This is a genomic window from Aminobacter sp. NyZ550 (assembly GCF_025628925.2).
Lineage (GTDB): Bacteria > Pseudomonadota > Alphaproteobacteria > Rhizobiales > Rhizobiaceae > Aminobacter > Aminobacter ciceronei.
Window position 1 is genome coordinate 3,615,185 of record NZ_CP114190.1, and the last position, 57,671, is coordinate 3,672,855.

The following is a 57,671-nucleotide window of genomic DNA, read 5'->3' on the forward strand; positions in this document are numbered from 1 at the left end:
AGATCAGCGTCATCCCCGGTCCGCCCGCCATCTTCCAGGGCATGCTCCAGCATCCGGACCTGGCAAAATTCGACACCTCCAGCCTGCGCCTCGGCGTCACCGGCGGCGCGGTCGTGCCGTCGATCCTCATCCGGCGTATGCGCGAGGAACTCGGCTTCGCCGGCGTTGTAAACGGCTATGGGCTGACCGAGTGCGGCGGCTACGGCACCATGTGCCTGGCGTCGGACCCGGATGAGGTGATTGCCAACACTGCCGGCAAGGCAGCTCCCGGCGTGGAAGTGCGTATCATGGGCGACGACGGCCATTTCCTGCCCGACGGCAAGCCCGGCGAAGTGGTGATCCGCGGCTACATCGTCATGAAGGGCTACTTCAACGATCCAAAATCGACGGCCAAGACCATCGACCCCGAGGGCTGGCTGCACACCGGCGATATCGGCTACTTCGACAGTGACGGCAACCTGCGCATCGAGGACCGTCTCAAGGACATGTACATCACCGGTGGCTTCAACTGCTATCCGGCCGAGATCGAGCGCATCCTGAGTCAGCACCCGGCCATCGGCATCGTTGCCGTGATCGGTGTGGCAGACGAGCGTCTCGGCGAGGTCGGCAAGGCCTATGTGGTGCTGCGCCCGGGCACCAGCGCCACCGAGAAGGACATCATCGACTGGTCGCGCGCCAACATGGCCAACTACAAGTGCCCGCGCAGCGTCGAGATCCGTCCGTCCCTGCCCACCAGCCCGCAAGGCAAGGTGCTCAAGAACATTCTGCGCGAAGAGGTCCCCCAAGACGCCTGATCGCGTGCGCCTGCCCTCCGATGCGGGGTCCGGAGCGGCAGGTGCAGACTTTTCCCCATGGGCTGGTGCGCAAGCGCCGCCCTTTCTTCTTGGCCGCGTTGCCCAGACTGCGCGTCCCCCGGGATGCGGCATCCCCGGGGACACTGCATTGACCAAAGAAAAGGGCGCCGGTTGCCCGACGCCCTTCAGTTCTTCCTGACGCAGTGGCTCGGCTACGCCCCGTAGACCGCCTTCGGTGCCGGACGCGTGGCCACCAGTTCCTTGATCCGGTCGCCGAGCTCGGCTGCGTCCCATCGGCTGCCCTTGTCGAATTCAGGGCCGTCGTTCCAGCCGAGGCAGATGCGGATCTTGCCGCCGATCAGCTCGAAGATCTGGCCGGTCACTTCAGCCGACGCCGAGCTGCACAGCCAGGCAACCAGGGGTGCGGTGTTCTCAGGCGCGAAGATATCGAACTCGCCGTCCTTGGCCTGCATGGCCTCGGCAAAGGCGGTCTCTGTCATGCGCGTGCGGGCATTCGGCGCAAGACCATTGGCGGTGATGCCGTAGCGGCGGAGCTCGGCTGCCTGGACCAGGGTCAGCGAAGCGATGCCGCCCTTGGCCGCCGAATAGGCGCTCTGGCCGACGCTACCTTGCAGGCCGGCGCCCGAAGAGGTGTTGATGATGCGGGCGTCGACCGTCTTGCCGGCCTTCTGCTGGGCGCGCCAATAGTCGACGGCGTGTCTGCTGACGCAGAAATGGCCGCGCAGATGCACGCGCAGCACCGCGTCCCATTCATCGGGCGTGCATGACACGAACATGCGGTCGCGCACGAAGCCGGCATTGTTGACCACGGCATGCAGGTCACCAAAGGCGTCGAGTGCGGCCTTGACGATGCGGCCGCCGGCCTCGAAATCGGTGACGTCATCATAGTTGGCGACGGCCTGGCCGCCCATGGCCTTGATCTCGTCGACCACCTGCTGCGCCGGCGTCTCCGCCGTCGCGTCGCCATGAGTGCCGACGCCGAGATCGTTGACCACGACCTTCGCGCCTTCGGCCGCGAGGCCCAGCGCATAGGCGCGACCGAGGCCGCGGCCGGCGCCGGTGACGATCACAACCCTGTTTTCGCAGATCGCTGCCATGTCAGTCCTTCTCACTTTGTCTTGGTCGACAGGCGCACAGCGCGCGCCTTGCCGGTGTTGCGTTTGCGGCCAGGTTCCGCGACGCGGAGCGGTTCGCATTCCACGAGATCGGCAAGCGACCGGTCGGCCAGCCGCTGATACTCACCGTCGCCATTGTTGCGCCAGATGATAGCGGCTTCCGGCATTTCCTTGACCACCTTGGCTGGATTGCCGGCGATCAGGCTACGTTGAGGCGTCACCACCTCGTTCTTCACCAGGCTGAGCGCTGCCACCAGGCTGTCGTCGCCGATAACGGCGCCGTCGAGCACCACGGCATTCATGCCGATAAGTGCATTCTCGCCCACCGTGCAGCCATGCAGGATGGCGCCGTGGCCTACGGTCGCGCCGCGGCCGACGATGCAGTCCGAGCCCGAGCCGGTGTGCAAGGTGCAATTGTCCTGCACGCTGGCATCGCCGATGACTGTGATGCGGCCGAAATCGCCCCGCAGCGACGCCCCGGGGCCGATGTAGCAGCGCGGCCCGATGGTCACGTCACCGATCAGCACCGCCGTCGGATGCAGGTAAGCAGTGGGGTCGACCACCGGCACGATGCCTTCAAAGGCATAGCACGGCATGGTCAGAGCCTCTCGATGATGGTCACGTTGGCCTGGCCGCCGCCTTCGCACATGGTCTGCAGCGCATAGCGGCCGTTGCGGCGCTCGAGTTCGTTCAGCATCGTGGTCATGATGCGCGCGCCGGTGGCGCCGAGCGGATGGCCGAGTGCGATCGCGCCGCCATTGACGTTCACCTTGTCCCGTGGAATGCCAAGGTCCTTGATCCAGGCGAGCGGGACCGAGGCAAAGGCCTCGTTGCACTCGAACAGGTCGATGTCCTCGATCTTCAGGCCGGTCTTCATAAGCGCATGGCGCGTCGCCGGGATCGGCGCTGTCAACATCCAGACCGGGTCGTCGCCGCGCACGCTGATGTGGTGGATGCGGGCGCGCGGCTTGAGGTTGTGGTCCTTCACCGCCTGTTCCGAGGCGATCAGCAGTGCAGCCGCCGCATCGGCGTTCTGGCTGGCGACGCCGGCATGCACGCGACCGCCTTCGACCAGCGTCTTCAGCGTCGCCATCCTGTCGAGCGATGTGTCGCGGCGCGGCGTCTCGTCCACGGCGAAGTCGCCGACCGGCACGATCTCATTGGTGAACCGTCCCGCGTCGATGGCGGCAATGGCGCGCTGGTGGCTCTCCAGCGCGAACTGCTCCATCTCGTCGCGGCTGCACTGCCACTTCTCGGCGATCATTTCGGCCGAGCGGAACTGGCTGACCTCCTGGTCGCCATAGCGGGCGCGCCAGCCCGGCGAGGTGCTGAACGGATCGGGGAAACCGAACTGCGGCCCGACCAGCATGGCCGACGCCATCGGGATCATGTTCATGTTCTGCACGCCGCCGGCAATCACCAGCTCCTGCGTACCGCTCATCACCGCCTGCGCGGCGAAGTGCACCGCCTGCTGTGCCGAACCGCACTGGCGGTCGACGGTTACACCAGGCACATGGTCGGGCAGACCCGCCACCAGCCAGCAGGTGCGGGCGATGTCGCCGGCCTGCGAGCCGATCGTGTCGGTGCAGCCATAGATGACGTCATCGACCGCGTTCGGGTCGATGCTGGTGCGGGCGATCAGCGCCTTGATCGGCTGAGCACCAAGGTCTGCCGAATGCAGGGCGGCGAGCGAGCCCTTCTTGCGGCCGACCGGCGTGCGGACGGCGTCGACGATATAGGCTTCTGGCATATCAGGCCTCTCCGGCAAAGGTGTGTTCGGGTCCGAGCGGACGCGCAAAGACGCGGGCTGCGACGCGCTCGCGGTGGAAGGCAGTGCCGCCCCACCAACTGGTCAACGCGATGCCACGCTTGAGGAAGAAGTGGACGTCCACCTCCCAGGAATAGCCCATGGCGCCATGCACCTGGATCGAGGTCCGAGCCGCGACATCGGCGGCATCAGTGCAGGCAAGCTTGGCCTGCGAGATGCGAGCGCGGCTGTAGAGATCGCCCTGCTCGAGCTGGGCGGCTGCCGCATGCAGCACCGGACGTGCGAACTCGATCTTCACCTGGGCGGTCGCGAGGTGATGCTTGACCGCCTGGTAGGAGCCGATCGGCTTGCCGAACTGCTGGCGTTCCTTGGCATAGGCGACACCGAGATCGACGCAGCGCTGGGCTAGACCCTGCATCTGAGCGGCTGCAAACAGCGCGCCACGGTCGAGAGCGGCAGCCAGCGGGACTGCGGCCTCGCTGGCGCCGGCAACCAGCGTTGCGTCGCTCGGCTTGAATTCAACCGTGAACAGCCGGCGGAACGGGTCGACACTCGGCTGCGCCACGATCCTTGCCTTGGCGGTTTCGACGAGATGGACAGCACCGTCGCGGACGACGAGTACCGCCTCGGCCGTATCGGCATCGGCGACGAACGAATTGGCCGGATGTGCCACCGTGACGGTTACATCGCCGGCGAGCGCACGCTTGAGCAGCGCGGCCACCCGGGCATTGTCGGAGAGGGCAGCAAGCAGCGGCAACGCCACGCCTGCATTCTCGACCAGCGGCTCCGGCAGCCCGGCGTAGCCGCAAGCCTCGGCGATCTGCACGAAGTCGATGGCCGACAGTCCGAGGCCGCCATTGTCTTCAGCCACCAGGGCACCGGCGAGGCCCATCTCCAAAATCTTAGCCCAGCGTGAAGCGTCGCGGGCAGTGCCCTCGCCCATCAATCGGCGCAGGTCGGCGGGCTGGCAGACGTCAGCGAGCAACTCACGGACGACGTCAGCCGTCATCGTCTGTTCTTCGGAGAAACGGAAATCCATCTTTTCGCCTCCCCTTATGCGCGCGGCAGCCCGAGCATACGCTCGGCGATGATGTTGCGCTGGATCTCGTTCGAGCCGGCATAGATCGGTCCGGCCAGCGAGAAGAAGTAGCCGTCCAGCCAGCGGCCGATGTCGCCCGCCTCGGGCGCCGTACGCAGCAGTTCCGCACGGGCGCCCAGGATCGACAATGCCGCCTTGTGCATGGCGATGTCCATTTCCGACCAGAAGATCTTGTTGGTGCTGGCCTCGGCGCCGATATGGCCGCCTGCGGCAAGCCGCGATGCGGTGGCGTAGATCGACAGCGCATAGGCCTCGGCGTCCATCCAGGACTGCAGCACCGCCGTGCGCACCGTTGGCTCGACCTCGGCCTCATGCGCCTTGTAGAGCTCGACCAGCTTGCGCGCCGCCACCTGGAAGCGCGCCGGGCTGCGCAGCATCAGGCCGCGCTCGAAGCCGGCAGTTGCCATACAGATGTTCCAGCCCTCGCCCTCGCCGCCGAGGCGGTTGAAGGCGGACACGCGGACATCGTCGAGGAAGATTTCGGCAAAGCCGGTCTCGCCGTCGATCTGCGGGATCGCCTGCACCCGCACGCCGGGGGCGTTGAGCGGGAAAAAGATCAGGGACAAGCCCTTATGGCGCTGCGACGCCGGATCGGTGCGGAACAGCCCAAAGGCCCAGTCGGCGAAGACCGCGCGCGACGACCAGATCTTGTGGCCCTTGAGCACATATTCGTCGCCTTCAAGCACGGCGGTCGCGCGCACCGAGGCCAGGTCGGAACCGGCTTGAGGCTCGGACCAGGCTTGCGCCCAGATCTCGTCGCCTGAGGCCATGGAGGTCAGGAACCGCGCCTTCTGCTCCTCGGTGCCATATTCCATCAGCGTCGGCCCGAGCAGGAAGATGCCGTTCTGGTTGACGCGCAGCGGCGCGCCGGCACGGTAATATTCTTCTTCGAAGATCAGCCACTGGATCAGGTCGAGCCCGCGCCCGCCATAGCTTTCCGGCCAGGTCACCATGCCCCAGCGGCCCTCGGCCAGCACGCGCTCCCATGCGCGATGCGCCTCAAAACCCTCGCGGCTGGCATCGAAGGACGGCAGCGGCTTGCTGGGCACATGCTTTTCGAGCCAGGAGCGCACTTCCTGGCGGAAGGCCTGCTGCTCGTCGGTGTAATCAAGATCCACGCTTGGAAATTCCCGTTGGTCGGCGGCGGGCTCAAGCCTCGCCGGCCTGCTTCTTGTTGGCGGCGGCCATGCTCTTGGCGTCTTGTCCGCCCAGCGTGTTGCCGGTGGTCAGGTCGTTCTGGGCATGGGCGAAATGATGCATGTGATAATGCGCGTCCATGGCGGTGCGCTTTCCGCGCAGGTCCTCGACATGATTGATCGCCTGCTTGGACAGCCAGAGGCCGAGGCGCGGATACTGCGCCAGCTTTTCGGCCATGGCCCGACCGGCGCCTTCCAGTTCGTCGCGGGCAACCACCTTGTTGACCATGCCGAACTGCTCGGCGCGTGACGCCGGCATGCGTTCACCCATCATCAGGAATTCCTTGGCGACGCGCGGCGGCAGCTCGAAGGCATGTGCGAAATACTCGACGCCTGGAATGCCCATGCGCACCACCGGATCCTGGAAGAAGGCATCGTCGGTGGCGACGATGAAGTCGCAGACCCAGGCAAGCATCAACCCGCCCGCGACGCAGGCGCCCTGCACAAGTGCGATCGTCGGCTTGGGGATGTCGCGCCAGCGTCGGCACATGCCGAGATAGACCTCGTGCTCCCTGGTGTAGAGCATTTCGGCAGCCGGCTTGTTGGTGTGGTCGGACCACATCAGGCGACGGTCGAAGGTCTTGTTGACGTCGCGACCCGGCGTGCCGATGTCGTGGCCGGCAGAAAAATGCTTCCCCGCGCCGCGCAGCATGATGACCTTCACCGTGTCGTCGTCGACTGCGCGCTTGAAGGCATCGTCGAGCGCATAGGTCATCTGGGAGTTCTGGGCGTTGTTGAACGTCGGGCGATTCATCGTCACCCAGGCGATCGGTCCCTCGGTTTCGTAGAGGACCGGCTCGCCCGTCTCATAGGTGATGTCTGCCGTGCGCGGCTCAACCAGATCGCTCATATCAAGGGTTTCCGCTGACAATTCAACTTGGTAGCTCCGGAGAAACTACGTTCCCCGCCAAGGGGTGCAATCGTCCAAAGGGACTAAAGCGCCGGCAACTTTGTGCGCCGCACAATCACTTGCCGCACGATCATTTGCAGATCGTGTCGATCTCGGCGAGCTCCGCTGCCGTCAGATTCCACGAGGCAGCCGCGGCATTGGCCACCACCTGCTCGGGACGGGTGGCACCCGCAATTACGCTGGAAACGATCGGCTGGCAGGCCAGCCAGGAAAACGCCAGCTCGAGGATGGTGCGTCCGCGCGCTTCACTGAAGCCGATCAGCTTCTCGACCTTGTCGAGATTGGCGTCGGTCAGGCCGGATTTGAAATAGGCCATGTTCATGCGCGTGTCCTCCGGCAGCGCCTGACCCTTGCGGTATTTGCCGGTCAGGAGGCCGCTCGCCAGCGGGAAATAGGGCAAAAGCGTCATGCCGGTGCGGTGCATCGCCGGGAACAGCTCGGTCTCGGCCGTGCGCGAGATCAGATTGTATTCGGCCTGGGTGGATTGCAGGCTGTGCAGATTGTGATGGCGCGAAGTCCAGCTGGCATCGACCAGCATCCATGCCGGCAGGTTCGAGCAGCCGAGATAGCGGACTTTGCCCTGCTTCACGAGATCGTCGAGCGCCCGCAGCGTCTCCTCGACTGGCGTCTGCGGATCGGGGAAATGGTACTGGTAGAGGTCGATGTAGTCAGTCTTGAGCCGGCGCAGGCTGTCTTCGACAGCATTCATGATGTAGCCGCGCGATCCGTTGTAGCGATTGCTCTTCTCGCGGTTGAGCGGCGAGGCGAACTTGGTCGCCAACACCATATCCTTGCGCCGGTCGCCGAGCACCTCGCCCAAAGTGATCTCCGACCCACCATTGACGCCGTAGGAATCCGAGGTGTCGAGCAGCGTGATGCCGGCATCGAGCGCGGCATGCACCACTTTGCGGGCGCCCTCGGTGTCGAGACTCCTGATCATGCCGCCAAAATTGTTGCAGCCGAGACCGACAACCGAAACCTCAAGGCCCGTGCGGCCGAGAACGCGCTTTTCCATCTCGTCTACTCCATCATCTTCGTTCGCTAACTATCTTATTTCAAAGGCAAACAGCCTATGCGGCCGCCTTGACAATATCGGCAGCCTTCTCTGCGATCATGACTGTCGCGGCATAGGTGTTGCCGTTGACCAGCACCGGCATGATCGACGCGTCGGCGACACGCAGCCTTTCGACACCACGCACCCGTAGTTGCGGATCGACCACCGAGTCTGTGTCCGCACCCATCCGGCAGGTGCCGGCAGCGTGGTAGTGCGTCACGGCCGTCGCCAAAATGTCCTCGGCGATGTCGTCGAGCGAACGGATCGACCGCGCCGGCAACAGTTCCTTGGCGAGCACATTGCGCAAAGCCGGCTGGTTGACGATCGCACGCGTCCGGGCGGCTCCCTCCGTCAGTATCTTGAGATCGCGCGGATCAGAGAAATAGTTCGGCGAGATCGCGGCATGCGCCATCGCATCGGCCGACTTGAGTGTGACTTGGCCCCGGCTGTAGGGCGAGCCATGGTTGAGCAACAGCGTGAAGCCATGTTCCCGCGGCAGGATACCAAGCACCCCAGGACCACGGCGGATCACTGTTGCCGGTGCCATGCAGACCTGGATTTCGCTGCCGGGATCGCCCTCGACGGCGTGGAAATAGCCTGATGTTGGAAACAGCCCGCGGCTCAGGACGCCACGACGCTGGAACACATATTGCGCGCCGGCCTTCAATGCGCCCCACGGCTTGACGTGACTGTAGGCGCTGACCGGCTTGGTCGTCGTGTACATCAGCCGGTACATCGGGTGGTTCTGCAGGTTCTGTCCGACCTCGGGGCTGTCTGCGTTTACCTTGATGCCGAGACGCTGCAGGCTGCCCGCGTCGCCCACGCCCGACAGCATCAACAATTGCGGCGAGTTGACTGCGCCACCGCTGAGTATCACTTCCTTGACCGCGCGCGCCACGCGTGGCCGGCCCTCATGGGCAAACACCACACCGGTGGCGATCCCCGCCTCGATCACCACCCGCTTGACCGGGGCGTTGACGATCAGCGTCAGGTTCGGCCGCTTCAGCGCCGGGTGCAGGAAGGCCGCAGCCGTGCTTGAACGCTTGCCCTTGCCAATGGTCAGGTCGACATGACCGAAGGCTTCGGCCGCGTCCTTGTTGAGGTCGTCGGTCAGCGGCAGGCCCTCGCCGGCCGCCGCATCGAGGAACATGTCGCAGACGGGGGCAGTGCCCTGCCCCTTCGACACCTGCATCGGCCCGCTGCCGCCATGAATGTCGCTGGCGCCGCGCTCGTTGGTCTCGGATTTCTTGAAATAGGGCAGAACATCGTCATAACCCCAACCGTCATTGCCCAGCGCCTTCCAGTTGTCGTAGTCGCGCCGGTGGCCGCGCATGTACATCATGCCGTTGATCGAACTGGAGCCGCCGACGAGCTTGCCCTGGGCCCAATAGAGCTTGCGGCCGCCCAGCGCTTGCACCGGTTCGCTCTCGTAGCTCCAGTTGTAGGCGGGATGCGTGCCGGTCACGACATTGGCGCCCGGAATACGGATCAACATGTCCTTGTCCAGCCCGCCGGCCTCTATGACGGCAACCCGCGCATTGGAGTTCTCGGACAGGCGTGCGGCGAGCACGCAGCCGGCCGCACCTGCGCCCACGACGACATAGTCGAATTCGAGGTCGCTGAACGTCACGTCCTTGCCCTGAAGTCTCGCCGCGCCACGCCCTTGGGCCAAGGCAGGCGCGCGTGCTCCTCGGCAAGCCTTGTCAGCGGATCGGCCACGGCAGCCTCGATGATCCTGGCTGCCTTGCGCAGACGCAGGTCGACATGGATCGACAGGCCTTCGACCGTCGCAGCGCGGTAATTCTGGTCGACATTCCACAATTCGTGGAAGTGGTGGACGCGCTTCAGGTCGGTCCACAGCACGACGCTGCGGGCTTCCAGCTTTGCATCCGGCATCAGTTCCCGTTCGTAGCGAACGCTTTTTTCCAGCCGAAAGAAGCTGTAGCTGGTGCGCCTGATGTAGTCGTCATGGATACCAAAGACCTCGAACAGGTCGCTTTCGGCGATATCGAACACATGGTCGTACCAGGACACGTTCATGTGCCGGTTGACGTCGAGCCAGCGCGGCTCGACCTGCCCCCGGAAACTGATATAGGCGCGCGGCCCGTTTTCAGGGTCTCTGGCATTCGCGCCCGAAACTTGGTCCCCGACCGCGCACTCGTCGTTCATCAGCCCTTACTCCGCCGCGACAGCCGGAGCGTTCAGCTTCTCGTCCAGTTCGGAGGCGAGGCACGAAAACTCCACCTGGCCGCGCTCGATGATCATGGCGCGGTCGGCATAGGGGGCGGTAACAGCCAGATGCTGCTCGACGATGACAACCGCCGTGCCGGTCTGCGCCCAGCGACGCAGGAAGGCGAGGATCGGTGGCAGCAGCGCCTGGGCAAGGCCCATCGACGGCTCGTCGCAGAGCAGCACCTTGGGCTGTGCGATGAAGGCTTGGCCGAGCGCCAGCATCTGCTGCTGACCGCCTGAGAGATCGCGGGCGTAGAGTTTCTGCTTTTCCTTCAGGATCGGGAAGACCGAGTAGATCTCCTCGACCGCGTTGTTGAAGCCGGCACGGTCGCCACGCCGGGCGGCGGCGCCCATGCGCAGATTGTCGAACACGCTGAGCTCGGGAAACACACGGTGCCCGTCAAGCACAAGGCGCAGGCCCGACTGCGCCACCTTCTCTGGCGCGATCCCGCCGATCGCCTTGCCGTCGAGCAGGATCTCGCCGCTGTCGGGTTTGTTGAAGCCGGCGATCGCCCGCATCAGCGTCGACTTGCCGGCGCCATTCTCGCCGCCGATGAGCAGGATCTCGCCCGCCTTTGCGGTCAGCGACACATCACGCAGCACCGGGATGGTGCCATAGCCTGCAACCAGATTCTTGACCTCAAGCATGGCGCGACCCCACGAACATATGCTGCACAGCCGGGTCCTTGGCGACTACGTCCGGCTTGCCTGAAGAAACCACTCGGCCCTGTTCCAGCACAGTGATGGTGTCGGCAATACCCCACACCAGGTCGAGATCGTGCTCGACCAGGATAACTGTCTTGCCCATCTGGCGGCTCAGGAACTTGACGAGATTGGCGAAGTTGGTGCGCTCACTCTGCGACAGGCCGGCAGCCGGCTCGTCGAACAAGACGATGGTTGCTTCCTTGAGCACCGTGCGCATTACCTCCACCAGGCGGCGCTGGCCATGCGACAGGAGCGTGGCACTGTCCTGGCCAAAGCTCTTCTCCATTGCCTTGGCGAGCGCGGTGATGTCAGCGCTGGCAGGGCCGACGCGGGCATCGATGCCGATCTTCAAGTTGTCCCACAGCGACATCTGGCTGAAGATGCGCGGCGCCTGGAAGGTGCGGCCGAGGCTCATGTTGGCGATGCGGTCGGCCGCCATGTTGGTCGCGTCTACCCCGTTGATCATGAAGGAGCCGGTGTTCAGGCGCGACAGACCGCTCAGCACGTTGAGCAGGCTGGTTTTGCCCGAGCCGTTGGCGCCGATCAGTCCGTGCACCTCACCCTTGCGAACCTTGAGGTCGACAGCACTGACAGCCACCACCTCGCCGAACTTCTTGGTGCCGTTGCGCACCTCGACGGCGATCTCCTCGCTCGGCTCGAGGACCGTCTTGCCGGCCTGCAGGTCGGCGAGAAAACCGTCGATGCGGAAGGCCTGCTCGCCGCCGCCGGTCTGCTTGCGCTTGGCGCGCAGGCGCTCGACCGAGCCGACGATGCCATCGGGGAAAGCCATGACCGCAACAAGCGTCAGGCAGCCATACATCAAGAGGCGATACTCGACGAAACCGGCCAAGAGGATGTTCGGCAGGATGTAGACGATCCAGATGCCGATGATCGGACCGAGCATCTGTCCGCGACCGCCGACAACGACCGCGAAGAAGAACACGAAAGACAGCTCGATGTTGAAGCCCTGCGGACTGACGAAAGCTACCGTCGGCAAGTAGAGGATACCGCAGATACCGGTGCCGATCGACGCGACGATGAAGGCGGTGAAGCGCATCACTCCCGGCTTGATGCCCAGGGAACGCGCCGCTTCCGGGCTCAGCGCCGCCACGAACATCATACGGCCGAGCTTCGAGCGCCGAATGCCGTAATGGACGAACAGCGCGATCATCGGGAACACCGCAACCGCGATCGCCAGCAGCGACATGCTACCCACGATCGGATTGGTCAGCGCCGGTACGGTGACGCTGATGCCGTTGATGCCGTTGGTCCACTTGTCGAGCGTCACCAGAAGCTGCGGGAAAACGATCGCGGCACTCATGGTTACGAAGCCGAGGTGGAAGCCTTGTACACGCAACGCCGGCAGGGCAAACAGCAGGCCGCCAAGCATGGCAGCGACGATGCCACCCATCGCGGCGGCGGCAAACGACCAGCCATGCAGGCCGAACAGGATCGCAGCGACATAGGCGGCAAGTCCGAGGATGGCGCCCTGGCCGAACGACTTCTGGCCAGCATCGACGAACAGCATGTTCTGGAAGATGGCTGCTGCGATATAGATGTTCACCAGCTGGAACGTGTGGATCCAGTAGGAGTTGCCGGCGATCACCGGGCCGAAGCCGGTGATCGCGATCAGCGCCACGCCGATCCAGACCTGCGTCAGGTCGGAGTTGAAGCGGCCTTTCGGCTTGGTTTCAGCCATGGAAACGGGTCCGGTTTGTACGTTCGCGGTCGCCTGCATGATCACACCCGCCTTGCGCCGACGCGCCCGAACAGGCCTTGCGGCCGGAACATCAGGATCAGCACCAGAACCAGCAACGATGCGAGGTCCTGATAGGCACCACCGACCTTGTAGGCGGTCAGCATCGCCACCACGCCCACCAGTGGTCCACCGATCAGCGTACCGGCGTTGGAACCGATGCCGCCGACGACGGCGGCGACGAAGCCGTTGAGCACATATTTCAGGCCGGCGTCAGGGCTGACCGAGATCACAGGAGCAACGAGGAAGCCGACGGTGCCGACCATAAGGCCGCTGATTGCAAAGGAGATGAGCTGCAGCCGGCGCACCGGCAGGCCGGCAGCACGCGCGGCGTCGAAATCCTGCGACAGCGCGCTGATGGCGAGACCTATGAAAGTGCGGCGCAGGAAGTAGCGCAACGCGAAAAACCAGAAGATCATCGCACCGATCGCCAAGGCATAGGCACCCGGCGTGCGGGTCCCGAAGATGCGGAAGCTCGGCACGACGCTCTGGACGGAATAGGCGAACGGCCCCTGTGTGATCATCAGCAACGCCGCCACGATCACCGAGACCGACACCGTCGAAATCAGCCAGCTGTCCTGCTCGACCGAGGAGCGCAGCGGCAAAAGCGTGATGTAGCCCTGGACGGCGACGACGGCGGCGATGCCCAAGCCAGTCAGTAGCAGCATCAGACTCCACTGGCCAAGCCCGACCTGGTTGGCCAGGAAATAGGCGGCGAAGCCGCCGAGGATGAACATGTTGCCTTGGGCGAAGTTGAAGATGTTGGTCGCGCCATGGACGATATTGAAGCTCATCGCGATGGTGGCAAAGATCGACCCGATGGCGATCCCGCGTATCACGATGATCAGTATTTCGCTGAGCATAAGCTCGCCTCCCTGACCTCACTTATGAACCCGCCCTGCCTGCACCGCGGGCAAGCCCGGAAAGCTGACGAGGAAGGCGTATTTTGAGGTCAGCTTATGCGTGCCAGCGACGCCCGCAACATCGTTCGAACGGACTAACGACAATTGCAGGAAAACGGAGCGGTCAGTCGCCCCGTGCAAGGTTCGGACGCGGTTGTTCAGACGCCGACTTTGTCGTCGTCATCCATGGCCGCAACCCCTTGGGCGCTAATGGTCAGGAAAAGCAGTCCCGTGCCGTGTCGAACGAAATTTTCGCCGCCTCATTCCGGCCGAGAGCCGCGAGTTCGGGCGAAATCACCTCGACGCTGAACGGCGCGGCAACGCCCATGTCATCCAGCGTCGCAGCGAAGGCGGAAAGATCGAATGCGCCCTGCCCGCACAGGCTGCGGTTCATGGTCTCGGCCGAGCGCTGGCCGACCGGCACCTTGCCGGCATCGTTCACCTGCACGCACAGGATCCTGTTCGCGGCAATCCGCCTCAGATCCGCCAACGGCACGCCGGCGCGGAAAACATGCCACGAATCGATGACCAGCCCGGCATTGGGAATGTCGCCGATGATCGCCAGCGCCGTGTCCACGTCCCGCACATTGCCCCAGGCCACCAGTTCCAGCGCGATCGAAAGCCCATGTTCGACCGCCCGGCCGCAGAGGTCGCGGAATTTCCGCTGCATGGTCTCAAGCGATATGCCACGTTCGCCAAGATCGGGTCCGACATTGATGACCTTGGCGCCGAACGCGGCCGCCGCCCGGAACGCCGTCTCTTCGTTGCGGCGGGAGATGAGGCCCGCCTCGCCGTCCATGAACCAGTCGGTCAGGAACTCGACCGACACATGCTTCATGCCATGTGCATCAAGAATGGCGCGAAGCTCGCCATCGCCAAACCCACGCGCCCGCTGCTCGGCATAGTCGCGGAAATGCAGGCACATGCCGGTGTAGCCGGCCGCAGCACACGCCTCCACACGCTCGGCAAAGCCATGGCGCGAGGCAACGGGGTTGCCTGGCATGACGCCGCTTATCGTGTGCGAGCTGCAGACATATTCGCGCGTCTTCATTGGTCATCCCGGGGCTGGCTGCAATCGGCCTAAAATGTCCTCGCGGCATCAGGCATACAGGTCCATTCGGACTAGGCGCCAGTTGCATGCGACGCCTGAAACGAAAACCCCCGGCATAACCGGGGGTTTCCTTGAACCGCGAGGCGTCTCGCAGCCGATATCGATCCGCTTACTGCGGCAGCTTGTCGTCCACGCCCTTGACGTAGAAGTTCATGCCGAGCAGCACGCCGTCCTCGGCCACTTCGCCAGCCTTCAACCATTCCGAACCGTCCTGTTTGGCGATCGGGCCCGTGAAGGGGTTGAACGAGCCGGACTTGATCTTGGCGGTGGTCTCTTCGGCCAGCGCCTTCACGTCGTCGGGCATGTTGGTGAAGGGCGCCATCACGACGTGGCCTTCCTTCATGCCGCCCCAGACGTCCTGCTGCTTCCAGCTGCCGTCGATCACGGCCTTGACCCGCTCGATGTAGTATGGGCCCCAGTCATCGACGATCGAGGTCAGCTGGGTCTTTTCGCCGAACTTGATCATGTCCGAAGCCTGGCCGAAGGCCTTGATGCCGCGCTCGGTCGCAACCTGCATCGGGGCGGTCGAGTCGGTGTGCTGGGTGATGATGTCGACGCCCTGGTCGATCAGCGCCTTGGCGGCGTCGGCTTCCTTGCCCGGGTCGAACCAGGTGTTGGCCCACACCACCTTGACCTTGAAGTCGGGGTTGACCGACTGCGCACCGAGCACGAAAGCGTTGATGCCCATCACCACTTCCGGGATCGGGAAGGACGCGATGTAGCCGGCAACGCCTGCCTTCGACAGCTTGGCGGCGATCACACCCTGCACATAGCGGCCTTCATAGAAGCGCGAGTTGTAGGTCGCGACGTTGGGATGCTCGCGCTTGTAGCCGGTGGCGTGCTCGAATTTCACATCCGGGAACTTGCCGGCAACCTTGTTGGTCGGATCCATATAGCCGAACGACGTCGTGAAGACGATGTTGCAACCCGAGCGCGCGAAGCGCTCAATGGCGCGCTCAGCGTCGGCACCTTCCGGCACGCTTTCGAGATAGGCAGTCTCGACCTGGTCGCCGAGCGCCTTCTTCATCTCCTCCAGGCCCTGGTGGTGCTGGTACGACCAGCCGAAATCGCCGATCGGGCCGACATAGATAAAGCAGGCCTTGGTTGCTGCTTGCGCAGCCATGGTTCCGAAAGACATCACGGCAGCCGCCGCGGCGAACGACAATATTGTCTTCTTCATACTCTTGTTCCTCTAGTGGTTGCCCGGGGCACTATCCCATCCATTTATAGTCCCTGTACATGGTTCGGACCGGAAGTCACCGGAACGACTTCCGAATCGTCGCCATGATCTTAGCGATCTGGCACAAACGGCCGCCCCAATGAAGCCGGAGTGTTCACCATCGTGAGCCGCCTGTTGCGCGAAATGAGCACAAGCACCACGACGGTTGCCAGATAGGGTAGCGAAGAGAGCAGTTGCGACGGCACGCCGACACCCAGGGCCTGGGCATGCAACTGGCCGATCGAGACCGCTCCGAAGAGATAGGCGCCCGCAAGCACGCGCCACGGCCGCCAGGACGCGAACACCACCAGCGCCAAGGCAATCCAGCCCCGGCCGGCGGTCATGTTTTCGATCCACTGCGGCGTGTAGACGAGGGACAGGTAGGCGCCGGCGAGTCCCGCACAGGCGCCGCCGAACATGACCGCGAGATAGCGGATGCCGATGACCTTGATGCCAAGCGCGTGCGCCGAGGTGTGGTTGTCGCCGATCGACCGCAGCGTCAGGCCGGCGCGCGAGCGAAACAGGAACCAGGCGACGCCCGCCGTCAGCAGAATCGACACGTAAAAGAGCGGATCCTGACCGAAGAACAGCCTGCCGATATAGGGAACATCGGTGAGATAGGGGATGTAGAGATAGCTCATCTTGATGCCCGGCAGGCCGACGAAACCTTCGCCGAGCATACCTGAGAGACCGAGCCCGAGCAGCGTCAGGGCCAGGCCGGTCGCCACCTGGTTGGTCACCAGTGTCAATGTCAGGAAACCGAACAGCAGTGAAAACAGCATGCCGACGATGATCGCGGCAACAACGCCGAGCCAGGGAGAGCCGGTCGTCAGCGCAACGCCGAAACCGGTCACCGCGCCCATCACCATCATGCCTTCGACCCCGAGATTGAGCACGCCCGAGCGCTCGACGACGAGTTCGCCGACAGCCGCGATCAGCAGCGGTGTTGCCGCCGTTGCAATCGTTATCAGGATATCTTCAAACATTTTGCGTGGCCTCCACGGTCTTTGCAGCGGAGGCGCCGACAAAGCGGATGCGATAGAGAATGAGCGTGTCGCAAGCGAGCACGAAGAACAGCAGCATGCCCTGAAAGGCGCGGACCACCTTGTCCGACACGCCGATCGATATCTGCGCCGCCTCGCCGCCGAGATAAGACAGCGCCAGTACCAGGCCCGCGGCAATGATGCCGAGCGGGTTCAGGCGTCCGAGGAAGGCAACAATGATCGCGGCAAAGCCGTAGCCGGGTGAAATCGTCGGCCGGAGCTGGCCGATGGCACCGGAGACTTCCGAAATGCCGGCAAGGCCTGCAAGACCGCCCGACACCAGGAAAGCGAAGAACACCATGCGCGACTGCGAGAATCCGGCAAAACGCCCTGCACGAGGGCTCTGCCCCAGCACCAGCACCTCAAAGCCTTTCAAGGTACGCGACAGCATGAACCAGAGCGCAACCGCCGCGACGATGGCAAAGACAAAACCCCAGTTGGCACGGCCCGATGCTGACCAGATCTCGGGCAGCACGGCACTTGGGCTGAAGGTGCGCGTCTCCGGGAAGTTCATGCCGGCCGGGTTGCGCCAGGGACCGCGCACCGTCCAGTCGAGGAAAAGCTGCGCGACATAGACGAGCATCAGGCTGGTCAGGATCTCGTTGGTGTTGAAGCGCACCTTGAGATAGGCGGGGATGGCGCCATAGGCGGCTCCGCCGGCGATACCCATCAAGAGCATCAACGGCAGAACGATCCACGATTGGAAGTCGGGGAACATGACCGGCAGTATCGAGCCTGTGATGGCGCCGACGATGAACTGGCCCTCGGCGCCGATGTTCCAGTTGTTGGAGAGGTAGCAGATCGACAGGCCGACCGCGATCAGGATCAGCGGCGCTGCCTTGACCGCCAGCTCATGCAGCGACCAGACCTCGCGCAGCGGGTCGATGAAATAATAATAAAGTGCCTCGACCGGGTTCTTGCCGAGCAGGCTGAACATGATCGCGCCCGCAATAAGCGTCAGCCCGAGCGCGATGAAGGGTGAAAGTGCCGCAAACAGCTTGGAGCGTTCGGGACGCTTGACGAGTTCGATACGCATCACGCCACCTCCTTCGCAGGGTCGAGGTGACCTGGTTCGGCGCCGCCCATCAACAGCCCGATACGTTCTAGCGTGGCCTCCGCGATCGGGATCGGCTTGGACAGCTCGCCATTGTGCATGACAGCGATGGCATCGGAGATTTCAAACAGCTCGTCGAGATCCTGGCTGATAACCAGCACCGCCGAACCATTGCGGGCGAGTTCGATCAGTGCCTGGCGGATGCGCGCCGCAGCACCGGCATCGACGCCCCAGGTCGGCTGGTTGACCACCATCACCGACGGATTGCGATCGAGCTCGCGGCCGATGATGAATTTCTGCAGGTTGCCGCCTGAAAGGGCTGCGGCCTCCGGATCGGGCGCGCTCTTGCGCACGTCCATCACCTCGATGATGCGCTGTGCCGCCTTCTGGATAGCACCAGACTTGACCATTCCGCCGGTACCGACAAACGCCTTGCCGTCCGTGCTGTGGCGCGACAGCAAGAGATTGTCAGACAGCCGCAGGCGCGGCGCGGCACCATGACCGAGGCGCTCCTCCGGGACAAAAGCCGCCCCCAGCAGACGCCGCGCCGAAATGCCCATGCGCCCGGCCGACTTGCCGCGAATGCGGACGGCGTCTGCGCTTTCCTGCAGCGCCTCGCCCGAAATCGCCTCGAACAGTTCTCCCTGGCCGTTGCCCGCGACACCGGCAATGCCGATGACCTCACCGCCGGCGACGCTCAGCCAGATGTTCTTGAGCGGCATCGAGAACGGCCCGGCTGGCTTGCGGCTCATGCCGCAGATGCTGAGCAGTTCCTCGCCACGCACCGATGCCGTGGTGCGCTCGGCGTTCTTGACCTCGGTGCCGACCATCATGCGAGCCAGCGAGGACGGTGTTTCGACCCGGGGATTGCAGTGGCCCACAACCTTGCCGTGCCGCATGATCGTGGCGCTGTCGCAAAGCCGGCGGACTTCATCGAGCCGGTGTGAGATGTAGAGGATCGACTTGCCCTCGGCGCGCAGGCGCTCCAGCGTCTCGAACAGCTTGTCGGCTTCCTGTGGCGTCAGCACCGAAGTCGGCTCGTCGAGAATGATCAGGTCGGGTGTCTGCAGCAGGCAGCGGATGATCTCGATGCGCTGGCGCTCACCGACCGAGAGATCACCGACAAGCGAGTCCGGATCAAGCGGCAGACCGTAGCTGTAGGACAGCGCACGCGCTTTGGCAGCAATGGTGCTGATCGGCGTGTCGTCGGCCAGCGACAGCGCGATGTTCTCGGCGGCCGTCAGCGCCTCGAACAGCGAAAAATGCTGGAAAACCATGCCGATGCCGAGTTTCTTGGCGACGCCTGGGCTGGTGATCCTGACAGGCTGTCCGTTCCAGGCAATTTCGCCGGCATTGGGCTCGAGCGAGCCGAACAGCATCTTTACCAGTGTCGACTTGCCGGCGCCGTTTTCACCGAGCAGAGCATGGATTTCGCCCTTGGCGATGGTCAAGTCGACCTGGTCGCACGCCTTCAACGTGCCGAATATCTTCGTCAGGCCGCGAACCTCAAGCAGGTTCCGACCATTGGCTAAAGGGGTTGTGTCCACAACGCCTCCCATGTCAGTTCTTTTTTATGTTCCCGGGAGCATGGTAGGCGCGTCCTGCTCCCGGCGCAAAGCATGTCAGAAGTTGAAAGAGCTTCAAGAATTCTAGCGAAAACTCAAGGGATAAGAACCGTCGTCCCCGTCGTCTTGCGGCCTTCCAAATCGGCATGAGCCTGTGCCACGTCGCGTAGCGCATAACGCTGGTTGATCCTGATCTCGACGGCGCCGCTCAGCACCACATCGAACAATGCGTCAGCCGACCTTACCATATCTTCGCGCAGCGCATTGTAGACAAACAGCGTCGGCCGGGTGGCAAACAGCGAGCCCTTCTGGGCCAGGAGCGAAATGCTGAACGGCGGGATCGGTCCCGAGGACTGGCCGAAGCTGACGAATGTGCCGAGCGGCCTGAGGCAGTCGAGCGAGCCGGGAAAGGTGTCGTTGCCGACGGAATCGTAGACGACGTCGCATTTCTTGCCGCCGGTGATGGCAGCCACCTCGGCGACGAAATCCTGGCTGCGATAGTTGATGACGTGGTCGAAGCCATGCGCCATGGCAAGCTCGCCCTTGTCGTCCGAGCCTACAGTGCCGATGACTGTCGCACCGAGGTGCTTTGCCCACTGGCCAAGGATCAGGCCGACGCCGCCAGCGGCCGCGTGGTAAAGAACCGTATCGCCGGCCTTCACTTTGAAGGTACGCAGCAGCAGGTATTCGGCGGTCATGCCCTTCAGCATCATCGCCGCCGCCTGCTCGTCGCTGATGCCGTCGGGCAGCTTGACCAGCTTGTCGGCGGCAATCACGCGCTGCTCGCAATAGGCGCCCGTCGGAATGGAATAGGCGACGCGGTCGCCGACAGAAAGCCAGTTCACGCCCTCGCCGAGTTCGAGCACCACGCCGGCCGCTTCGCCGCCAGGCGTCACCGGCATGCCAGCGGGCGCAGGATAAAGCCCCGTGCGGAAATAGACGTCGATGAAGTTCAGGCCGATCGCGGTATGGCGGATGAGCGCTTGGCCGGGCCCCGGTCGGGCGACCTCTACCTCTTCATAGACAAGCGCTTCGGGGCCGCCGTGGGCGTGAACGCGTATGGCTTTGGGCACGTCGTCAGTCTTTCTCTGTCTCGATTGCCGGCTCGCCGCCGAGTTTGGGGAAAAATTGCATAACGCCACCGATGAAGAACAGGTAGATGCCGCTGATGGCGATGCCGATCTTGACCCATTCGCTGGCATCCATGGCCTGCCACAGCGCGACACCGCCAAACGCGCACCAGATCAGCGTCATCGGCAGGTTGATGTTGCGAAGCCTGACGACCCGCACCGGATGCAGGAAGTTCATCGGAACGAAGGTCAGTATGCCGGCGATGACCACCACTGCGAACGACACCCATTGCCCCGGCTCGATGACGAACAGCGTGAACACCACCATGTTCCACACCACCGGGAAGCCCTTGAAGAAGTTCTCCTTCGTCTTCATCCCGGTGTCGGCATAGTAGATCGCGCTCGACACCACGATGATCGCGCCCGACAGAAACGACAGCCCCTCTCCCATGAAGCCGCTCTGGTAGAGCGCGAAGGCAGGGATCAGGACGTAGGTGACGTAGTCAATGATGTTGTCGAGCAGTTCGCCCGACCATGTCGGCAGGATCTCCTTGACCTCGAGCTTGCGCGCGATCGGCCCGTCGATACCGTCGACGAAAAGAGCGAGCCCCAGCCACCAGAACATCGCCGTCCAGCGCTCCTCACTCGCCGCAACCAGCGACAGGAAGGCAAGGAACGAACCTGATGCGGTGAGAAGATGGACCGAAAAGGCCCGCGCCTGCGGCCATGTGACTTTCTTAGGCTTCACGTTTCCCGCCAATCATTTTGCAGAATTGAGCCGAGTGGATGAACATGACCGAGCATATGGAGCAAATCTGTTGCGGCATGATTGCACGAATTCTCTAGTCATCGTGCCTCCTGTTTGCCACCGGTAGTCTCCCTTGCCATTCCGGCACTTAATAGCAGCGTCGCTTTCCAGACAAGACGAAAGCCAAACCGAAAATGCCTTGTCACGGCGCCAACACTGCTTCATCCACTTCGGCGTGATGAGCCGGCAAGTTATCAGGCTGGCTGAAATTGCGCCGGGATCGACAGTTGCGACCGAATGGGATGAATCGCCGCGTTGATCAATGGCTTAGGCCTGCAATATACCGGGAAAACCGAGGTGCTGAGACAGCACTGGAACAGCATGGGCTGCCGATGAGCGTCGACACGAGAATTCTGGTGGCAGGCACCGGGCCCGTGGGGTTGATATCAGCCCTCGCCTTTGCCAAGGCCGGCTTCAGCGTCGTGCTTGCCGGACCGCCGGCCCGGACCGACGATGGCCGCACCACAGCTCTAATGGTCCCGGCGCTGAAGTTCCTGGCCACGCTCGGCATGCTCGATTCGCTCGAGCCAGATGCTGCTCCCCTCAAGGTGATGCGCATCATCGACGGCACGTCGCGGCTGATCCGCAGTCCGATGGTCACCTTCCGCGCCGGCGAGATCGGCGAAGAGCATTTTGGGCTGAACTTCCAGAACCGCGTCTTCAATGCAGTCCTGGAAAAGGCGGTCGAAGCCCATTCGGGAATCGAGTGGCGCCGCGCCATGGTCGACAACTGGACCCTTGAGCCCGGCAAGGTGATTGCCACGCTATCGGACGGCACGTTGGTTGAAGCGCCATTGGCGGTTGCCGCCGATGGCAGGAATTCACCGGCCCGCCAGGCCGCCGGCATTTCGGCCTCAGCGCAGTCGCTGCCACAGGCCGCTCTGGTGCTGAATTTCGTCCACAGTCGTGACCACGCCTTCACCTCGACCGAATTCCACACCGAAACCGGGCCATTCACCCAAGTGCCGCTACCCGGCCGCCGCTCAAGCCTCGTCTGGGTGCTCAGACCCGAAACCGCCAAGGAATTCGCCAGCGTCGGCGCCGATGCGCTGTCGCAACGTGTCGAGCAGCAGATGCAGTCGATGCTCGGCCGCGTCACGATCGAGGGCGGACGCCAGATCTACCCTTTGTCGACATCCTTGCCGCTGCGCTTCGCCCAGAACCGCATCGCCCTGGTCGGCGAAGCAGCGCATGTGTTTCCGCCGATCGGCGCGCAAGGGCTCAATCTCGGCATCAGGGATGTCGACCAACTCGTTGAAACGGCAGCCAAACATCGCGACGATTCCGGGGCTCCAGAAGCGCTGGCAGCCTATGATGCCGCACGGCGTCCCGACATTGTTGCCCGCACCAGCGCGGTGAACCTGCTCAACAGGTCGCTGTTGTCCGACATGCTGCCGGCGCAGCTGGCGCGCAGCGCCGGCCTCAACGTTCTCGGCGTCTTCTCGCCACTCCGTGCCTTCTTCATGCGCGAAGGCCTGCGCCCGGGTAGCGGCTTTTCGTCGGCCGTCGCCGGGATTCGTTCGCCGCGCCGCGGCGGCGACGCTGCCACCGACTGAGCTTAAGGAAAGAGATCCGGCGGCAAAATGCCGTGCTGGATCGCGTAAAGCAGCCCGGTCACCGTCAAGACAGACAGACAGGTGGTGACCAGCACGCTGGCCGAAGCCCGCTCAACCCAGACGCCATATTGCTGGGCGATGACGAAGACATTGGTCGCCGTCGGCAATGCCGCCATGAGCATGGCCGAGAACAGCCAGACCGGCTCGAAATTGCCAACCCAGCTCAGCACGACGTAGCACAGCAGCGGATGCAGGATCAGCTTGAGCAGCGCGATCGGCACCATCTCATGCGGCACCCGCTTCAACGGCCGCAAGGCCAGCGTCACGCCCATGGCAAACAATGCGCAGGGTGCTGCCGCCCGCGACAGATATTCAAGGAAACGTTCGACTGGCAGGGGCGGCCGGAATTCGACATAGGCCGCGAGCACGCCGATCGCCGTTGCAATGATGAACGGATGAAAGGCGATCTTCTTGACCACGTCCAGAACAACGCTCATCGGCGAGCGCGGCTCGTCGCCGGCCAGCGCCATCATCATTGGTGCTACGGTGAAATGCATGATGTTTTCGAAACAGAAGATCAGTGCGACTGGAACCGCCGCCTCCTCGCCGAAGGCCAGCAGCGCCAGACCTGGGCCCATGTAGCCGATATTGCCATAGGCCGACGCCAGCCCCTTGATCGTCGATTCGGCGATCTCGCCGCGCCCTCGGATGCAGGAGGCCGTAAACATCAGCATGAAGATGACGAAGGTCGAGAACACCGCGCCTGATATGTAGCCCCATTCGGTCAGCCGCTCGAACGGCGTCTTGGCCAGCAGCTGGAAAAACAGCGCCGGCAGGGCGACATAAACGATGAAGGTCGTCATCCAGCCGAGCGCTTCCAGCGGCTGCCGGGTGATCCGGGCAACGACGAAACCCATGAAGATCAGCCCGAAAAAGGGCAAGACCAGACCGATCACCTCAGACATCGGCGCTTTCCCGCTTCTCGTGCTGGAAAAGGCGCGTTCGCCGCCAAACGGCGACGGATGCGCGATGGAGCATTGCTACCAGCCGGTATCGTGCCGCCGGACCGGCCGTCAAGCCGCTATGCCATTGAAATGGCTGCCTTGCTGCGCCAAATAGGAACTTGGAAGGGCGCGATTGGCAGGGCCAGTGGGTCTTATCGACCTCGAACGTGTCCTAAGCGATTGAAAGCGCGTGTGAATTGGCAACTCTCACGCGGTGCAGGTGATCCATGAAGACGGCAAAATTCTCGATCGGACAGGTGGTGCGCCACCGGGTCTTCCCGTTCCGGGGCGTGATCTTCGATGTCGACCCCGAATTCGCCAACACCGAGGAGTGGTACGACGCGATCCCCGCCGCCGTGCGCCCGCGGCGTGACCAGCCCTTCTATCACCTCCTCGCAGAGAATGCGGAGACCGAATACGTCGCCTATGTCTCCGAGCAGAACCTGCTCGAGGACAGCTCCGGCGAGCCGGTGCGGCATCCGCAGGTCGGTGAGTTTTTCGACAAGACAGCGGACGGTCACTACGCCCCCAAGGCGCGTAGCAGCCACTAGACGCAACCAGTTGATATGCAACAAAAAAGCGGGGCCGAAACCCCGCTTTCTTTCAGTTCAGTACGGTCAGGTCGATCAGTTGGCCGTCTTGGCCTTGTCCTGTTCTTCCTTGAGCTTCTTGGCGAAGTCCTCGTTGTTCTTCGACACGAACTCCTGGAGCTTCTTCTGGCGGTCTTCCAGGTCCGACTGCTTCAGCGGCTCGCCATCGAAGGCGCCGGTGAATCCCGACAGCGAAACCTTGATCGGGTTCGGCTGGTTCTGGAAGTTGATCGAGGTCAGGGTCAGGTCGGTGCCCTTCTTGAACGAGCCGACGAGCGCGTCGGTCAGGGCGATCTCGGCCACGCAGCGGTCCGGGAAGCAGATCACGTATTCCAGCTTCTGGGCCTTGGCGCCATCGACCTGCAGGCCGATTCCCGGAGGGATGAGGCGGCCGCTCGGCACGGTGACCTGGAACACCTTGCGGTTGACCTTGCCCTTGAGCTCGATCATCGAGATGCCGGTGACCAGTTGGCCGTTGCTCGCGGTCAGGATGTTCTGCACGTTGCAGATATCGACGTCAGCCTGCTTGGAACAGGCCTTGAACCAGCCCTGCGGCACCTGCTGCTGCTGCGCAGCGGCCGGCGCGAGGCCCGACGCCAGCAGACCGGCAACGCCAGCCGCCAAGGCCGACAGGCGGAGACCGTCGAATTTCTGGCTCGTCATCTTCATGAATTCCTCTCAAACAATCCCGGAACCGGCCCTAGCCGTGTGTCGACGCTACCTGTTGGGCAAATGAGGCAACAGCATGACTTCGCCGCGCGTGTTACACTGCCGCGAGCCGCGAATCCAGCCTGTTTCCATGCATTTCTTGTGCCTTGAGCCAGCAATGGACGGGCCACATACGCCTGCGCTACGCTTCGAATCATCAAAGCTTCCCCGAATTCGTGGAGAATCGTCGTGAGACGCACTCTTTCGCTGCTGGTTGCCACCGCCGCCATCACAACTCTGGCGCCGCGCGCCGCTCTGGCCGAGCCCGTTCATGGCCTTTCCATGCATGGCACCCCTGCCCTGCCCGCCGATTTCAAGAACTTTCCCTACGCCAATCCCGACGCCCCCAAGGGCGGTAAGATCACCTACTGCGTCATCGGCAGCTTCGACAATCTCAACCCGTTCATCATCAAGAGCCTGCGCACCACCGCGCGCGGCATGATAGATACGATCTACGGCAATCTCGTCTTCGAATCGCTGATGCAGCGCAGTGCCGACGAGGCCTTCAGCATCTACGGCCTGACTGCCAAGTCGGTCGACATCGACCCCGAGCGCAAATGGATCGAGTTCCACCTCGACCCCAACGCCAAGTGGTCGGACGGCCAGCAGATCACGCCCGACGATGTCATCTTCACCTATGAGGTCTTCACCGAAAAGGGACGCCCGCCCTACAGCGACCGCATGGCCAAGATCGAGAAGATCGAAAAGACCGGGGACAACAGCGTCCGCTTCACCTTCAATGACAAGGCCGACCGCGAATTCCCACTGATCATCGCGCTGACGCCGATCGTGCCCAAACACGCCTTCTCCAAGGACACGTTCGACCAGACCACACTGAAACCGCTCGTCGGCAGCGGCCCTTATACGGTTGCCGAAGTGAAGCCCGGCGAGCGCATCGTCTTCAAGCGCAATCCCGAATATTGGGCACGCGACATCCCGTCCAAGCGCGGCTTCGACAATTACGACCAGATCACCATCGAGTATTTCCTCAACGCCGCTGCCCAGTTCGAGGCGTTCAAGAAGGGCATCTGCGACACCTTTACCGAGGCCGATCCAGTCAAGCGCGCACGTGGCTTCGATTTCCCTGCCTTCAAGAACGGCGACATCGTCGCCGAGACCTTCAAGAGCGGCCTTCCGCCTGTCGTCACCGGCTTCATGTTCAACACCCGGCTGGCGAAATTCGCCAACCCTGAGGTTCGCCAGGCGCTCGGCATGCTTTACGACTTCGAATGGGCCAACCGAAACCTGTTCGCCGGCAAGTATGAGCGCACCGTCAGCTATTGGCAGGGTTCGGAGCTTTCCGCCTTTGGCGTGCCGGCCAACGACAAGGAAAAGGCGCTGCTGGCGCCCTTCCCCGATGCGGTGCGCCCCGACATCATGGACGGCACATGGCGCCCACCTGTCACCGACGGCTCCGGCCAGGACCGCAAGGTGATGAAACAGGCATTCGAGCTGTTCAAGGCCGCCGGCTACACCTTGCAGGGCGGCAAGATGCTCGATGCACAAGGCGCGCCCTTCGCATTCGAGATCCTGACTTCGTCCGAGGCCGAGCAGCGGCTTGCCGCGCTTTACCAGCGCACGCTGGAAAAGCTCGGTATCGCGGTCACCATCCGCGCGCTCGAAGCCGACCAGATTCAGTCACGCAAGCAGGCTTTCGAATTCGACGCACTGATCGGCGTCACAGGCTTCACCGGCACCCTGTCGCCGGGCATCGAACAGATCGGGCGCTGGGGCTCGTCGTCGGCCCAGAAGCCTGGCTCATTCAATCTTGCCGGCGTTTCCAGCCCCGCCGTCGACGCCATGATCGACGCCATGCTCAAGGCGCGCGAGAAGGAAGATTTCGTGGCTGCTGTGCGTGCCCTCGACCGTCTCTTGATCTCCGGCAACTACATGGTGCCGTTCCAACACAACTCCGAGCAGTGGATCGCATTTGCGAAGAGACTAAAACATCCGGAAAAAACACCCATATTTGGCTATCAGTTGCCGGTCTGGTGGAGTCAGGGCGGTTAATCGAACTGCTTGAGCTAAGGACTTTTCCATGACTGAACAGAACCAGATCACCATCGACGTCGTCTCGGATGTTGTCTGCCCGTGGTGTTTTCTTGGCATGAAGCGCCTCGAAAACGCGCTCGTCAGCCTGCCCGACATCAAGGCCGAGGTGCATTGGCGCCCGTTCCAGCTCGACCCGACGATCCCGCCCGAGGGCAAGGAACGCAAGGCCTACATGCTGGCGAAATTCTCGGACGAGAACCGGCTGAAACAGGTCCACGCCAATCTGGTCTCACTGGGTGCTGTCGAAGGCATCTCGTTCGACTTCGACGCCATCACGGTTGCGCCGAACACGCTCGACGCCCACCGCCTCATCCGCTGGGCAGCGGCTTCGGGAGACGGGGCGCAGGACAAGCTCGCGCGTTTGCTGTTCAGCCTCTATTTCGAGCAGGGCAAGAACATCGGTGACCACGCCGTGCTGGTCGAAGCAGCGCGTGAAGCCGGCATGGATACGGCTGTCGTCGAATCGCTGCTCGCCACCGACGCCGACCGCGACGACGTCACCAACGAGATCGTCACCGCCTCGCGCATGGGGATCACAGGCGTGCCCTGCTTCCTGCTCGACGGCAAATACGCGGTCATGGGCGCCCAGGACTCGGCCACCCTTGCCGATGCCATTCGCCAGGTGGCGGCCGAAAAGGCTGCCGGCGAGCCGACGCTCAACTAAGCCCGCCCGGCCGCTGCGCCGGTCGGTGTGATACAATGTATCCAAAGCCCCCTTCGCTTCGGCGATCGGGGCTTTTTTTAGTTTTTTCGATGAGCAGTGCCAGCGATGGAGCATCAGTGCCCGTTGGGGCCGACATCGGCGATTAATGGCTTCATGGACGCTACGGCATGGCGCGGCCAAGGGCCTTGTGTGAATTCGCGACGACGCGTGAGGGTGACACCCCTCGCATGCTCAGGCCACTCTTGGCCAGAAACAGCAATTGGACTACGCAAGTAACCCCGATCGTTCGAGGCAATTTCCGCAATGAAAGACATAACTCCCGGCCCTACGTGGCCGAAGACTTTGCCGCCTGTCTGGCGATATTCTACAGCAACGTGCCGACCTTCTTTGCACCGGAAGAGCGCGCGGACTTTTGCCAATTTCTGGAAAGCATCGCTACCGAAGGTTGGTCCTATCTGGTGCTCACACGCAGTGGGTCGGACATCGCCTGTGGCGGGCTGGCAGTCGAGCCAGAACGCAAGCGCGCCAGCTTGGCATGGGGAATGGTCGACAGGGTGTTTCACGGACAGGGTCTGGGGACCAGACTGACGCAGGCCAGATTGGCGCAGGCACGCGCTATCCCTGGCATCGCAGAACTGATCCTGGAAACCAGCCAACACACCCATGGCTTCTATGAGAAGTTCGGCTTCACCGCCTGGAGAGTCACGCCCGATGGTTTCGCGCCAGGGTTGGACCGCTGGAACATGACGTTGCGCCTTACGGACACCTGATCCAATCCAGCGGCTGCTCCGGCATCGCGCCCCTGGCGATGCCGGTCCCTATCCCAGGCGCACGGCATCTCAAGCCGCCTGTTCGGCCAACTTCGCCAGTTGCGTCATGATGACGGCCGAGCCGGCCAGGCGCTTTTCAGGGTTCGGCCAGTCGCGGGCGAACACCACCGAGTGATCCGGCCTGATCTTGGCCAGCGTACCCTGCTCGGCGATGTACCGCACCAGACCCGCCGGGTTGGCAAACTCCTTCTTGCGGAACTGCACCACCACGCCCTTCGGCCCGGCATCCAGCTTTTCGACATTGGCCTTGCGGCACAAAGCCTTGATGAAGACGATCTTGAGCAGGTGCTTGACCTCCTCCGGCAACGGCCCGAAGCGGTCGATGAGCTCGGCGCCAAAACCGTCGATCTCCTCGGTGTTTTCGAGATCGCCAAGTCGACGGTAGAGCGCCAGTCTGAGCTGCAGGTCGGGCACATAGCCTTCCGGGATCATGACAGCCGTGCCGACAGCGATCAGCGGCGACCAGCCGGTGTCGATCGCCTCGCCGCTGCCGCGCAGCTCGGCCACTGCCTCTTCCAGCATCTGCTGGTAGAGCTCGAAGCCGACTTCCTTGATGTGGCCCGACTGCTCCTCGCCGAGGAGGTTGCCGGCGCCACGGATGTCGAGGTCGTGGCTGGCGAGCTGGAAGCCGGCGCCCAGAGTATCGAGCGACTGCAGCACCTTGAGCCTGCGGTCGGCGGTGGCAGTCAGCGTCCGGTTGGCGGGCAGCGTGAACAACGCATAGGCGCGCACCTTAGAGCGCCCGACGCGCCCACGCAGCTGATAGAGCTGCGCCAAGCCGAACATGTCGGCGCGGTGCACGATCAGCGTGTTTGCGGTCGGAATGTCTAGGCCCGATTCGACGATGGTCGTCGACAGCAGCACGTCGTACTGGCCGTCATAGAAGGCGTTCATGATGTCGTCGAGCTCGCCTGGCGGCATCTGGCCATGCGCCACCGCCACCTTCAATTCAGGCACCGATTCCTGCAGGAACTGATGAATTTCGGCGAGATCGGCGATGCGCGGCACGACATAGAAGCTGTGGCCGCCGCGATAGCGCTCGCGCAGCAGCGTCTCGCGGATGACCAATGGGTCGAAGGGCGAGATGAAACTGCGCACCGCCATGCGGTCAACCGGCGGCGTGGCGATCAGCGACAACTCGCGCACACCGGTCAGCGCCAGCTGCAGCGTGCGCGGGATCGGCGTCGCCGACAACGTCAGCACGTGCACGTCGCTCTTCAGCTCCTTGAGCCGCTCCTTGTGCTTGACGCCGAAATGCTGCTCCTCGTCGATGATCAGCAGGCCGAGGTTCTTGAACTGTATCGACGAGCCGAGCAGTGCATGTGTGCCGACGACGATGTCGACAGTACCGTCTGATATGCCTTGCTTGGTCTCGGCAAGTTCCTTGCTGCCGACGAGCCTGGAGGCCTGCCGCACCTTGACCGGCAGGCCGGCGAAACGCTGCGAGAAGGTCTTGAAATGTTGGCGCGACAACAAGGTCGTCGGCACCACGACCGCCACCTGGAAACCTTCCATCGCGGCAATAAAGGCCGCGCGGAGGGCAACCTCGGTTTTTCCAAAGCCGACGTCGCCGCAGATCAGGCGGTCCATCGGCTTGCCGGCACCCAGGTCCTCCATCACTGAATCGATGGCGCTCTGCTGGTCGTCGGTCTCCTCATAGGGGAACCGCGCCGCGAATTCGCCATAGACGCCATCAGGCGGGTTCATCGCGGGTGCTTCGCGCATATGCCGTTCGGCGGCAAGCTTGATCAGTTGCCCGGCCATCTCCAGCAGGCGCCGCTTGAGCTTGGCCTTGCGCGACTGCCAGGCGCCGCCGCCGAGCTTGTCGAGCTGGGCCTCGGCTGAGTCCGAGCCATAGCGCGACAGAAGCTCGATGTTTTCGACCGGCAGGAACAGCCGGCCGTCCGAGGCGTAGTGGATTTCGAGGCAGTCATGTGGCGCACCGGCCGCCTCGATTGTCTTGAGGCCGACAAAGCGGCCGATGCCGTGGTCGGCGTGGACGACGATGTCGCCCGACGACAGCGACGCTGCCTCGGCGATGAAGTCGGCAGCGCGCTTGCGCCTCTTCGAGCGCCGGATCAGCCGGTCGCCGAGAATGTCTTGCTCGGCAACGACGACGAGGTCACCTGACTCGAAGCCGGCCTCGATCGGCAGCACCGCGAGGCCCGCTTCGCCCGGCTTCAGCGCCTCGACCTCGGCCATGTTCGCCACACGCTTGAGGTTGCCGAGCTCGTGCTCGTCGAGGATCTGCGTCAGCCGGTCGAGCGAGCCTTCGGTCCAGCCGGCGACAACGACGCGGCGCTTGGCCGCCCGCTGGTCGGCGATGTGCCGGGCCACCACGTCGAAGACGTTGGCGTTCGGGTCGGCGCGCTCCTCGGCAAAGCTGCGGCCGGCATGCGAACCGGCATGCAGCACCTTGCGTCCGCTCGAAAACGGCGTGTCGAACGGCGTAAGCTCAGCATTGACCTGGTCGGCGAGCGCGGTGAACACCTCTTCGGGCGACAGATACATCTGATCTGGCGCCACAGGCTTGTAGGGCACGGCATCTTTGAGCCCCTTGCCCTCGCCCTGCTTGCGGCGGGCCTCGTAGTGATCAAGGATCAGCGCATGGCGCTCGCCCAAAGCCTCGCGCGCCAGATGGTCGAACACCACAGGCGCGTCGGGCAGGTAGTCAAAGATCGTTTCGAGATGCGAATAATAGAACGGCAGCCAGTGCTCCATGCCGGCAAAGCGCCTGCCTTCGCTGACCGCGGCGTACAGAGCATCGTCGCGCGACGGCGCGCCAAAGGCTTCGATGTAACTGCGGCGGAACTTGCTGATCGTCTCCGGCGTCAGCGCCACCTCGCTCATCGCCTGCAGTACCACCTGATTGCGGCTGCCCGTCGTGCGCTGGCTGGCGACGTCGAAGGCACGGATCGTCTCCAGCGTGTCACCGAAGAAGTCGAGGCGCAGCGCATCGGCGGCACCCGGCGCATATAGGTCGAGGATGCCGCCACGCACGGCGAATTCACCGACGCCGCGCACCGTCGGCACGCGCTCGAAGCCAGCCCGTTCGAGCCGCGCCACCAGTTGGTTCATCTCGACCTGGTTGCCCGGCTTGGCGCGGAATTCCTGCGCTTCGAGCGCAGCCGACGGCGGCATGCGCTGCAGAAGCGCATTGGCCGTCGTCAGCACGATCGCCCGATGCGGCTCTTTCCTCAATGCGATTATCGCCGCCAGCGCATCGAGCCGGCGCGCTGCCGTATCCGACCCCGGCGACACGCGGTCGTAGGGCAGGCAGTCCCAGGCCGGCAGTTCGAGCACCGGCAGGTCGGGCGCGACGAAAGCCAGCGCTTCGACGATCTGCGGCAGCCGCTGTCCGTCGCGCGCGACAAACAGCAGCGGCTTGTCAGGCGCCGTCTCGGCGGCGGCGATGGCGAGCGCGAAGGCCTCATAGCCGTCGGCGACGCCGTCGACGATGAACTGTCCGGCGCGACCCTTGGGCAGGCCGATTGCTTTGGTCAGGCTCATGATTTCACTCAGGCTGTGAACGCGCCGCGCGACGCCACGATCTGGCGATAGACGTCATGGTCGACAGCTTCAGGCACCGGGTGCTCGCCGATGATCCAGGACAGCAGCTCCTTGTCGGTGATGTCGAGCAGCACCTCGTAGAGGTCGAGCTCCGCATCGCTCAGCCTGTCGATATTGGCGTCGGCGAAACTGCCGAGGATCAGGTCCATCTCGCGCATGCCGCGATGCCAGGAGCGGAACAAAAGCTTGCGCCTGCGCGTATCAAGCCCTTCGCTCGAGCGTGTCGATCCGGTCATGTCAGCAATCCTCTGATGTCGAGGCGCATATAGCGTGGATAGCCGGCCATGTCAGCCTTTGCCCGGGCTGCAGCAGCGCATAAGCTGACACGATGCGTCCATCCCTTCTCGATCCCCTGTTCTCCCCCATCACTTCGCTCACCGGCATCGGACCTAAGGTTGCCGTGCTGATCGAAAAGGTCGTGCCTGCCGATCTCGGCGACCGGTCCGCCCGCGTCGGCGACCTCGCTTTCATATTGCCCAACAGCGTCATCGACCGCCGCAACCGACCTGGTATCGCGCTCGCCGCGGAAGGTGCCATCGTCACGCTGGAGGTCCGCATCGACCGCCACCAGCCGGCGCCGCGCGGCAACCGCTCGGCGCCCTACCGCGTCTTTGCGCATGACGACACAGGTGAGATCACGCTGACCTTCTTCCATGCGCATGCCGCCTATCTCGAAAAGGCGATGCCCGAGGGCGAGAAAGTCATCGTCTCGGGCCGCATGGAGTGGTTCAACGGCCGCCCCTCCATGGTTCATCCTGACCACATCGCGCTTGCCAGCGAGGCCGACAAGCTGCCGCTGGTCGAACCTGTCTATCCGCTGACGGCGGGCCTGTCGGCCAAGGTGCTGCGCCGCGCCATCGGCCAGTCGCTCGAACGGGTGCCTGAGATGCCTGAGTGGCTCGACGGCGATGTCATACGCCGGCAGAGTTTTTCCGCTTTCGCGGCGTCGCTGCAACGCGTCCACAATCCTGCTGATCCGATCGACGCCTCGCCCGAAAATGCCGCCTGGCGCCGCCTCGCCTATGACGAGTTGCTTGCCGGCCAGGTGTCGCTCGCCCTCGTCCGCGCCCGCGTGCGCAAGCTGCATGGCCGGCCACTGACTGGCGACGGCCGCCTCGTCAACGCACTCCGCGCGGCACTGCCTTATCAACTGACCGGCTCGCAACAGGCCGCCCTGGAAGAGATCGATGCCGACCTCGCCAAACCCGAACGCATGCTGCGCCTGCTTCAGGGCGACGTCGGCTCGGGCAAGACGGTGGTCGCACTTCTGGCCATGGCTCGAGCCGTCGAGGCGGGAGGCCAGGCGGCACTGATGGCGCCGACGGAAATCCTTGCCCGCCAGCATGTGGCGACAATCGCGCCCTTGGCCGAACGAGTCGGCATGCGCGTGGCGATCCTGACCGGCCGCGAAAAGGGCCGCGACCGCGCCCAGACGCTGGCGGGGCTCGAAAGCGGCGAGATCGACATCGTTATCGGCACCCACGCCTTGTTCCAGGATACAGTCACCTTCCGCGACATGGCGCTGGCCGTCATCGATGAGCAGCACCGCTTCGGCGTGCACCAGCGCCTTGCCATGAACGCCAAGGGCCAGGCGCCCGACATGCTGGTCATGACCGCGACGCCGATCCCACGCACGCTGGTGCTCACCGCCTTCGGCGACATGGATGTGTCGCGCCTGACCGAAAAGCCGGCCGGCCGACAGCCGATCCGCACTGTCACCATGCCGCTCGAGCGCTTGGAGGAACTCGTCGGCCGCATGCGCGACGCCGTCGCCGAAGGCCAGAAGGTCTATTGGATCTGCCCGCTGGTCGAGGAATCCGAAGAGATCAAGCTGATGTCTGCCGAGGATCGTTTCGCCTCGCTGCAGCCGGTCTTCGGCCAACGTATCGGCCTCGTTCATGGCCGGATGAAGGGCGCGGAGAAGGACGAGGCCATGCGCGCGTTCAAGGAGGGCGAAACGCGTGTGCTGATCGCCACCACCGTCATCGAGGTCGGCGTCGACGTGCCCGACGCCACCATCATCGTCATCGAGCACGCCGAGCGCTTCGGCCTCGCCCAGTTGCACCAGCTGCGCGGTCGCGTCGGCCGCGGTTTGAAACCATCTTCCTGCGTGCTGCTCTACAAGGATCCGCTTGGCGAAACCGCCAAGCGCCGGCTGTCGGTCATGCGTGAAACCGAGGACGGCTTCCTCATCGCAGAGGAAGACCTCAAACTGCGCGGCGAAGGCGAGTTGCTGGGCACGCGCCAGTCCGGCACGCCGGGCTTTCAGATCGCGCGCATCGAAGCGCACGCCGACCTCCTGGAAATCGCCCGCGACGACGCGCGCCTGATCCTTGCTCGTGATCCAGAGCTCGTGTCGCCACGCGGGGAAGCGTTGCGCCTGCTGCTTTACGTGTTCGGCAGGGACGAGGCCGTGCGCTTGCTGAGGGCCGGCTGAGGCAGCGCGCCGGCAGGAGGGTTGCCGATGGGCCCTTCGATCGCCTTGCTCTTGGCTGCTGCGCCCGGCGCCGGTTCTGGCACCACAAGGCCAGCCGAGACGATCAGCTTGGCGCCGTCCTCGATGCTCATGTCGAGCAGCACGACCTCGGAGCGATGCACATACATCAGGAATCCGGTGGTCGGATTGGGCGTGCACGGCATGAACACCGCAATCAGCGGGTCGCCTTCCTTGTCGAGCTTGTCGTTGATCTCCGTCCGCTTTTCATTGCCGACAAAAACGATCGACCAGACACCCTTGCGCGGATATTCGACCATGCCGACGGTCCGGAACATGTCGCTCTTATTCGACAGCGCGGTCTCGAACAGCTGCTTCAGCGTCTTGTACAGGCCGCGCACCAGCGGGGTCCTGTTCAGGAGCCGCTCGCCGAATCCGACGATGGCGCGTCCGATGAAGTTGGCCGTCAGGAAACCGATCAGCGTGATCATCACCAGGGCGACGATCAGGCCGAAACCCGGCACCCGAATCGACAGATAGGTATCGGGATTGTAGCTCGCCGGAATATACGGCTTTACCCAGGAGTCGGCCCAGCCGATGAACGACCAGACGATATAGATGGTCAGCACCAGCGGCGCGCAGACGATGAAACCGGTGAGGAAATAGTTCCTCAGCCGCGTCATCCCAGAAGTCTTGTGGCCATCCGACATCGTTCACCGCCGCACCGTTTGCAGCGCAACATTAGTCAAGCGCGCGACGCTTTGGAACACAGATCTTGGTAGGGGGTGTCGGCCCTACTCCACTGTCACCGACTTTGCCAGGTTGCGCGGCTGGTCGACGTCGGTGCCCATGAACACGGCCGTGAAATAGGCCAGCATCTGGATCGGCAGGGCATAGATGATCGGCGCGATGAACTCCGGCACGTCGGGCAAGACGATGGTCTCGAGTGTCTTCACCGTCGCCTGCGCGGCACCCTTCTGGTCGGTGATCAGGATGATCTTGCCGCCGCGGGCCGCCACTTCCTGCATGTTCGACACGGTCTTTTCAAAGATGCGGTCATGTGGAGCGATGACGATGACAGGCATGTTCTCATCGATCAGTGCGATCGGGCCGTGCTTGAGCTCGCCGGCGGCATAACCCTCGGCATGAATGTAGGAGATTTCCTTGAGCTTGAGCGCGCCTTCCATGGCGAGCGGGAAATTGGTGTCGCGGCCGAGATAGAGCACGTGCTTGTAGGAAGCCAGCTCACGCGAAACCTTCTCTATCTGCTTGTCGAGCTTGAGCACCTGGGCAGCATAGCGCGGCGTCTCCGACAGGCTGCGCACCAGCGCCTTTTCTTCTTCCGCCGTAATCGTCCCGCGTTGCGAGGCGGCCCGTATGGTCAACGCCGCCAGCACCGAAAGTTGGCAGGTGAAGGCCTTGGTCGAGGCAACACCGATCTCGGGGCCGGCAAGCGTCGGCATCACGACGTCGGATTCGCGCGCCATCGTCGATTCGCGTACATTGACGATCGCGCCGATCGGCACGCCTTCCTTACGGCAGTAGCGCAGCGACGCCAGCGTGTCGGCGGTTTCACCCGACTGCGAGACGAAGAACGCAGCACTCTTCTTCGAGATCGGCATCTCGCGGTAGCGGAACTCCGAGGCGACATCGATGTCGACCGGCAGCCGTGCGTGGCGCTCGAACCAGTACTTGCCGACGAGCCCGGCAAGATAGGCCGTACCGCAGGCCGAAACCGCGAGGCGGTCGATGTCGGCGAAGTTGAACGGCAAGTCGAGCGGCTTCGACGTCCCTTGCGTGAAGTCGAGATAGTGCGCCAGCGTGTGCGAGATCACCTCCGGCTGCTCATGGATTTCCTTTTCCATGAAATGGCGGTGATTGCCCTTGTCGACGAGATAGCTTGTGCCGACCGACTGGCGCCGCTGGCGCTCCACCGGCACACGATCCATCGTGTAGATCTGGAATTCGTTGCGGCGCACCACCGCCCAGTCGCCGTCTTCAAGGTAAGTGACCGAGTTGGTGAAGGGCGCAAGCGCAATCGCATCCGAGCCCAAGAACATCTCGCCCTCGCCATGGCCGACAGCCAGCGGTGGCCCATTGCGGGCGCCGACGATCAGGTCCTCGTCGCCCTTGAACATGATGGCGAGCGCGAAGGCGCCGTTGAGGCGCTTCAGCGCCGCATGCGCTGCATCGATAGGCTTGGTGCCACGCGCCAGTTCACGCGCAATCAGATGCGCCACGACCTCCGTGTCGGTCTGCGACGTGAACTCATAGCCATCGGCCATGAGTTCCTGACGCAGCTCGGCAAAATTCTCGATGATGCCATTGTGGACGATCGCCACGCCGTTGGAAAAATGCGGGTGCGCATTGGTCTCGTTCGGCACGCCGTGCGTTGCCCAGCGCGTATGGCCGATGCCGATATTGCCATCCAGCGGCTCGGCCTTGAGCCGGCGCTCGAGATTGACAAGCTTGCCCTCGGCGCGGCGGCGCGCCAGTTCGCCATTCTCAATCGTGGCGACACCGGCGGAATCATAACCGCGGTATTCCAGCCGCTTCAGCGCATCCACGATCAGCGGCGCAACCGGCGTCTGGCCGACGATACCAACGATTCCGCACATGATTTTGCCCCGTCCAATCCCTCAAAACCCTGTCGGCCTTTTAGGCAGCAGAGCAGCCAAGCGGAAGTCACATTCCGTTTCGCAACGTATCAGCCGCCCGACCGGGCAGGACCATCCATGGCACGGCAGGATTGAAATGCCGTTACTTTGCACCCGCCTTTTTCGCAGCGGCGGCAGAGGCGAAGCGTTCGCGCAATTCCTTGCCCTTGCCCGGCAAGGTCTTCTGGCGCGCCCGACCAAAGGCCAGTGCATCCCCGGGCACTTCCTCTGTTATGACGCTGCCCGAGGCGACATAGGCGCCGGCCCCGATGACAATCGGCGCCACCAGCGACGAGTTCGAGCCGATGAATGCGCCCTCGCCGATATCGGTGAAGAACTTCGAGTAGCCGTCATAATTGCAGGTGATCGTGCCCGCGCCGATGTTGGCGCCGACGCCGACGCGCGCATCGCCTATATAGGTCAGGTGGTTGATCTTGGCGCCCTTCTCGACCGTCGCCTTCTTGACCTCGCAGAAATTGCCGACCTTGGCTTTCTCATGCAGCTCCGCACCCGGGCGCAGCCGGGCATATGGCCCGACCTCGGCACGGGGGCCGACATCGGCGCCTTCGAGATGGCTGAACGCATGGATGACGGCGCCGTCGGCAACCTTCACGTCAGGACCGAACCAGACGTTCGGCTCGACCAGCACGTCGGCGCCGATCTCCGTATCATGCGAAAAATAGACGGTTTCGGGCGCAATCAGCGTCGCACCGTCGAGCATGGCCTGCCGGCGGCGGCGCTTTTGCCAGATCGCCTCGGCTTCGGCGAGTTCCGCCCGGTTGTTGATGCCAAGCACGCTTTCGAAGCTCGCCTCGGTGGCAACAACCATGAGACTGGCCTTGTCGGCGATCTCGACGATGTCGGTAAGGTAGAACTCGCCCTTGGCGTTTGAATTGCCGACTTGATCGAGCAGCCTCAGCGCATCCTTGCCCGCAATTGCCATCAGCCCGGCATTGCAGAATCCGATCTTGCGTTCTTCGTCGGTGCAATCCTTGTCCTCGCGAATGGCGACCAGGCGCCCATCCTTTTCCAACAGGCGGCCATAACCTGCCGGGTTCGGCGGCCGGAAGCCGATGACGACCACGGCAGCCCCCTCGGCAAGCTTCTGACGCGCCAAGGCAAGCGAATCGGCCTCGACCAGCGGCGTGTCGCCGAACATTACCAGAATGTCGTCATGGCCCTTGGCGATCGCCGCCCGTGCCGCCAGCACCGCATGAGCCGTACCCAACCGCTCAGCCTGGACGAATGCATCCGCCTTCGGCGCGAACGCCTCCGCTGCCTTCTTCACCGCGTCGCCGCCATGCCCCACCACCAGCGCGACTGCGTCGGCGCCTGCGCCCTCGGCGGCCCTGGCGACATGCGCCACCATCGGCAGATTGGCAATCTGGTGCAGCACCTTGGGTGTCGCGCTCTTCATCCGAGTGCCCTCGCCGGCGGCAAGGATGATCGACAGGCAGGTTCTCGAGGTCATGGCGTCGTCCGGATTGGCAAGAAGCGGCGGGATTCGCCCGCCTTTCTAGCATTGCTGGCAATCGCCTCCAATGCACAGGCTATCTGGACGTTTTTGGAGCTAGCCGAGCTGGCCGAGCACCGGAAAGCGCTCCAGCAACCAGTAGGATGCGGTTTGCACGCCACCGGTCAGGAACAGCACGCCTGCAACCACCAGAAGCGCACCGATGGCCTTTTCGACCTTGCCGAGATGGACGCGGAACTTCTGCAGGAACCGCATGAAAGCGCCCGAAAACAGCGCCGCGATCAGGAACGGAATGCCAAGGCCGAGCGAATAGACAGCCAGCAGGGCAGCGCCCTCTCCCACCGTCTCGCGGCCGCCGGCCAGCGTCAGGATCGGCCCCAGCACCGGTCCGATGCACGGCGTCCAGCCAAAGGCAAAGGCTAGGCCCATCAGATAGGCGGCGAGATTGCTCGCCGGCTTGCCTTGCGACTGGAAGCGCGCCTCGCGCGAAAACAGCGGAATGCGCAGGATGCCGAGGAAATTGAGGCCCATCAGGATGATCAGCACGCCAGCCGCCATCGCCAGCGGTTCCTGCCAGGTTCGCAACAGCTGCCCGATCGTCGAGGCGCCAGCACCCAGCGCCACGAAGACGGTGGAAAAACCGAGCACGAAGCAGGCCGACGCGGTCAAAAGCGCGCCGCGGGCGCGGGAAACGGTTGCGGCCCCGCCCTCGGCCCGGAAGTCGTCGACCGAAACGCCCGCCATGTAGCAGAGGTAAGGCGGCACCAGCGGCAGCACGCAAGGCGACAGGAACGACAGGGCGCCCGCCCCCAATGCGCTGAGATAACCGACGTCCAATGCCATTCAATGCCGCTCCACAATGTGCAGGGCCGCTATAGCGGCAGCGGCAATCAGGTACCAATCACCATTTTGTGGCAAACGGGCCGGTTGCTTCCGGCCCGGTGCAGTTTTCTTCGGCGTTCCTGCGCCGTGCATTGCCGATAGCCACTCTATTCGGGGTTCGGCGCAACAGGTGCCGAACATGTTCGCGGCGTGACCAGCCCGAGATTGCTCGAAGCCAGACCTATTCGTGGATCGTGTATTCGCCGAGTTCGCAGAGGTTCTGCTTGTCCTCGGTGGTGTCGAGGTCGGAGCCTTCCTCGAATTCGAAGCGCATGTCGTATTCGCAAACGCTGCGGCCATCGGCGATGGTGATCTGCATGCTTTCGCCTGCGCCCAGCGTGTCGCGGCCGAAGATGTCGTCTTCCCACTGGTCAACGCCAACCGGCGAGGCGTAGAAATTCGTCAGCACCGATTTCGTGCCGTTCTTGAGCGTGAAGACAAGGTCTTCTGCCTGTGCGACGGCGGGAATGACGGAAGTTGCGAAAACGGAAGCAACGGCGAGTTTCAAAAGAATACGCATCTATCAAATGTCCAAAACGATAAGCCCGATATTGGGCCCCCGATGTCTAGCAGCGCTGCCGGATGCCAGCAATATCACCAAGAGGTAATATTACGCGCGTGAGGGGTTGCCAGGAAATGCCGAGCGAGTTGAGTTGCAGGGTCGAGAGCCAATTGCCGGTCGCCATTCGACAGCCTGTTTGCAATGATGTTTTTCCGGTTGACCCGCCGGGACACTCTCCCTATGTTCCGCCGCAATTTCGGGGTCGCCATACGGCCTCCGGGAGCGCGTAGCTCAGCCGGTAGAGCAACTGACTTTTAATCAGTAGGTCCAGGGTTCGAATCCCTGCGCGCTCACCAACAACATAATCAAAATCAGTAACTTATAATGCGAACCTACTGATTGATAGGCATTCAGTTCGCTTTGGGTACGCTATGGGTTCTGCTTGTAAGGCGGCATTGGGCCGCGTTTATCGGCCACGTCTGAGATGCCTATTAGGGTCGTTCCAACCGCCTTCGCCAGGATTCGCCGTGACGGCCCACGCACCGGCTATTGACGAGCGGCCTCGCTAATAGGATCGCCGAAGGATCCAAGCAGAGCCAACAACTGCTCTGGCTCCAGGTACGTATACTGCCAGTCTGTTACGCTCATCAAATACGAGGCCTTGGCCCGGCACTGCTCTAAGCTAGTGCACCGGTGCGCCAACAACGCCAAGAGTGCTTTAGTCTCATCATCACTGGCGCGCTGGTATTCGGCTACTGCCGCGCTCCAACCGAATGCGCTTTGCCTCTCCTTTTCTTCGGCTGTTAGCTTTTCCAACGCGGCGACGTCGGCTGAGAGCTTGGCATGCAGCGCGAGTTGGGCTTCTTCTGCTAGGCGGGGCTCTATCCTTGCAAGCACTCCAATTTTGCGAATTTGCGTATCGTATTCTTCTTTCATACGCTTCTCACAATTAGAGAAAGCTTCGTCCATATCCTCGCTGACATACAGCGACAACGCGCCTCCAATGGATAGCGGTGCGAGATGCTCTTTGCGGTTGGCCGCAAAGTATGCCTCCTTCAAGTCGCCCTCCCTATCGATAGCCGCTTCGAATGCAGCCGAGGCTGCTTTGTGAGCCCCGACAAGTGCCGACAGGTCCCCCTCACTGGCTGAGGGATCCACATTTTCTGCCCAACGCCAATCAACTTCACCGAACAAGATTGTTGTTCGTTTTGGGCCGCCCTCTTTCTCGTTTGCTGGTGGGTACACGATTGCCATCACTTCCCCGTCGTCGCAATCTCGCAGTGTATCCTGGAGTTCGCGCGCGAGACGGCGGGCTTTGACCCAGGCGGGTTCAGTGGTGCTATTCACTGCTTTTGCTGCGTTTCGTGCGATCATGCCGCTCATCTCGACGATGAGCGGTCGCATATCGTCAGCCGTCATAAGATTGAGCGTCTCCAGCAGATCCGACACCATCGTGTTCGGATGGAATTCATCAGCGTGAATTTTGCGAGCGGCGGCGACCATTTTTGATAACTCCCTTTTAACGAAAACCGTGTACAAAAAACGATAGTCTCGAAAGTCTTCTACTGTCAACGGTTTTCGTTTGTGTTAAACGAATTAGGAGAATTGGAACGAAAATGTCGATGCCGCTTACCCCTCCCCAATCCCGTGCAGCGCGAGGCCTATTGGATTGGTCACAGACCAGGCTGGCCGAGGCTTCGAACCTTAGCGAGAGCACTATTCGCGACTTCGAAAAAGGGCGACGAATACCCACAGTCAACAACTTGGCAGCGGTGAAAATAGCGCTTGAGCAAGCGGGAGTTGAATTCATCCCCGAGAATGGCGGGGGACCAGGCGTGCGCCTTAGGGATCGAGAATGACCGCCAATACCCCACGCGAGCGGATGACCGACAAGCGCCGGCAGCACATCTTTTCGGAGAACTGCACCGGCCACAACGTCGCGCCCTGCTGCCTCTGCAGCCGGCCGATCCACCGTCATAACGACCGCTGGATCGTTGAACACAAGCGGGCGCTTGCCCTGCTCGGCAAGGACGTCAACACCAACTGCGGGCCGGCACACTACGACTGCGCCCAGGTGAAGACCCACACCGAGGACTTGCCCAGGATCAGGAAGGCGAAGCGTCAGCAGGCTATGCATGAAGGCACCAAGGAGATTTCCCGCCGCTTCGCACGACCGGCCGGCGTGGTCTACGACTGGCAGAAGAGGCGATATGTGCGAGAAAATGCGCCTCAGCAATGAGTGGCAAGTTACTCGCTCTAAACTATAGGCAGTCGGTCGACAGCCTTGACCCCGGGCCATTTTCTGGCACGTTCGCCAAGAACGGGAGGGATGCCCGATGCATGCATTAATCGTGTTGTTCAAAGTCGTGATGATCGGTGCTGGTGCGATAGTTGCATTGGGCGCGGCTGTAGCCGGCATGTTTGCGTGGTCCAGCAGCCGTGCGGTCGAGGCCCACAGCAGGTGTGAAATGCGCATAATGGAGCATAAGATCGAGCAGGATCATGCCCGCGAGTACCGGCGCATCTGCATGAAATCCGAAGGTTATCTGATAGATAGCTATTGCTTCGCGCAAGGGTATTCGATTGCCTCGTGTTTTGTGCCGCGCTGGGTCTGGTGGATCGACAAGGTAGATTTCTGAGCCAAACAGCAATAAGCCCCGCCACCCTTCGGCAGCGGCGGCAAGTCAATAGTCAATTCTTGCGATAGCGAAGCCCATCGGCATTCGGCAGTCTTTGTTTTCGAAAGGAGTGTCGAAGATGAAGCCTATCTCAAGCATCCTGGCCGAAGATGAGACGACAAGGTGGAAGCTGGTCTTCAATATGGACAAACGGCATGTCTACGTCGGGACTGGACGTCCACCCTACAAGCGATTGTCGATCGACGAATTGCTGGCGTCCGAGCCGAGGGACCCATTGCAACGACAGGCACGCGACAAGCTCATGTCGAAGATATTGGACGCCATTTGTATGCTAGGTTAGCGCAAATGACCAACCTCATCGACTTCGCCGACGAGCTCGAAGACGCAGCTAACCAGATCGCGGATATCAACCGTGCCGATCTCCAGATCATATTGCGTCGGTCTGCGATCTGGCTGCGCAACACTGAGGGGCTCGCCCTCGGCCATGATGTCGACGAGGCGGTGGCTGCGCTAGCAGCCGAACTGAGTATGACTAGGCACAACCTACTCCGCATCATGATCCGCGAATGGTTAGAAACTGGCGGGTATCTGCCGGTGCGGGCGCTTGAGGAAGACGGCGAAGTGGACGGGAGCGCTTGAATGAAACATCTAATTGCGTGGCTCGAAGGCGAGCTGAAGATCAGACGCGACCTGGTCGAACAGATCGAACGCAATGGCGTCGTGTTCCGCAGCCAAGAGCCGGGGAGGCCGATGCACGACATCACCGAAAAGACACTGATCGAGACCCGCAAATCAGTGGCAGACATCGAGGAGCAGCTTGCGCGGCTCCGAAACAAAGAATAGCCCCGCCACCTTTCGGCAGCGGGGTGAGGTCTGTGAAGCGCTGATCCATGTGTTCCACTGCCGATGACGTCCGGCAGAAACAGGAAGTAAGCCTGACTAAATGAACTCAGGCAGCCGATCCAATTCCATGAAGTCGCGGTGAGAGCGGCGATAGAAGCGGCCCGTAACCTTCACTTCAGTCTGGCTTCTAAAGCGATTGTCGTTGACCAGAATATCGAAATCAGCGGCACCTATGTGGCAAGTAATCTGACGCCCCCCCGCATGCCTCACAACGAAGGTGTTGCTGTTCGCATTGGTAATCGTAATTTCCCCGTCGATGCTACGATGAGTGCCGGAAGCGACCTCATGCGCTCGACGAAGGCGGTTAGCCGTGGCCTCCTCAATCACGACCGACTGACGTTCACCGCCAATCTCGCCGTTGAACTCTACCTTGGAAAACTCGGTGCCATCGCCTGGCAGCAATCCGACAACCTGCCCGAGTATGCCGATATGCTCATCAGCGGTCGCGGTACTCAACTCCGCCACTCGCGCAAGACCGACAACGAGACCAATCTCCTTGAAGAACTCATCCTTCCTGTTTGCAAATCCCTCCCGAACGTGTCGCATATCAAGGTCGGGCTTCTTGAGGTGTCGCCTGATGTTACCCGGATGAAGTTCGGGTTTGTCGATCGTCAGGATCAACGAACCGAAAGCAGGTTCGTGTATGCGGAAGTCGAAGGTCGCACTCTTGGCCTTCTCTAGCCCCGGCGGGGCAAACATTCGGCGCGCTGCGTCATAGACGCCATCGACAAGCTTCTTGAACGTCTGAAATGACATGGTATCGCGCGTCAGATCTTGCCCCGAGAACCGCACCGAGAAGAATGCACTGATTTGCTCGAAAGTATCAGCCACCCATTCAACGCCTGGGATCAATCCCACACTTCTCTTAGGCAACAGCTCTTCGGGAATCTCGTCGGGCATGCACTCCCAATACTTTAAAACCTCGGTTGCGGTAGCCATCTCCACCATAAAGCATGGGCCACTCTGCATTGCGCCACGAAGCGACAGAACACCGCTATCAACCGCCTCGAGTACATGCGAATAGATCGAAGTCGCAAGATAGAGGTTGCGCCCCTGGACTTCCGACACTTTCAGAAAAAGCAGATCTGATAATCCCAACTTTGCAGTGAAAATCAGGGGCTCTTCGAACTCGTAGAGGACGCGCTCAGGATTGATAGGGCCTAGGTGCTTGGCGCTTTGATATGGCTTATCTGGCGTCCACATCACGTCCATTCCTCATTCGGCCTTAAAGCTACTTGGAACTTCGCGCATATGCCGTGCCCGAAGAATTTCCAGAAGGTATAATGTCGATCCTGCTTTTGGTTTGGCGTGTGCTTGATCACGCCGTCATTGTGGTCAACGTCTCCTGCTATGATGTATGTCTGTCTGAAATGAGGAATGAGGGAACGGGCGTGCTCGACACCCTCTTTGTCGATCCATACTGAGCAACCCCAATGCTCGCAATTCTCTCGATCGTATCGGCCCTTCTTCATTTCCACATGTGACAGAAAATGTTCTTCACAAATTGGAAGCTCATTCACCTGCCTGTATATTTTTGTGTTTGCTGGCTCGGCGTCACTTGGCGGACATTTGGCCGGAATATCTGGATTAAACAATACTTCCCCCTACCCTTGGCGAGCTCATAGCATCATTTGGCTCGACAATGAATAGGGGGCCTTCTGTTAAGTCCGAAGGCAAATGCCCCCTTTCGACAGCGGGGCAGCCAATAGTGAACAGTGGTCAGAGTGCCCGGAAACCTCCGGAAAGCATGAACGCCACGATGCCCGAGATAATGCCGCCGATGATCAGACGGACGATCCAGGTCAACGTGCCGTTGAGCCCGTCGATCTTCTTGTCGAGGTCAGTGAAGCGCTGATCCATGTGTTTCCACTGCTCATCCTTGCGGGCCTCGGCAATCTCCCGCTGGGTACGCCAGTGTTCCAGCGCCGTAACGCGGGCCCGGAGGTCAGCGTCGCTGTTATCCGTCGACGTCATGGCATCCTCCCGCATAGTTCCTCGCGCATTTTGAGAGCTGCCAGGTGCCTGGCTACTTCGGCTTCATTCATTGCGTCGTAGACCTCCTGCCGATAGCGGAGGTCGGGCCCCAGGCAGATGCTGCCTCGAGGCGTTGTGCATGCGGCCGCGCCGGTCAGGACGACGATCAGCAGCAGGTTACGGGTGATCAGGTCGAGCAGCCGGCGCTTCATGGCCTTGTCCTCTTAGTGAGCTCGGCGCGCACCTGATCGGCCGACATTGCGCCGACATCGGACTGCACGTCGTCGGCGATGTCCCTCGCCTTCTGCTCGGCCTTGGCTTGCTTCTCGCGCTCGAGGCGGGCACCCCGGCTGTTGCCCTTCAGGAACGCGACCAGCACAGCCAACAGGCCACCCATGATCGCCAGCAGCGTCGGGTTGGAGAGGACAGAAAGGACCAGTGCCGTCATCTCACTGATCCGCCGATTGGTTGGGGACCTGATAGACACCGCCGGCCACAAGAGCACCGACGATCAGATCGCGGACAATCGCGTCCAGACCAGGGATATCGACCTCGTAATGCCGAAGGCCGATGAGCGCACCGATACCGAACAGTGCGACGAAGAATTTCGAATACTTGCGCATGTCAGTGTTCCTTTCGAGAGAAGAGTGCGGCCAGCGCCTTGGCGATGAGTTGGAGGATGAAGTGCAGACCCTTCGCCGGTTCGGCGGGATGCTGCGCGGGCGCGGGTTTGGAAGGCGCGGGCATTGAGGGCTTTGACTTGACGCCCTCGCCGACGTTTGGCGCGGCCATCTTCAGGGCCTCGGAGCGGACGCCGGAGACGCGGGAGGTCCAGCCCCTGCCGAAGGTCGGCCAGGTCTTGAGGCTGCGCAGGAACTTCATGCGCTTGTCGCAGAGGTCGTTGATAACCGTCGCGCGCATCATGGCTCTGGTTGCGGCAAGAGTTGCCGGCCCGATCCGGCCGTCCTGCACGACACCGACGACGCCCTGCAGGTACTTGGCAGCCCTGCCCGGTCCGCTGTTCACGGCGAAGTCGAACACGGCATAGTCGATGCCGTCGGGAAGCTCGGCGCCATGCACCGCGTCCCAGTAGTAGCGGCGGTAGACAGTGGCCAACTGCGCGTCGGTGATCTTGCGCAGATCGTCCTTGGTTGCATCAGGCTTCACGTAGCGGCGGAAATTCGCCAGCGTCACCCCCTTCATGGTGGCGCCGCCGGGATCGGCCGGATGATCCGACCAGCCCCCTTCATGTTTCAGGACGAGCGAAAGCGCCCGCGGGAAATTGCGGTCCATGGTGATGCTCCATTGTGGGTGTCGCGTTGACCCGCCCCTGACGCAGAGTTATGCGGAGCGATCAGGATTGGACGGGGAAAGGTTAGATGAAGCGTATTCGATTGCTGGCGATCGCCGCCTTGATACTGATGCCGATTTCACCGGCCACAGCAGAAAGCAAGATCAAGCTGTTCGCTTGGGGGCAGAACGTCACCTATGACGATCATCGTCCCGTGGGAAACTCGGTCGAGGCAATCAGTTACGCCTATGAGTTAGGGTACGATGGCATCGAACTGGACACGCTAATATTGAATGATGGCACTCCGGTTCTGAGCCATGACGACAGCGTCAAGCTTGTTGATGGCACGAAACGGAAGATCACCAACCTTCCCGCCAAAGAAGTGACAGCGACAGTGATTGGTGCTTGGCAAGGTCGAGATGTTCGAGTGCCCACCCTGACCGATGCGCTGGCGGCCAATGGTGACAAAGGGATTGCGCTGCTAGATACCCGGGTCCACCAGTCACACTTGCCTGAGATGCAAAAGGCTATTGAGCGTTCAGGGATCAGCGAGGATCACCTCTCATTCTCAGTTTATGATATCGAGCAAGGCAATGCCTACAAAGCCGCGTACCCGCGCTCGCCTGTCGTCCTGAAGAAGTACGACTTCGCAGCGAACATCCCGCTCGGGACCCTCGACGTGATCGCATCCAGCGGTCTGGACGGGATAATGATCCAGTCCCCACTATCCGACGAGCCAGTCGATGAGTTTGTTGCGGCGGCTCACGCACGAAATCTGACCGTCACATTCTTCGTTCACGGCAGTTGGCCACGCCCAGACCCTGATCCGGCGCAGTCATTGCGTAATCTCGTGAACGCTGGTGCGGACGCGGCCCTAACCGTGCGAAGCGATTTTCTCGGCCAGAACTGATCTTAAAGATACTGACCATTGGTAGCGACACTCCCCGCAGCATTGCCTGGGAGGAACGTTGCCCCGCCGCCACCCGTGTCGATAAGCCCGCCCTTGTGGGACAAATAGCGCGTTCCTGTCGCAGAGCCTGAATAGGTAACGCTGGTAATCGAGATGACACCCGCTGCGGCACCAGCAAAATACGCGCTGAATGCTGGCGTGCCCGTCAGGGTGACGGTCGCCGATGTGACGGCGATGTTCCCGCTGGCAGGCGCATGAATGTGAGACACGGCTCCGCCGACGATCGAGTAGTTCCCCGAGTTGTAGATTTCGCCGTTGATGTTTGCCTCGATGTGCCCACCAGTCGATGTGCCGAAGCGGATATTGGCGAAACAGATCGTGCCGCCACGCGCGTAGAGACAAGCACCAGCGGCAGAGTTCCTCAGCTCCATATCTTGCACGCGGATCCTGGCGCCCCACTGCGCGATGAAGCAGTAGCCGCTTGAGGCGTTGATGACGACGTTTCCTGGCGTGCCAGAGTTACCTTTGATCGTCACCGCTGGGTCGGCGGTCGATCCGGGCACCGGCCCCCTAAATGTAGCGCCAACCGTGTACGTCCCGTCTCCAACCTGGATAGTGATGGTAAAGCCGTTGGCGTCCAGCCCCTGAGCGACTGTCGCAGCCTTTTGAATGGTTAGGAAGGCCGCACCGGCCGTATCAGCAAGCCCGGTATTGGCATCGTTGCCGTCAGTGCGGACATAATACGTTCGATGCGCTAATAGCTTTTCCCGGCTCGGCTTTAGATCCGTCATCGTGCCGTCGATGTTGACCTGAGTCCCAGTCGCCTCCTGCCCCAGAACGAGCTTGTTTCCAGAAGTCAGGTAGATGATGTTCAGGGTCAGCGTGCCAGCGCCGTTCATTGCACGGATTGATGCGCCGTTTGGGATCTTGATTGCGCCGTTGGAAAACGTTCCTCGGCTCAGATCCATGCCGACTTTTGCCGTGGCATCCGATGAGAAGGCCACGCCGTTGGTTGCGTCGACACTGTCCTGTGGAACGAAGAAACCGCACATGAACGCAGTGTTCGCTTCCTGCCAAGGATTGACCAAGAACGCCACATCTGGGTTGTTAGTCCCGAAATTGGACGTCGCGAGGAAGGCCGCCGAGAAACTCGACTTGCTGAAACTTTCGTTGAACGGGGCATCCACACCGGAGTTCTGGATGACATCGCCTTCGACGCCAACCATAGTGTCGTAAAGAATGCCCAGAGAGCACGCGACCGCGAAGACGCCGCCAGTTGCAACACCGTTGACGCTGCCAGTGGCCAGCACGGCGCCGCCACGGATACCTTCGATAAAGGTCGTGTTGCCTGCCGATCCCGCATAGTCGATTGCATAGCCGTAGACCCCGGTCGCCGACGTATTCGCGTCATCAGTGCGCTTCTCGGCCATGTAATACGCAGTAGGATTGAGGCCAGAACCGGAAGCCCCCGAAATCTTCTTTGCCCCAACAACAGGAGCTCGACGGGTGTCCGGTGTTCCCGTCGAGCCTCGCACCAAGCTGAAATATGTGTCTGCCAATGCCGGGTTATAGTCTGGCCCGGAGAGCTGAGCGCGGGCGACTGTGGCATCACCATCAGGGTCAAAGCCCTTCACCGATGATGCTGCGGCCTCGGCCGCAGCCTGCGCAGCCAGAACAGCGGACGAAAGCTCGCTGAGCGGGAAGATCACTTCAAAGCGCGAGCCGGTGAAGAACAGCACTGTCTGCCTTCCGGTCGTGAACTCGGTTGAGCCGAGGTCGGAGCCGTCACCATATTTTGCGGCGTAGGTACCAACACCGGAGACAGTGATCGTCGTCGCGGCGCTGTTGTCGGCCGAGGGCGTCATCAGGTAAAGCCGATCCGCCTGGAACCCTACCGGCTGGGAAACCACGACAGCGTTGCCCGTGCCGCCGGTCACGGTGAGCTTGTCGACGGCGGCGCGGCCGAACAGCCTGCCATAGGTCATCGGCACCCAGGACGCCCCGGTCGCGTCCCATTCCTTCAGGACAGCAGGATCGAAATTCTTGTCGAGCCAGAGCTTGTCTGTTGCCGGCGCGACGATGCCGTCAACCATGTTGCTGAAGACCCCGGCAGCGCGCAGTGCAGACAGCACCAGGTCTGACACGCGGACGTATTTTCCCGTCTCACTGGTCAGGGTGGTGCCGGTGAGGAAGAAGCCCCAATGCAGCGAGTTGTCAAATTCTGTGGCCATGATTTATCCTCAACGGAAAGCGGCCCGCCGTGGCGAGCTGTTCAGGTCGGTTTGGGATGGGCTTTCAATGGGCAAACCCGCAGGGAAACTTGAGCTTGCGTGGCTTCATCTCAGGGATGCGGCCCCGTGGGGCGGCGTCTTCCTGGCGATATTCTTGGCAACGTTTCTTTTCTTGATCGTCGCGGGCGCAACCGGTTTGATGCCAACGAAGTGGGGGCCGGGTGGTGACTGCGGTCCTCGGGGTATGACCCTAGCCGACAACTGCTAGTCGGCCATTTCCTTCAGGGAAGGCTCAACACCTTTGAAGCCGCTCCATTCGTCCATATTGAAGCCGCCTTCGAGGATCCAGCGCCAGTATGGCAATGTGGCAAACGGGATCATTCCCGTTGCCCTTCCAACGTCGGCCGCCCCAACATCGAGATTGCCAGACAAGCCCCGCGCGGGAACGCTCAGCAGTTGCGCCGCGTCAGTGCCCAACTGGAAAGATGGGCCAAGGAGCGCGCCGAAAGCGTCACGGTTGGCATATCGAGATGCCGGCTGGCGACCATCGGCGCCGGGAACCGCGAGACGTCCTGTCGCTGAGGCGAGCGCAAAGAAACCCGGCCCGCCGATTTTTTCCCAGGTGTTGTTGATCTCCATGCCGACCGACAGAATGCCAGAGCGCTCAAAACCCTCGGCAATCCATGTGCCGGGGTTGTTTGAAAGCTCCCGGCCGCTCTCCTTCTGCTTGAAGTAGTAAGCGGCCATTCCCAGCGTCGACATTCCAAGGATGCCCGTGACCATCGAGCCGGGCCCGTCCTGAAGCCCGCGCATCAGAACACGCTGGTTCGACGCGATGGCGAAGGTCTTGAACTGCAGCAGCGCCCGGCCCGTTGGAGTGTGCGCGAACAACGGAACGTCGGCCACGCTCTTGGTGACGATGATGCTGTCGACGTCCTTGTTGAGGCCGCCAGCAAATGCACGGCGCGCGCCTTCGTCGTCCCACCGCTCTATACCGGGAATGTGGACGTTGCCGTCGACCTGGCCGAACTGGTCGAACTGCCTGGCGATCCGCTCAGCCATGTGTTCGTCGATGCCAAGGAAGCCCATGTACCGGCGCTCGTCTGGAGCGAGCTTGGCATAGTCTCCGAGGGCGGCGTTTTTCAGGATGCGGTTCTGCACCAACACCGAGGCAATCGACTTGTGCATGTCGTTCCAGAACGGCAGGAGCGTCATGCGCGAAAACGTGCTGCCCATGTTGTCGATCAGGCGCTCGAACGGGCTGTTCTGTGCATACGGATCGGCAAGTTCGGCCATCGTCGCAATGCGCGACTGCAGCGTCCGTTCGGTCACGGCGCCGACGAGCTTGGCGTCCTCGACGGCGAGTTTGACCGCCTTAAGATTGTTGAGAAGCGGCGCGATGCCTTCGCCCATGTAGCGGCCCAGGCCGTGGACCATTGCAGGGCGAACCGCGTCAGTCAGGGACGAGACGAGAACGCCGCCAAGCTGGCGGATGAAATTGAACGTGCCGGCGGTGCGCAGGACACGGGCAAAGTTGGTGTGCTGGCTGTCGACCTTGTACTGGCCGCGCAGCAGATCGCGGACGCTGGAAAAGTCCTCAACATCGCTTTGCTCGCGGTTTTTGAGCCTTTTGAGTTCCTTGGCCTTCGCGTCCGCGTCCAGGTCGGAAGCTTCGACCTGCTCTCGCAGTGACCGGTAGTCGTCCTTCAGACGATCGAGCTGCGTTTGCAGTGTCGGCTTGCCGGGGCCGCCATGACGCTGATCCATGCGTGTCAGCTCGACGTCGGCGGCCATGACGCGGGCATAGCGCCGGGCAATCATTTCAATGTCGTGTTCAAGGAACTCTTCGATGAGATGATCGGGGATGTTGAAGGTGCGTTCCTTCAGCGGCCCGCGCGACGACATCACCATGTCATAGGACGGCATGCCTTGATTTGCCCGACCGGTTAGCTGGTTGAAGATGTCGTTGACGATTTCGTTGACGTAGTCGGCCCGGTCCTGTGGCGAGACAAACTCGGGGATCTCCTGTTTGACCTTCGGCACCATGGGTTCGAGCTTGTCGGCCTTCACCTTCAGCCCGCCGATATCGGCCTGCATCCGCTCGAGGTCCACCGACTTCGCGGCCAACTCGGCCAGCATGTCGTCATTCGCTTTGCCTTCGGCGTCCATGCGCTTCAGCGCCTCAACGCGCTTGCGCAATGAACGCTCGGCCAGCTTCGCCTTGAACAGGTCGCGCTTGGTCGTGGCATAGTCGACGACCAGGCTGACACGCGGCGAGGCGTTGGCGAGGTCGCGCACCCCGTCTAACTCTAGCTCCAGCTTGGTCAGGCCCTCGCTCAACGTGCGGGCTTCCATGGCCGAAATCTCGCGTTCGTTGATCAGCTTGTCGCCGGCCGCGTCGAAGTCGGCCAGTTCGCTTTCGAGCCGGGAGATGCGGCTGTCCATGCCATCGAGATTTTTTTCGGCTCCAGTCACGCGATCGATGAAATCGCGGACTTCCTTGACCGACGCATTCGGCGACAGGCCGACGTCTTCCAGCCACTTCGCGGCCACCTTGTCGAGGTTGTCGAGCAGTGCGGCTGCAGCATCTTCGTCGGCGGTGCGCAGCGGCACCCCAGCCAGTTCGCCGCGGATCGCGTCAAGCACAGCGTTTGCGTCGACATAGCCGGCGCCGTCGCCCGGCAGGTTCGCGAACATGGCGTCTTCAGCCTGGACGAAGTTGTCGAGGTCGCCGATGCCGCCTTCCTTCCTGAACATGCCGGGATGCGTCTTCGGGGTGACGTCCATTGCCCGCAAGGCTTGGTCGAGCTTGGAGCCGATACGGACACCGCCCTTGCTCCTGATCAGCGCCAGAACCGGGCTGCGCTCGCCGAAGGACTGCTTGCGGCCTGCGGCGCGCTCGGCTTTGCGGACTTCCTTGACCGCATCCACCATGACCGCGTTTTCGTCCATGTTCCGAAGGCGCTTCACCAGATCGGCCGGCGCGCGCTCTTTCAGCACATCGAGGCGGGTCTTGCGCAACCCTTCCAGCGAAGCGGCCTTGCGATCACGAATGCCGCGCCGTTGGGTCAGTCGATCTTCCAGGCCTTCGAGCCGATCGGTCGCTTTGGTCAGCGCTTCACGCTGCTTGTCGGCATCGACAATCTTGTTGCCGATCCGGATCTCGTCCGCCTTGAACTCGAGTTGCGCAAGCTGCTCATCAATCCATGGGCCAACGATGCTTTTGAAGCGGGCTTCACCGGCATTCAGCCGCGGCGAATTCCAGATGCGGGTCAGGTAGGAGACTGCGGTTTTGACGTTCACGTCCGCCGGCAGCAAGCCGACCTCGATTGCCGCCTGCTTCAACGGCTCGAAAAGCCTTTCGCGCCAGACCGATGCAGCCTTGCTGATGACGTCGTTGTCGCCGACGTCACCCCGGCGCATGGCCTTGCTGACGGCCGTCCGGAACTCTTCCGGCGTCATGTCGAAATCAGCTGTCTTGCGTGCTTCGGCGTAGATGGCCTGCGTTTCCTCCAGGCCCTTGGTCAGCGCGCCCCGGTCCCAGTATTTCACGGCGCTTTCGACGGCCAGGTTGCCTTCGCCGCGCACATTCTTTTCGAGGTAATAGCCCGTCTCTGCGATATCGGCCATGTTCGCCCGATGCACCGCCGACGGGCTGTGAGCAGCCCGCGTTAGCGGGTTCAGTTGCGCTGTAGCCTTACCGACCGCCTTGGCGCCGTTGGCAATGGCGTAGTCTTCAAGCACTGGCTTTTCGACTGCAGCAGCGCCAGCGCTCTGCCCCTCAGCCAAGCCAGCCCGGAAGTCAGCCAGCGCCGCGCCGTCGTCGTCAGGCTGTGCCCTGACACGATCAACCGAGGCCAGCGCTGCCTTACGTTCGGCGGCAGAGAACAGCGCGCCGACGCTGGAGCCGAGCAGCGTGCCCAGAACCGCACCGCCGCCAATGGCAAGGACGCTTTCTTCGAGAGGCCGCGTCTCCTGTGTCGCCTGCAATGCGAATTCCGACACACCAGCACCAAGCGCGCCGGCAAGGCCGGTTGAGACAGCGGTCCGCGCGATGGTTGCACCAGTCGTCGCGCCCTTCACCAGAGCGCCGCCCGGCAGCAGGGAAGGCCAATCGAACAATGACACGCCAAACTGCGCTCCCAGGGCAGTCCATCCGCCAGCATCAAGAATGCGCCGGTCTTCCCGCTCCATGTCGATCTGGCTTTTCAGCGCCGTGAAGGCACGCCGGTTGAAGACGCCGGCGAGCCGGTCCCAATGCTGCTCATAGGGCGTGCCCTGGATTTCGCTCCAGACCTCTTCGCCGGTGAGCCCGTCTCGCGTTGCCCGGTCAATCCCGGCCATCTTGTTGTTGCTGGCCGACCCGATGGTGTGGTCTTGCCGCCACGCCGCACCCAGGATGGACATGGTGTCAGGGGCAATCTCCGGCTCTTCTGGGGTGTAGTCCAGCGCACGGAAGGTGCCGAGCGCCGGACGCTCATCGGGATACTCAATCTGCGGCATCGTCACCCCACACAGCTTTGTCGATCGTGCGCTTTCGCGCCATGCCCGGACTGTCAGGCAGCGTCTTGGGATCAATGATTGGTCCAGGTGCTGCCGGCACATCAGGCGGCCGGCGGCGGATGGTGGCTGCTTCCGACCGGCCGAGTTCGCGTGCACCTTCTGCGGCTCGCGCCTTCATCCAGTCAGGACCGACAGTTTCATCAAGCGCACGGGCAGCAGCAGCCTCGCCAGCGCGTTCGGCGTCGTTGGCCGCGTCATTGCGCCCACGGGTCGCTAGGAAGCGCTCCTTAGCCTCGCCTGTGGCCTTATCGCTCAGCTCCTTAATGGTGGCGGCTTTAACACCCCACGGCGGGCCAAGGACTTCATCGTACTGTACCTGGCCGCCCTCGGTGTATTGATAGAACAGGCGATAGCGTGGTGGCCTGCCTGCTTTGACGCCGCCGGCCTCGATGTCGGCGCGGGTCTTGTCACTCGCCAGGATCGCAACGTTCTCGACTTTCCGGCCGAGCTTGGCGGCGTAGTCGCTGGCGGTCTTCATGGCATCTTCGCGCAGATAATCCTGCGTGTCGCCAACTGCCGGATAGTGCAGCTCGGGTGGCATACGCATCAGGTTCGGCTTGCCCGAAATGTTGCTGACGTTCCAACGGGTCTTCAGGTCGGCGAGTGCTGCCGCCTTTGCCGAACCAGCATCGCCGCCCATCTCGTAGAACTTTTCTTCGGCAATCTCTCGGTACTCGGCCAACAGGCCGACCGGGTGATCGGGAACGATGCCAGCGCCGGGCTCCGCGGTGAAGATGCTTGGGTCATACATGGCAGTCACGTCAGCAACCGTGAGGTCTTTGACGAACTTCTGAAGCTCCGGCTTGAGCACTTCCCGTTTGGCCTTCACCGCCGGATCGGCCATGGCGATAATGCGGGTCGCTGCTTCCTCGCCGCTGAGGCCCCGGTCGTTGACCAGGTGCCGGAATACGGCCAGCTTGTCGCGCGCCTGTGCGCCGCCTTCGAAAGCCCCGAACGAGATGGGCGCAATACGCTCGACGGCGTCGGCCGCTGACATGGCCTTCGCGAAAGTCGCCGGATCGGTCGACGCCACACCCTGGCGAACCATGGCCTGAACGGTCTTGGGGATGTATTTGGTGCGGTCGATGAAATCGGACGTGATGGCCTGTTGCTGGTCAGCATCTTCGGCCCGGGCGATCAACTGGTCGTAGGTCTTGTCGGCAACCTTGGTCTGGTCGTTGTCGAACGAGTTCACCGAGACGTCGCCGCTCGCCATGGCCTTGATCATGGCATTGACGTCGCCACTGTCTTTCTGCGCGGTGCGCAGAGCTCCAATCAATTCGGCCTTGTCGCCGTTGTCGAGCGTCGTGTCGGCTAGGATGACACTCTCCCGCACCTGGTCGGGTTCGGTCTTGATCAGAAGGCTGTAGTTGTCCTTTGCCGCCGCGCGCTGCTGCGTGACCTGCTGACTGTATTCCGTCTCGCCCCATGAGGCCAATTGGTCACGGCGGTCGTGCGGGATCGCGTCGAGATCAGGGTCACCGGGTGCAGGCGTGTAGGTTCCACCCAACAGCGCTGCAGCCTTCTGCTTATGGCCCTCCATCTGGAACTTGACCTTGTCGGCAACCGTGCCAGGCGCGCCGCCGGCCTTATAGTCCGAGCGGTCGTATCGCCCAGGTGCGCCGGCATTGATCGCAGAATAGATGTCGATCAACCCCATACCCGGCTTAACGCCGGCATCACGCAGATACTGGCCGGCAGCAGCAACCTGCTGCTCGATCGGCATATCCTTGGTGACGCCATACTTCGCCGCCTGCGGCTCGCCCCACTGGATCAGCCCGCGATGGGTGCCCCATTTGGTCGTCGGCCCCTTGATCCATGGGTCAAACGTGCCGCCCGTCTCGTAGGACATGACCGTCGCCAGATCGACAGGGTCAATCCCGAGCTGCTGCGCGGTCTGCTGGATGGCGCCCGCAAGTCCCTTCGTGTCGACCTTAATGCCCTTGATGTCGCGGATTGCGGTCTGTGGATCCTGCTGAAACTTCCAGCGCCATTTGCTTTCGGCTGCATCGGCCTCCCACTTCTGGCGGCGTTCAGCCTTCCACGGCTCCGGCATATTCGCCGAGTTGATCGCTTCCAAGCCTTGACGTTTCAAATCCTCGAAGCCGGCGGCATTGTTCTGGATCTGCGTTCGGTAGCTGTCCAGGTTCGTGTTCGTCGTGCGGTCGTAATAGGCACCCTTCGCCTTGCGCTCGTAGTCGTCGGCCTTCTCGAACAGTGCGTTGCCACGCGACAGGATGTTGTTCAGGTAGCCTGTCTGGGCGTCCTTGGTCAGGCCCTCGAAATTGGCTTTCGCAAAATCGTTGGCGCGCTGCTGGTGGCCTTCCATGAACTGGCGCGTGAAGCCGATACCGCTTTCCGAGCTTTCTTCGCGAGCCTTGAGGAAACGCTGTTCCTCATCGGCGAGAAACTTCGTCAGGCTGGTCGAAACCGCGTTGGAACGGTCGTTGGCGACGTCGATCTTCTCGCGGTCGGCGAGGTCGAACAGGCTGTAGCTCGCCCGTACGACGGCCTGGCCGGCGTCCTGCATCGCAGCGCCGACCATGGGCGTCGGCCCGGAATTGGCAATGCGGCCCGAACGCGGGTTGTTGTACGCGACGTCTCGGGCGGTAGGAATGTTCACCATGCGCTATTCACCATTAGCCATACGGGAGAGAGACGGACGTCGAGGTCTGGGTTTTCTTGTTGCTCTCGCCAAACCGGCTGAACATCGATGACATGCCGGAGAAGAGGTTGCCCGCCGCCCGGATGCGCGCCGCGCGCATGGCGCTTTCGGCGTTGTAGCCGGCGACCTTGGCGGCGTCGTTGTAACCGC

At 62.2% G+C, this 57,671-nt stretch carries 52 protein-coding genes and 1 tRNA gene (2 of these 53 running past the window's edge); 14 read left to right on the forward strand and 39 right to left on the reverse strand.

The window, feature by feature from the left end; translation table 11 throughout:
* On the forward strand, positions 1-794 hold the 3' portion of the coding sequence (locus N7E70_RS17950; protein WP_263007186.1) for a FadD3 family acyl-CoA ligase. Its footprint begins 793 nt before the window's first position; only the last 794 of its 1,587 coding nucleotides appear in the window; its start codon lies beyond the left edge, outside the window; the stop codon is at positions 792-794.
* Positions 795-1,006: 212 nt separating this feature from the next.
* Here N7E70_RS17950 and N7E70_RS17955 read toward each other — a convergent pair whose 3' ends face one another.
* The 19 genes from N7E70_RS17955 to pcsA form a co-directional block, all read right to left on the reverse strand.
* Positions 1,007-1,912 carry an SDR family oxidoreductase gene (locus N7E70_RS17955; RefSeq protein ID WP_067962164.1) on the reverse strand — a complete coding sequence of 302 codons (906 nt, stop codon included), beginning with the start codon at positions 1,910-1,912 and terminating at the stop codon, positions 1,007-1,009.
* Between the two features lie 11 nt (positions 1,913-1,923).
* Positions 1,924-2,526, reverse strand: a complete 603-nt coding sequence (locus tag N7E70_RS17960) for a gamma carbonic anhydrase family protein (RefSeq protein WP_263007187.1) — start codon at positions 2,524-2,526, stop codon at positions 1,924-1,926.
* Between the two features lie 2 nt (positions 2,527-2,528).
* A complete protein-coding gene (locus N7E70_RS17965; protein WP_263007188.1) occupies positions 2,529-3,680 on the reverse strand; it encodes an acetyl-CoA C-acetyltransferase in 1,152 nt (383 codons plus the stop codon).
* 1 nt (position 3,681) lies between these two features.
* Positions 3,682-4,737, reverse strand: coding sequence for an acyl-CoA dehydrogenase family protein (locus tag N7E70_RS17970; protein WP_263007189.1), 1,056 nt, complete (start codon positions 4,735-4,737; stop codon positions 3,682-3,684).
* A gap of 14 nt (positions 4,738-4,751) precedes the next feature.
* Positions 4,752-5,915 (reverse strand): acyl-CoA dehydrogenase family protein, encoded by a 1,164-nt coding sequence (locus N7E70_RS17975; protein WP_182574180.1) that lies wholly within the window; start codon positions 5,913-5,915, stop codon positions 4,752-4,754.
* Positions 5,916-5,946: 31 nt separating this feature from the next.
* Entirely contained in the window at positions 5,947-6,843 is an 897-nt protein-coding gene (locus tag N7E70_RS17980) for an enoyl-CoA hydratase (protein WP_263007190.1), read from the reverse strand.
* A 130-nt stretch (positions 6,844-6,973) separates the two neighbouring features.
* A complete protein-coding gene (locus N7E70_RS17985) occupies positions 6,974-7,918 on the reverse strand; it encodes an aldo/keto reductase (protein WP_263007191.1) in 945 nt (314 codons plus the stop codon).
* Positions 7,919-7,973: 55 nt separating this feature from the next.
* Positions 7,974-9,587, reverse strand: coding sequence for a GMC family oxidoreductase (locus tag N7E70_RS17990; protein ID WP_263007192.1), 1,614 nt, complete (start codon positions 9,585-9,587; stop codon positions 7,974-7,976).
* Entirely contained in the window at positions 9,584-10,126 is a 543-nt protein-coding gene (locus N7E70_RS17995) for a thioesterase family protein (RefSeq protein ID WP_263007193.1), read from the reverse strand. The genes N7E70_RS17990 and N7E70_RS17995 overlap by 4 nt, the downstream gene beginning before the upstream one ends.
* A gap of 6 nt (positions 10,127-10,132) precedes the next feature.
* Positions 10,133-10,837, reverse strand: coding sequence for an ABC transporter ATP-binding protein (locus tag N7E70_RS18000; protein ID WP_263007194.1), 705 nt, complete (start codon positions 10,835-10,837; stop codon positions 10,133-10,135).
* Positions 10,830-12,593: a branched-chain amino acid ABC transporter ATP-binding protein/permease gene (locus N7E70_RS18005; protein WP_067966572.1), complete on the reverse strand. Its 1,764-nt coding sequence runs from the start codon at positions 12,591-12,593 to the stop codon at positions 10,830-10,832. Before N7E70_RS18005 ends, N7E70_RS18000 begins: the two co-directional genes overlap by 8 nt.
* A 41-nt stretch (positions 12,594-12,634) precedes the next feature.
* Positions 12,635-13,513 (reverse strand): branched-chain amino acid ABC transporter permease, encoded by an 879-nt coding sequence (locus tag N7E70_RS18010; RefSeq protein ID WP_192316540.1) that lies wholly within the window; start codon positions 13,511-13,513, stop codon positions 12,635-12,637.
* A 253-nt stretch (positions 13,514-13,766) separates the two neighbouring features.
* Positions 13,767-14,603, reverse strand: coding sequence for a sugar phosphate isomerase/epimerase family protein (locus N7E70_RS18015; protein ID WP_192316542.1), 837 nt, complete (start codon positions 14,601-14,603; stop codon positions 13,767-13,769).
* A 169-nt stretch (positions 14,604-14,772) separates the two neighbouring features.
* Positions 14,773-15,843 (reverse strand): BMP family ABC transporter substrate-binding protein, encoded by a 1,071-nt coding sequence (locus N7E70_RS18020; protein ID WP_067962182.1) that lies wholly within the window; start codon positions 15,841-15,843, stop codon positions 14,773-14,775.
* 110 nt (positions 15,844-15,953) lie between these two features.
* Complete coding sequence (locus N7E70_RS18025) at positions 15,954-16,868, reverse strand: ABC transporter permease (protein ID WP_154387379.1); 915 nt, start codon at positions 16,866-16,868, stop codon at positions 15,954-15,956.
* Positions 16,861-17,961, reverse strand: a complete 1,101-nt coding sequence (locus N7E70_RS18030) for an ABC transporter permease (RefSeq protein WP_263007195.1) — start codon at positions 17,959-17,961, stop codon at positions 16,861-16,863. Before N7E70_RS18030 ends, N7E70_RS18025 begins: the two co-directional genes overlap by 8 nt.
* On the reverse strand, positions 17,961-19,538 hold the full coding sequence (locus N7E70_RS18035; RefSeq protein WP_067962188.1) for an ABC transporter ATP-binding protein: 1,578 nt from the start codon (positions 19,536-19,538) through the stop codon (positions 17,961-17,963). The genes N7E70_RS18030 and N7E70_RS18035 overlap by 1 nt, the downstream gene beginning before the upstream one ends.
* Positions 19,539-19,639: 101 nt before the next feature.
* A complete protein-coding gene (locus N7E70_RS18040) occupies positions 19,640-20,617 on the reverse strand; it encodes a quinone oxidoreductase family protein (protein WP_067962189.1) in 978 nt (325 codons plus the stop codon).
* A gap of 4 nt (positions 20,618-20,621) precedes the next feature.
* Positions 20,622-21,362: a phosphatidylcholine synthase gene (pcsA, locus tag N7E70_RS18045; RefSeq protein WP_067962191.1), complete on the reverse strand. Its 741-nt coding sequence runs from the start codon at positions 21,360-21,362 to the stop codon at positions 20,622-20,624.
* A gap of 392 nt (positions 21,363-21,754) precedes the next feature.
* On the opposite strand from pcsA, the gene N7E70_RS18050 reads away from it, so the two are divergent.
* Positions 21,755-22,978 (forward strand): UbiH/UbiF family hydroxylase, encoded by a 1,224-nt coding sequence (locus N7E70_RS18050; RefSeq protein WP_263007196.1) that lies wholly within the window; start codon positions 21,755-21,757, stop codon positions 22,976-22,978.
* Positions 22,979-22,980: 2 nt separating this feature from the next.
* Here N7E70_RS18050 and N7E70_RS18055 read toward each other — a convergent pair whose 3' ends face one another.
* Entirely contained in the window at positions 22,981-23,943 is a 963-nt protein-coding gene (locus N7E70_RS18055; RefSeq protein ID WP_263007197.1) for an AEC family transporter, read from the reverse strand.
* A gap of 266 nt (positions 23,944-24,209) precedes the next feature.
* Here N7E70_RS18055 and hspQ point away from each other — a divergent pair, with 266 nt between their 5' ends.
* Positions 24,210-24,533, forward strand: a complete 324-nt coding sequence (gene hspQ, locus N7E70_RS18060; RefSeq protein ID WP_067962194.1) for a heat shock protein HspQ — start codon at positions 24,210-24,212, stop codon at positions 24,531-24,533.
* Positions 24,534-24,608: 75 nt separating this feature from the next.
* Here the strand turns inward: hspQ and N7E70_RS18065 are convergent, their stop codons facing one another.
* Entirely contained in the window at positions 24,609-25,235 is a 627-nt protein-coding gene (locus N7E70_RS18065; protein ID WP_067966575.1) for an invasion associated locus B family protein, read from the reverse strand.
* A 234-nt stretch (positions 25,236-25,469) separates the two neighbouring features.
* On the opposite strand from N7E70_RS18065, the gene N7E70_RS18070 reads away from it, so the two are divergent.
* The 3 genes from N7E70_RS18070 (at position 25,470) to N7E70_RS18080 (ending at position 28,766) form a co-directional block, all read left to right on the forward strand.
* Entirely contained in the window at positions 25,470-27,290 is a 1,821-nt protein-coding gene (locus tag N7E70_RS18070) for an extracellular solute-binding protein (RefSeq protein ID WP_442866465.1), read from the forward strand.
* Positions 27,291-27,318: 28 nt separating this feature from the next.
* Positions 27,319-27,996: a DsbA family oxidoreductase gene (locus N7E70_RS18075; protein WP_263007198.1), complete on the forward strand. Its 678-nt coding sequence runs from the start codon at positions 27,319-27,321 to the stop codon at positions 27,994-27,996.
* Positions 27,997-28,223: 227 nt separating this feature from the next.
* A complete protein-coding gene (locus N7E70_RS18080; RefSeq protein WP_263007199.1) occupies positions 28,224-28,766 on the forward strand; it encodes a GNAT family N-acetyltransferase in 543 nt (180 codons plus the stop codon).
* Positions 28,767-28,835: 69 nt separating this feature from the next.
* Here the strand turns inward: N7E70_RS18080 and mfd are convergent, their stop codons facing one another.
* Both mfd and N7E70_RS18090 read right to left on the reverse strand, forming a co-directional pair.
* Complete coding sequence (gene mfd / locus N7E70_RS18085) at positions 28,836-32,336, reverse strand: transcription-repair coupling factor (RefSeq protein WP_263007200.1); 3,501 nt, start codon at positions 32,334-32,336, stop codon at positions 28,836-28,838.
* 8 nt (positions 32,337-32,344) lie between these two features.
* On the reverse strand, positions 32,345-32,632 hold the full coding sequence (locus N7E70_RS18090) for an FAD assembly factor SdhE (RefSeq protein WP_182574191.1): 288 nt from the start codon (positions 32,630-32,632) through the stop codon (positions 32,345-32,347).
* Between the two features lie 92 nt (positions 32,633-32,724).
* Here N7E70_RS18090 and recG point away from each other — a divergent pair, with 92 nt between their 5' ends.
* Positions 32,725-34,833 (forward strand): ATP-dependent DNA helicase RecG, encoded by a 2,109-nt coding sequence (gene recG / locus N7E70_RS18095; RefSeq protein WP_263007201.1) that lies wholly within the window; start codon positions 32,725-32,727, stop codon positions 34,831-34,833.
* On the opposite strand, the gene N7E70_RS18100 is transcribed toward recG, so the two are convergent.
* From N7E70_RS18100 to N7E70_RS18120, 5 genes are all read right to left on the reverse strand, one after another.
* The gene (locus N7E70_RS18100) at positions 34,785-35,540 is read right to left on the reverse strand and encodes a DUF502 domain-containing protein (RefSeq protein WP_067962205.1); all 756 of its coding nucleotides are present in this window, start codon (positions 35,538-35,540) and stop codon (positions 34,785-34,787) included. The genes recG and N7E70_RS18100 overlap by 49 nt on opposite strands.
* Before the next feature lie 84 nt (positions 35,541-35,624).
* A complete protein-coding gene (gene glmS / locus N7E70_RS18105) occupies positions 35,625-37,448 on the reverse strand; it encodes a glutamine--fructose-6-phosphate transaminase (isomerizing) (protein ID WP_263007202.1) in 1,824 nt (607 codons plus the stop codon).
* A gap of 142 nt (positions 37,449-37,590) precedes the next feature.
* The gene (glmU, locus tag N7E70_RS18110; protein ID WP_067962210.1) at positions 37,591-38,958 is read right to left on the reverse strand and encodes a bifunctional UDP-N-acetylglucosamine diphosphorylase/glucosamine-1-phosphate N-acetyltransferase GlmU; all 1,368 of its coding nucleotides are present in this window, start codon (positions 38,956-38,958) and stop codon (positions 37,591-37,593) included.
* 99 nt (positions 38,959-39,057) lie between these two features.
* Entirely contained in the window at positions 39,058-39,804 is a 747-nt protein-coding gene (locus N7E70_RS18115; RefSeq protein ID WP_067962212.1) for a cytochrome c biogenesis CcdA family protein, read from the reverse strand.
* Positions 39,805-40,024: 220 nt separating this feature from the next.
* Positions 40,025-40,363: a hypothetical protein gene (locus N7E70_RS18120; RefSeq protein ID WP_067962214.1), complete on the reverse strand. Its 339-nt coding sequence runs from the start codon at positions 40,361-40,363 to the stop codon at positions 40,025-40,027.
* 262 nt (positions 40,364-40,625) lie between these two features.
* Between N7E70_RS18120 and N7E70_RS18125 the strand changes: the two genes are divergently transcribed.
* Positions 40,626-40,701, forward strand: a tRNA-Lys gene (locus N7E70_RS18125).
* A 190-nt stretch (positions 40,702-40,891) separates the two neighbouring features.
* Here N7E70_RS18125 and N7E70_RS18130 read toward each other — a convergent pair.
* Positions 40,892-41,917 (reverse strand): hypothetical protein, encoded by a 1,026-nt coding sequence (locus N7E70_RS18130; RefSeq protein WP_263007203.1) that lies wholly within the window; start codon positions 41,915-41,917, stop codon positions 40,892-40,894.
* Between the two features lie 50 nt (positions 41,918-41,967).
* Here N7E70_RS18130 and N7E70_RS18135 point away from each other — a divergent pair, with 50 nt between their 5' ends.
* The 5 genes from N7E70_RS18135 to N7E70_RS18155 all read left to right on the forward strand — a co-directional run bounded on the left by N7E70_RS18135 (position 41,968) and on the right by N7E70_RS18155 (position 43,827).
* Positions 41,968-42,204: a helix-turn-helix domain-containing protein gene (locus N7E70_RS18135; RefSeq protein WP_263007330.1), complete on the forward strand. Its 237-nt coding sequence runs from the start codon at positions 41,968-41,970 to the stop codon at positions 42,202-42,204.
* Positions 42,201-42,584 (forward strand): hypothetical protein, encoded by a 384-nt coding sequence (locus N7E70_RS18140; protein WP_263007204.1) that lies wholly within the window; start codon positions 42,201-42,203, stop codon positions 42,582-42,584. Before N7E70_RS18135 ends, N7E70_RS18140 begins: the two co-directional genes overlap by 4 nt.
* A gap of 97 nt (positions 42,585-42,681) precedes the next feature.
* The gene (locus N7E70_RS18145) at positions 42,682-42,984 is read left to right on the forward strand and encodes a hypothetical protein (protein WP_263007205.1); all 303 of its coding nucleotides are present in this window, start codon (positions 42,682-42,684) and stop codon (positions 42,982-42,984) included.
* A 345-nt stretch (positions 42,985-43,329) separates the two neighbouring features.
* A complete protein-coding gene (locus tag N7E70_RS18150; protein ID WP_263007206.1) occupies positions 43,330-43,623 on the forward strand; it encodes a ribbon-helix-helix protein, CopG family in 294 nt (97 codons plus the stop codon).
* On the forward strand, positions 43,624-43,827 hold the full coding sequence (locus N7E70_RS18155) for a hypothetical protein (RefSeq protein ID WP_263007207.1): 204 nt from the start codon (positions 43,624-43,626) through the stop codon (positions 43,825-43,827). It abuts the gene before it with no gap.
* 96 nt (positions 43,828-43,923) lie between these two features.
* On the opposite strand, the gene N7E70_RS18160 is transcribed toward N7E70_RS18155, so the two are convergent.
* From N7E70_RS18160 to N7E70_RS18185, 6 genes are all read right to left on the reverse strand, one after another.
* The gene (locus tag N7E70_RS18160) at positions 43,924-45,099 is read right to left on the reverse strand and encodes a hypothetical protein (protein WP_263007208.1); all 1,176 of its coding nucleotides are present in this window, start codon (positions 45,097-45,099) and stop codon (positions 43,924-43,926) included.
* A 507-nt stretch (positions 45,100-45,606) separates the two neighbouring features.
* The gene (locus tag N7E70_RS18165; RefSeq protein WP_263007209.1) at positions 45,607-45,861 is read right to left on the reverse strand and encodes a hypothetical protein; all 255 of its coding nucleotides are present in this window, start codon (positions 45,859-45,861) and stop codon (positions 45,607-45,609) included.
* Entirely contained in the window at positions 45,858-46,073 is a 216-nt protein-coding gene (locus N7E70_RS18170; protein ID WP_263007210.1) for a hypothetical protein, read from the reverse strand. The genes N7E70_RS18165 and N7E70_RS18170 overlap by 4 nt, the downstream gene beginning before the upstream one ends.
* Positions 46,070-46,309 carry a hypothetical protein gene (locus N7E70_RS18175; protein WP_263007211.1) on the reverse strand — a complete coding sequence of 80 codons (240 nt, stop codon included), beginning with the start codon at positions 46,307-46,309 and terminating at the stop codon, positions 46,070-46,072. Before N7E70_RS18175 ends, N7E70_RS18170 begins: the two co-directional genes overlap by 4 nt.
* Position 46,310: 1 nt before the next feature.
* Positions 46,311-46,484 carry a hypothetical protein gene (locus N7E70_RS18180; RefSeq protein ID WP_263007212.1) on the reverse strand — a complete coding sequence of 58 codons (174 nt, stop codon included), beginning with the start codon at positions 46,482-46,484 and terminating at the stop codon, positions 46,311-46,313.
* Position 46,485: 1 nt separating this feature from the next.
* Positions 46,486-47,154: a glycoside hydrolase family 108 protein gene (locus N7E70_RS18185; RefSeq protein ID WP_263007213.1), complete on the reverse strand. Its 669-nt coding sequence runs from the start codon at positions 47,152-47,154 to the stop codon at positions 46,486-46,488.
* A gap of 86 nt (positions 47,155-47,240) precedes the next feature.
* Here N7E70_RS18185 and N7E70_RS18190 point away from each other — a divergent pair, with 86 nt between their 5' ends.
* Positions 47,241-48,062: a glycerophosphodiester phosphodiesterase gene (locus N7E70_RS18190; protein WP_263007214.1), complete on the forward strand. Its 822-nt coding sequence runs from the start codon at positions 47,241-47,243 to the stop codon at positions 48,060-48,062.
* A 2-nt stretch (positions 48,063-48,064) separates the two neighbouring features.
* On the opposite strand, the gene N7E70_RS18195 is transcribed toward N7E70_RS18190, so the two are convergent.
* The 4 genes from N7E70_RS18195 to N7E70_RS18210 form a co-directional block, all read right to left on the reverse strand.
* On the reverse strand, positions 48,065-50,293 hold the full coding sequence (locus N7E70_RS18195; protein ID WP_263007215.1) for a hypothetical protein: 2,229 nt from the start codon (positions 50,291-50,293) through the stop codon (positions 48,065-48,067).
* A gap of 264 nt (positions 50,294-50,557) precedes the next feature.
* The gene (locus tag N7E70_RS18200; protein ID WP_263007216.1) at positions 50,558-54,796 is read right to left on the reverse strand and encodes a hypothetical protein; all 4,239 of its coding nucleotides are present in this window, start codon (positions 54,794-54,796) and stop codon (positions 50,558-50,560) included.
* Positions 54,783-57,482, reverse strand: a complete 2,700-nt coding sequence (locus tag N7E70_RS18205) for a hypothetical protein (protein WP_263007217.1) — start codon at positions 57,480-57,482, stop codon at positions 54,783-54,785. The genes N7E70_RS18200 and N7E70_RS18205 overlap by 14 nt, the downstream gene beginning before the upstream one ends.
* 13 nt (positions 57,483-57,495) lie before the next feature.
* Positions 57,496-57,671: the final stretch of a hypothetical protein gene (locus N7E70_RS18210; protein WP_263007218.1), read on the reverse strand. 286 nt of this gene lie beyond the right edge of the window; only the last 176 of its 462 coding nucleotides appear in the window; its start codon lies off the right edge, out of view; the stop codon is at positions 57,496-57,498.

Coding starts and splice junctions, on each gene's coding strand:
- N7E70_RS18005 (WP_067966572.1), bottom strand. CDS start 12,593: ATGGCTGAAACCAAGCCGAAAGGCCGCTTCAACTCCGACCTGACGCAG.
- N7E70_RS17960 (WP_263007187.1), bottom strand. CDS start 2,526: ATGCCGTGCTATGCCTTTGAAGGCATCGTGCCGGTGGTCGACCCCACT.
- N7E70_RS18160 (WP_263007208.1), bottom strand. CDS start 45,099: ATGGACGTGATGTGGACGCCAGATAAGCCATATCAAAGCGCCAAGCAC.
- N7E70_RS17955 (WP_067962164.1), bottom strand. CDS start 1,912: ATGGCAGCGATCTGCGAAAACAGGGTTGTGATCGTCACCGGCGCCGGC.
- recG (WP_263007201.1), top strand. CDS start 32,725: ATGCGTCCATCCCTTCTCGATCCCCTGTTCTCCCCCATCACTTCGCTC.
- N7E70_RS18050 (WP_263007196.1), top strand. CDS start 21,755: ATGAGCGTCGACACGAGAATTCTGGTGGCAGGCACCGGGCCCGTGGGG.
- N7E70_RS18010 (WP_192316540.1), bottom strand. CDS start 13,513: ATGCTCAGCGAAATACTGATCATCGTGATACGCGGGATCGCCATCGGG.
- N7E70_RS18170 (WP_263007210.1), bottom strand. CDS start 46,073: ATGAAGCGCCGGCTGCTCGACCTGATCACCCGTAACCTGCTGCTGATC.
- N7E70_RS18175 (WP_263007211.1), bottom strand. CDS start 46,309: ATGACGGCACTGGTCCTTTCTGTCCTCTCCAACCCGACGCTGCTGGCG.
- N7E70_RS18150 (WP_263007206.1), top strand. CDS start 43,330: ATGACCAACCTCATCGACTTCGCCGACGAGCTCGAAGACGCAGCTAAC.
- N7E70_RS18035 (WP_067962188.1), bottom strand. CDS start 19,538: ATGGGAGGCGTTGTGGACACAACCCCTTTAGCCAATGGTCGGAACCTG.
- N7E70_RS17985 (WP_263007191.1), bottom strand. CDS start 7,918: ATGGAAAAGCGCGTTCTCGGCCGCACGGGCCTTGAGGTTTCGGTTGTC.
- N7E70_RS18100 (WP_067962205.1), bottom strand. CDS start 35,540: ATGTCGGATGGCCACAAGACTTCTGGGATGACGCGGCTGAGGAACTAT.
- N7E70_RS18135 (WP_263007330.1), top strand. CDS start 41,968: ATGCCGCTTACCCCTCCCCAATCCCGTGCAGCGCGAGGCCTATTGGAT.
- N7E70_RS18015 (WP_192316542.1), bottom strand. CDS start 14,603: ATGAAGACGCGCGAATATGTCTGCAGCTCGCACACGATAAGCGGCGTC.
- mfd (WP_263007200.1), bottom strand. CDS start 32,336: ATGAGCCTGACCAAAGCAATCGGCCTGCCCAAGGGTCGCGCCGGACAG.
- N7E70_RS18115 (WP_067962212.1), bottom strand. CDS start 39,804: ATGGCATTGGACGTCGGTTATCTCAGCGCATTGGGGGCGGGCGCCCTG.
- N7E70_RS18065 (WP_067966575.1), bottom strand. CDS start 25,235: ATGACGAGCCAGAAATTCGACGGTCTCCGCCTGTCGGCCTTGGCGGCT.
- N7E70_RS18025 (WP_154387379.1), bottom strand. CDS start 16,868: ATGTTTGAAGATATCCTGATAACGATTGCAACGGCGGCAACACCGCTG.
- N7E70_RS18120 (WP_067962214.1), bottom strand. CDS start 40,363: ATGCGTATTCTTTTGAAACTCGCCGTTGCTTCCGTTTTCGCAACTTCC.
- N7E70_RS18195 (WP_263007215.1), bottom strand. CDS start 50,293: ATGGCCACAGAATTTGACAACTCGCTGCATTGGGGCTTCTTCCTCACC.
- N7E70_RS18090 (WP_182574191.1), bottom strand. CDS start 32,632: ATGACCGGATCGACACGCTCGAGCGAAGGGCTTGATACGCGCAGGCGC.
- glmU (WP_067962210.1), bottom strand. CDS start 38,958: ATGACCTCGAGAACCTGCCTGTCGATCATCCTTGCCGCCGGCGAGGGC.
- hspQ (WP_067962194.1), top strand. CDS start 24,210: ATGAAGACGGCAAAATTCTCGATCGGACAGGTGGTGCGCCACCGGGTC.
- glmS (WP_263007202.1), bottom strand. CDS start 37,448: ATGTGCGGAATCGTTGGTATCGTCGGCCAGACGCCGGTTGCGCCGCTG.
- N7E70_RS17970 (WP_263007189.1), bottom strand. CDS start 4,737: ATGGATTTCCGTTTCTCCGAAGAACAGACGATGACGGCTGACGTCGTC.
- N7E70_RS18145 (WP_263007205.1), top strand. CDS start 42,682: ATGCATGCATTAATCGTGTTGTTCAAAGTCGTGATGATCGGTGCTGGT.
- N7E70_RS17995 (WP_263007193.1), bottom strand. CDS start 10,126: ATGAACGACGAGTGCGCGGTCGGGGACCAAGTTTCGGGCGCGAATGCC.
- N7E70_RS18165 (WP_263007209.1), bottom strand. CDS start 45,861: ATGACGTCGACGGATAACAGCGACGCTGACCTCCGGGCCCGCGTTACG.
- N7E70_RS18020 (WP_067962182.1), bottom strand. CDS start 15,843: ATGAAGAAGACAATATTGTCGTTCGCCGCGGCGGCTGCCGTGATGTCT.
- N7E70_RS18000 (WP_263007194.1), bottom strand. CDS start 10,837: ATGCTTGAGGTCAAGAATCTGGTTGCAGGCTATGGCACCATCCCGGTG.
- N7E70_RS18180 (WP_263007212.1), bottom strand. CDS start 46,484: ATGCGCAAGTATTCGAAATTCTTCGTCGCACTGTTCGGTATCGGTGCG.
- N7E70_RS18080 (WP_263007199.1), top strand. CDS start 28,224: ATGCTCAGGCCACTCTTGGCCAGAAACAGCAATTGGACTACGCAAGTA.
- N7E70_RS18075 (WP_263007198.1), top strand. CDS start 27,319: ATGACTGAACAGAACCAGATCACCATCGACGTCGTCTCGGATGTTGTC.
- N7E70_RS18200 (WP_263007216.1), bottom strand. CDS start 54,796: ATGCCGCAGATTGAGTATCCCGATGAGCGTCCGGCGCTCGGCACCTTC.
- N7E70_RS18140 (WP_263007204.1), top strand. CDS start 42,201: ATGACCGCCAATACCCCACGCGAGCGGATGACCGACAAGCGCCGGCAG.
- N7E70_RS18205 (WP_263007217.1), bottom strand. CDS start 57,482: ATGGTGAACATTCCTACCGCCCGAGACGTCGCGTACAACAACCCGCGT.
- N7E70_RS18185 (WP_263007213.1), bottom strand. CDS start 47,154: ATGGACCGCAATTTCCCGCGGGCGCTTTCGCTCGTCCTGAAACATGAA.
- N7E70_RS17965 (WP_263007188.1), bottom strand. CDS start 3,680: ATGCCAGAAGCCTATATCGTCGACGCCGTCCGCACGCCGGTCGGCCGC.
- N7E70_RS18190 (WP_263007214.1), top strand. CDS start 47,241: ATGAAGCGTATTCGATTGCTGGCGATCGCCGCCTTGATACTGATGCCG.
- N7E70_RS18030 (WP_263007195.1), bottom strand. CDS start 17,961: ATGCGTATCGAACTCGTCAAGCGTCCCGAACGCTCCAAGCTGTTTGCG.
- N7E70_RS18155 (WP_263007207.1), top strand. CDS start 43,624: ATGAAACATCTAATTGCGTGGCTCGAAGGCGAGCTGAAGATCAGACGC.
- N7E70_RS18055 (WP_263007197.1), bottom strand. CDS start 23,943: ATGTCTGAGGTGATCGGTCTGGTCTTGCCCTTTTTCGGGCTGATCTTC.
- N7E70_RS17980 (WP_263007190.1), bottom strand. CDS start 6,843: ATGAGCGATCTGGTTGAGCCGCGCACGGCAGACATCACCTATGAGACG.